Source organism: Oceanisphaera ostreae, from assembly GCF_042676125.1.
Classification (GTDB): Bacteria; Pseudomonadota; Gammaproteobacteria; order Enterobacterales; family Aeromonadaceae; genus Oceanimonas; species Oceanimonas ostreae.
This window is the reverse complement of sequence record NZ_JBHTJS010000015.1, coordinates 1-57,523: the sequence shown is the minus strand read 5'-3', so window position 1 is coordinate 57,523 and position 57,523 is coordinate 1. Positions and strand designations below refer to the sequence as shown.

At 49.5% G+C, this 57,523-nt stretch carries 53 protein-coding genes and 7 tRNA genes (1 of these 60 cut by a window edge); 48 read left to right on the top strand and 12 right to left on the bottom strand.

Annotated features, from left to right (window positions below; genetic code table 11):
* The 19 genes from secD to ACFQ1C_RS05365 all read left to right on the top strand — a co-directional run.
* A protein-coding gene (gene secD / locus ACFQ1C_RS05455) for a protein translocase subunit SecD (protein WP_379557565.1) crosses the window boundary here: on the top strand, positions 1–1,852 show its 3' portion. The gene continues 2 nt to the left of window position 1, outside the view; only the last 1,852 of its 1,854 coding nucleotides appear in the window; its start codon straddles the left edge of the window (only 1 of its three bases is visible, at position 1); the stop codon is at positions 1,850–1,852.
* Between the two features lie 9 nt (positions 1,853–1,861).
* On the top strand, positions 1,862–2,806 hold the full coding sequence (gene secF, locus ACFQ1C_RS05450) for a protein translocase subunit SecF (RefSeq protein WP_379557563.1): 945 nt from the start codon (positions 1,862–1,864) through the stop codon (positions 2,804–2,806).
* 120 nt (positions 2,807–2,926) lie between these two features.
* Entirely contained in the window at positions 2,927–3,805 is an 879-nt protein-coding gene (gene nlpI, locus ACFQ1C_RS05445) for a lipoprotein NlpI (protein ID WP_379557561.1), read from the top strand.
* A 336-nt stretch (positions 3,806–4,141) separates the two neighbouring features.
* The gene (gene trmJ, locus ACFQ1C_RS05440; RefSeq protein WP_379557559.1) at positions 4,142–4,879 is read left to right on the top strand and encodes a tRNA (cytosine(32)/uridine(32)-2'-O)-methyltransferase TrmJ; all 738 of its coding nucleotides are present in this window, start codon (positions 4,142–4,144) and stop codon (positions 4,877–4,879) included.
* 79 nt (positions 4,880–4,958) lie between these two features.
* Entirely contained in the window at positions 4,959–5,417 is a 459-nt protein-coding gene (gene iscR, locus ACFQ1C_RS05435) for a Fe-S cluster assembly transcriptional regulator IscR (RefSeq protein ID WP_379557557.1), read from the top strand.
* 89 nt (positions 5,418–5,506) lie between these two features.
* Positions 5,507–6,721: an IscS subfamily cysteine desulfurase gene (locus tag ACFQ1C_RS05430; protein WP_379557555.1), complete on the top strand. Its 1,215-nt coding sequence runs from the start codon at positions 5,507–5,509 to the stop codon at positions 6,719–6,721.
* Between the two features lie 38 nt (positions 6,722–6,759).
* A complete protein-coding gene (gene iscU, locus ACFQ1C_RS05425) occupies positions 6,760–7,146 on the top strand; it encodes a Fe-S cluster assembly scaffold IscU (RefSeq protein WP_379557553.1) in 387 nt (128 codons plus the stop codon).
* 11 nt (positions 7,147–7,157) lie between these two features.
* Positions 7,158–7,481, top strand: coding sequence for an iron-sulfur cluster assembly protein IscA (gene iscA / locus ACFQ1C_RS05420; protein ID WP_379557551.1), 324 nt, complete (start codon positions 7,158–7,160; stop codon positions 7,479–7,481).
* Between the two features lie 9 nt (positions 7,482–7,490).
* A complete protein-coding gene (hscB, locus tag ACFQ1C_RS05415; protein WP_379557550.1) occupies positions 7,491–8,009 on the top strand; it encodes a co-chaperone HscB in 519 nt (172 codons plus the stop codon).
* Between the two features lie 5 nt (positions 8,010–8,014).
* On the top strand, positions 8,015–9,859 hold the full coding sequence (gene hscA / locus ACFQ1C_RS05410; RefSeq protein WP_379557548.1) for a Fe-S protein assembly chaperone HscA: 1,845 nt from the start codon (positions 8,015–8,017) through the stop codon (positions 9,857–9,859).
* 2 nt (positions 9,860–9,861) lie between these two features.
* Positions 9,862–10,200, top strand: coding sequence for an ISC system 2Fe-2S type ferredoxin (gene fdx / locus ACFQ1C_RS05405; RefSeq protein ID WP_379557546.1), 339 nt, complete (start codon positions 9,862–9,864; stop codon positions 10,198–10,200).
* 14 nt (positions 10,201–10,214) lie between these two features.
* Positions 10,215–10,415 (top strand): Fe-S cluster assembly protein IscX, encoded by a 201-nt coding sequence (gene iscX, locus ACFQ1C_RS05400; RefSeq protein WP_379557544.1) that lies wholly within the window; start codon positions 10,215–10,217, stop codon positions 10,413–10,415.
* Positions 10,416–10,930: 515 nt separating this feature from the next.
* A tRNA-Met gene (locus tag ACFQ1C_RS05395) sits at positions 10,931–11,007 on the top strand.
* 7 nt (positions 11,008–11,014) lie between these two features.
* Positions 11,015–11,099 (top strand) — tRNA-Leu (locus ACFQ1C_RS05390).
* Between the two features lie 52 nt (positions 11,100–11,151).
* Positions 11,152–11,226 (top strand) — tRNA-Gln (locus ACFQ1C_RS05385).
* Positions 11,227–11,365: 139 nt separating this feature from the next.
* A tRNA-Gln gene (locus ACFQ1C_RS05380) sits at positions 11,366–11,440 on the top strand.
* 91 nt (positions 11,441–11,531) lie between these two features.
* Positions 11,532–11,608 (top strand) — tRNA-Met (locus ACFQ1C_RS05375).
* Positions 11,609–11,615: 7 nt separating this feature from the next.
* Positions 11,616–11,700, top strand: a tRNA-Leu gene (locus ACFQ1C_RS05370).
* A gap of 48 nt (positions 11,701–11,748) precedes the next feature.
* Positions 11,749–11,823 (top strand) — tRNA-Gln (locus ACFQ1C_RS05365).
* Positions 11,824–12,638: 815 nt separating this feature from the next.
* Here ACFQ1C_RS05365 and ndk read toward each other — a convergent pair.
* Complete coding sequence (ndk, locus tag ACFQ1C_RS05360; protein WP_379557542.1) at positions 12,639–13,070, bottom strand: nucleoside-diphosphate kinase; 432 nt, start codon at positions 13,068–13,070, stop codon at positions 12,639–12,641.
* A gap of 431 nt (positions 13,071–13,501) precedes the next feature.
* On the opposite strand from ndk, the gene ACFQ1C_RS05355 reads away from it, so the two are divergent.
* The 8 genes from ACFQ1C_RS05355 to ACFQ1C_RS05320 all read left to right on the top strand — a co-directional run bounded on the left by ACFQ1C_RS05355 (position 13,502) and on the right by ACFQ1C_RS05320 (position 25,196).
* Positions 13,502–15,241 carry a dipeptide ABC transporter ATP-binding protein gene (locus ACFQ1C_RS05355; RefSeq protein WP_379557536.1) on the top strand — a complete coding sequence of 580 codons (1,740 nt, stop codon included), beginning with the start codon at positions 13,502–13,504 and terminating at the stop codon, positions 15,239–15,241.
* Positions 15,242–15,275: 34 nt separating this feature from the next.
* Entirely contained in the window at positions 15,276–16,832 is a 1,557-nt protein-coding gene (locus ACFQ1C_RS05350) for an ABC transporter substrate-binding protein (RefSeq protein WP_379557532.1), read from the top strand.
* Positions 16,833–17,145: 313 nt separating this feature from the next.
* The gene (locus tag ACFQ1C_RS05345) at positions 17,146–18,120 is read left to right on the top strand and encodes an ABC transporter permease (RefSeq protein WP_379557530.1); all 975 of its coding nucleotides are present in this window, start codon (positions 17,146–17,148) and stop codon (positions 18,118–18,120) included.
* A gap of 4 nt (positions 18,121–18,124) precedes the next feature.
* Positions 18,125–19,060: an ABC transporter permease gene (locus ACFQ1C_RS05340; protein WP_379557528.1), complete on the top strand. Its 936-nt coding sequence runs from the start codon at positions 18,125–18,127 to the stop codon at positions 19,058–19,060.
* A 236-nt stretch (positions 19,061–19,296) separates the two neighbouring features.
* Positions 19,297–20,673 carry a hypothetical protein gene (locus ACFQ1C_RS05335; RefSeq protein WP_379557526.1) on the top strand — a complete coding sequence of 459 codons (1,377 nt, stop codon included), beginning with the start codon at positions 19,297–19,299 and terminating at the stop codon, positions 20,671–20,673.
* A 480-nt stretch (positions 20,674–21,153) separates the two neighbouring features.
* A complete protein-coding gene (gene fusA / locus ACFQ1C_RS05330; protein ID WP_379557524.1) occupies positions 21,154–23,247 on the top strand; it encodes an elongation factor G in 2,094 nt (697 codons plus the stop codon).
* Between the two features lie 155 nt (positions 23,248–23,402).
* Positions 23,403–23,666, top strand: a complete 264-nt coding sequence (locus ACFQ1C_RS05325; RefSeq protein WP_379557522.1) for a hypothetical protein — start codon at positions 23,403–23,405, stop codon at positions 23,664–23,666.
* Positions 23,667–23,738: 72 nt separating this feature from the next.
* Positions 23,739–25,196: a catalase gene (locus tag ACFQ1C_RS05320; protein ID WP_379557520.1), complete on the top strand. Its 1,458-nt coding sequence runs from the start codon at positions 23,739–23,741 to the stop codon at positions 25,194–25,196.
* 75 nt (positions 25,197–25,271) lie between these two features.
* Here ACFQ1C_RS05320 and ACFQ1C_RS05315 read toward each other — a convergent pair whose 3' ends face one another.
* Positions 25,272–25,949: a class I SAM-dependent methyltransferase gene (locus ACFQ1C_RS05315; RefSeq protein ID WP_379557518.1), complete on the bottom strand. Its 678-nt coding sequence runs from the start codon at positions 25,947–25,949 to the stop codon at positions 25,272–25,274.
* Between the two features lie 343 nt (positions 25,950–26,292).
* Positions 26,293–27,210 carry a LysR family transcriptional regulator gene (locus ACFQ1C_RS05310; RefSeq protein ID WP_379557516.1) on the bottom strand — a complete coding sequence of 306 codons (918 nt, stop codon included), beginning with the start codon at positions 27,208–27,210 and terminating at the stop codon, positions 26,293–26,295.
* A gap of 104 nt (positions 27,211–27,314) precedes the next feature.
* Between ACFQ1C_RS05310 and ACFQ1C_RS05305 the strand changes: the two genes are divergently transcribed.
* The 6 genes from ACFQ1C_RS05305 (at position 27,315) to ACFQ1C_RS05280 (ending at position 34,736) form a co-directional block, all read left to right on the top strand.
* The gene (locus ACFQ1C_RS05305) at positions 27,315–28,460 is read left to right on the top strand and encodes a CaiB/BaiF CoA transferase family protein (protein WP_379557514.1); all 1,146 of its coding nucleotides are present in this window, start codon (positions 27,315–27,317) and stop codon (positions 28,458–28,460) included.
* 152 nt (positions 28,461–28,612) lie between these two features.
* Positions 28,613–29,752, top strand: coding sequence for an acyl-CoA dehydrogenase family protein (locus ACFQ1C_RS05300; protein WP_379557512.1), 1,140 nt, complete (start codon positions 28,613–28,615; stop codon positions 29,750–29,752).
* 58 nt (positions 29,753–29,810) lie between these two features.
* A complete protein-coding gene (locus ACFQ1C_RS05295; RefSeq protein ID WP_379557510.1) occupies positions 29,811–30,560 on the top strand; it encodes an electron transfer flavoprotein subunit beta/FixA family protein in 750 nt (249 codons plus the stop codon).
* Positions 30,560–31,507, top strand: a complete 948-nt coding sequence (locus ACFQ1C_RS05290; RefSeq protein ID WP_379557508.1) for an electron transfer flavoprotein subunit alpha/FixB family protein — start codon at positions 30,560–30,562, stop codon at positions 31,505–31,507. The genes ACFQ1C_RS05295 and ACFQ1C_RS05290 overlap by 1 nt, the downstream gene beginning before the upstream one ends.
* A gap of 151 nt (positions 31,508–31,658) precedes the next feature.
* On the top strand, positions 31,659–33,005 hold the full coding sequence (locus ACFQ1C_RS05285; protein WP_379557506.1) for a YjiH family protein: 1,347 nt from the start codon (positions 31,659–31,661) through the stop codon (positions 33,003–33,005).
* A 69-nt stretch (positions 33,006–33,074) separates the two neighbouring features.
* Positions 33,075–34,736 carry an electron transfer flavoprotein-ubiquinone oxidoreductase gene (locus tag ACFQ1C_RS05280; protein ID WP_379557629.1) on the top strand — a complete coding sequence of 554 codons (1,662 nt, stop codon included), beginning with the start codon at positions 33,075–33,077 and terminating at the stop codon, positions 34,734–34,736.
* A 70-nt stretch (positions 34,737–34,806) separates the two neighbouring features.
* Here the strand turns inward: ACFQ1C_RS05280 and dxs are convergent, their stop codons facing one another.
* From dxs to xseB, 3 genes are read right to left on the bottom strand one after another with little or no spacing between them, the layout of a single operon-like run.
* The gene (dxs, locus tag ACFQ1C_RS05275) at positions 34,807–36,675 is read right to left on the bottom strand and encodes a 1-deoxy-D-xylulose-5-phosphate synthase (protein WP_379557504.1); all 1,869 of its coding nucleotides are present in this window, start codon (positions 36,673–36,675) and stop codon (positions 34,807–34,809) included.
* Positions 36,676–36,696: 21 nt separating this feature from the next.
* Entirely contained in the window at positions 36,697–37,587 is an 891-nt protein-coding gene (gene ispA / locus ACFQ1C_RS05270; protein WP_379557502.1) for a (2E,6E)-farnesyl diphosphate synthase, read from the bottom strand.
* Positions 37,588–37,839, bottom strand: coding sequence for an exodeoxyribonuclease VII small subunit (xseB, locus tag ACFQ1C_RS05265; protein WP_379557500.1), 252 nt, complete (start codon positions 37,837–37,839; stop codon positions 37,588–37,590). It lies immediately after the preceding gene.
* A gap of 229 nt (positions 37,840–38,068) precedes the next feature.
* Here xseB and pomA point away from each other — a divergent pair, with 229 nt between their 5' ends.
* The 3 genes from pomA (at position 38,069) to thiI (ending at position 41,347) form a co-directional block, all read left to right on the top strand.
* The gene (gene pomA / locus ACFQ1C_RS05260; RefSeq protein WP_379557498.1) at positions 38,069–38,824 is read left to right on the top strand and encodes a flagellar motor protein PomA; all 756 of its coding nucleotides are present in this window, start codon (positions 38,069–38,071) and stop codon (positions 38,822–38,824) included.
* On the top strand, positions 38,824–39,717 hold the full coding sequence (locus tag ACFQ1C_RS05255; RefSeq protein ID WP_379557496.1) for a flagellar motor protein MotB: 894 nt from the start codon (positions 38,824–38,826) through the stop codon (positions 39,715–39,717). The genes pomA and ACFQ1C_RS05255 overlap by 1 nt, the downstream gene beginning before the upstream one ends.
* Before the next feature lie 184 nt (positions 39,718–39,901).
* A complete protein-coding gene (gene thiI, locus ACFQ1C_RS05250; protein ID WP_379557494.1) occupies positions 39,902–41,347 on the top strand; it encodes a tRNA uracil 4-sulfurtransferase ThiI in 1,446 nt (481 codons plus the stop codon).
* Positions 41,348–41,492: 145 nt separating this feature from the next.
* On the opposite strand, the gene ACFQ1C_RS05245 is transcribed toward thiI, so the two are convergent.
* Positions 41,493–42,428 (bottom strand): ketopantoate reductase family protein, encoded by a 936-nt coding sequence (locus ACFQ1C_RS05245; protein WP_379557492.1) that lies wholly within the window; start codon positions 42,426–42,428, stop codon positions 41,493–41,495.
* A gap of 129 nt (positions 42,429–42,557) precedes the next feature.
* On the opposite strand from ACFQ1C_RS05245, the gene ACFQ1C_RS05240 reads away from it, so the two are divergent.
* Complete coding sequence (locus tag ACFQ1C_RS05240; protein ID WP_379557490.1) at positions 42,558–43,040, top strand: YajQ family cyclic di-GMP-binding protein; 483 nt, start codon at positions 42,558–42,560, stop codon at positions 43,038–43,040.
* Between the two features lie 272 nt (positions 43,041–43,312).
* Here the strand turns inward: ACFQ1C_RS05240 and ACFQ1C_RS05235 are convergent, their stop codons facing one another.
* Genes ACFQ1C_RS05235 through ACFQ1C_RS05220 form a run of 4 tightly spaced genes read right to left on the bottom strand, consistent with a single transcriptional unit; the run spans position 43,313 to position 46,994 of the window.
* Positions 43,313–44,695 (bottom strand): AmpG family muropeptide MFS transporter, encoded by a 1,383-nt coding sequence (locus tag ACFQ1C_RS05235; RefSeq protein ID WP_379557488.1) that lies wholly within the window; start codon positions 44,693–44,695, stop codon positions 43,313–43,315.
* Position 44,696: 1 nt separating this feature from the next.
* Positions 44,697–45,266: a peptidylprolyl isomerase gene (locus ACFQ1C_RS05230; RefSeq protein WP_379557486.1), complete on the bottom strand. Its 570-nt coding sequence runs from the start codon at positions 45,264–45,266 to the stop codon at positions 44,697–44,699.
* Positions 45,263–45,844 (bottom strand): YajG family lipoprotein, encoded by a 582-nt coding sequence (locus tag ACFQ1C_RS05225; protein WP_379557484.1) that lies wholly within the window; start codon positions 45,842–45,844, stop codon positions 45,263–45,265. The genes ACFQ1C_RS05230 and ACFQ1C_RS05225 overlap by 4 nt, the downstream gene beginning before the upstream one ends.
* Before the next feature lie 10 nt (positions 45,845–45,854).
* A complete protein-coding gene (locus ACFQ1C_RS05220) occupies positions 45,855–46,994 on the bottom strand; it encodes a methyltransferase (RefSeq protein ID WP_379557482.1) in 1,140 nt (379 codons plus the stop codon).
* Positions 46,995–47,050: 56 nt separating this feature from the next.
* Between ACFQ1C_RS05220 and ACFQ1C_RS05215 the strand changes: the two genes are divergently transcribed.
* From ACFQ1C_RS05215 to dinB, 11 genes are all read left to right on the top strand, one after another.
* The gene (locus ACFQ1C_RS05215; protein WP_379557481.1) at positions 47,051–47,641 is read left to right on the top strand and encodes an alpha-ketoglutarate-dependent dioxygenase AlkB family protein; all 591 of its coding nucleotides are present in this window, start codon (positions 47,051–47,053) and stop codon (positions 47,639–47,641) included.
* 113 nt (positions 47,642–47,754) lie between these two features.
* A complete protein-coding gene (locus ACFQ1C_RS05210; protein WP_379557480.1) occupies positions 47,755–48,072 on the top strand; it encodes a BolA family protein in 318 nt (105 codons plus the stop codon).
* A gap of 334 nt (positions 48,073–48,406) precedes the next feature.
* Positions 48,407–49,750 (top strand): Na(+)-translocating NADH-quinone reductase subunit A, encoded by a 1,344-nt coding sequence (locus ACFQ1C_RS05205; protein ID WP_379557478.1) that lies wholly within the window; start codon positions 48,407–48,409, stop codon positions 49,748–49,750.
* A gap of 3 nt (positions 49,751–49,753) precedes the next feature.
* Positions 49,754–50,992: an NADH:ubiquinone reductase (Na(+)-transporting) subunit B gene (locus tag ACFQ1C_RS05200; protein ID WP_379557476.1), complete on the top strand. Its 1,239-nt coding sequence runs from the start codon at positions 49,754–49,756 to the stop codon at positions 50,990–50,992.
* The gene (locus ACFQ1C_RS05195) at positions 50,985–51,755 is read left to right on the top strand and encodes a Na(+)-translocating NADH-quinone reductase subunit C (protein ID WP_379557475.1); all 771 of its coding nucleotides are present in this window, start codon (positions 50,985–50,987) and stop codon (positions 51,753–51,755) included. Before ACFQ1C_RS05200 ends, ACFQ1C_RS05195 begins: the two co-directional genes overlap by 8 nt.
* A complete protein-coding gene (locus tag ACFQ1C_RS05190; protein ID WP_379557474.1) occupies positions 51,748–52,380 on the top strand; it encodes an NADH:ubiquinone reductase (Na(+)-transporting) subunit D in 633 nt (210 codons plus the stop codon). The genes ACFQ1C_RS05195 and ACFQ1C_RS05190 overlap by 8 nt, the downstream gene beginning before the upstream one ends.
* Positions 52,381–52,382: 2 nt before the next feature.
* Entirely contained in the window at positions 52,383–52,979 is a 597-nt protein-coding gene (gene nqrE, locus ACFQ1C_RS05185) for an NADH:ubiquinone reductase (Na(+)-transporting) subunit E (RefSeq protein ID WP_379557473.1), read from the top strand.
* A gap of 25 nt (positions 52,980–53,004) precedes the next feature.
* Positions 53,005–54,228, top strand: coding sequence for an NADH:ubiquinone reductase (Na(+)-transporting) subunit F (nqrF, locus tag ACFQ1C_RS05180; protein ID WP_379557471.1), 1,224 nt, complete (start codon positions 53,005–53,007; stop codon positions 54,226–54,228).
* A gap of 64 nt (positions 54,229–54,292) precedes the next feature.
* Positions 54,293–55,351, top strand: coding sequence for an FAD:protein FMN transferase (locus tag ACFQ1C_RS05175; RefSeq protein ID WP_379557470.1), 1,059 nt, complete (start codon positions 54,293–54,295; stop codon positions 55,349–55,351).
* Position 55,352: 1 nt separating this feature from the next.
* On the top strand, positions 55,353–55,577 hold the full coding sequence (nqrM, locus tag ACFQ1C_RS05170) for a (Na+)-NQR maturation NqrM (protein ID WP_379557469.1): 225 nt from the start codon (positions 55,353–55,355) through the stop codon (positions 55,575–55,577).
* A gap of 102 nt (positions 55,578–55,679) precedes the next feature.
* Entirely contained in the window at positions 55,680–56,729 is a 1,050-nt protein-coding gene (gene dinB, locus ACFQ1C_RS05165; protein ID WP_379557628.1) for a DNA polymerase IV, read from the top strand.
* A gap of 99 nt (positions 56,730–56,828) precedes the next feature.
* Here dinB and ACFQ1C_RS05160 read toward each other — a convergent pair whose 3' ends face one another.
* Entirely contained in the window at positions 56,829–57,023 is a 195-nt protein-coding gene (locus ACFQ1C_RS05160; protein WP_379557468.1) for a hypothetical protein, read from the bottom strand.
* Positions 57,024–57,523: the final 500 nt, after the last annotated feature.

Here is a 57,523-nt window from a genome sequence, read left to right as displayed (position 1 = left end):
GTTAAATCGATATCCGCTGTGGAAATACTTGATGGTGATCGCCGTGATCACCATCAGTTTTCTATATGCAGCACCCAATTTATTTGGTGAAGATCCTGCGTTGCAGGTGTCAGGCTCTCGTGGAACCGAAGTCACCACTGCGGTATTAGCCAAAACACAGCAGCGTTTGCAAGCAGCCGGCATAGAGATAAAAAGTGCCGTTTTAGAAGATAACCAGTTATTGGTTCGCTTTCGTGATACCGACGATCAGCTCAAGGGAAAAGAACTGGTTGATCAAGCGCTGGGCGATGATTACATCACCGCGCTTAACTTAGCACCAGCGACCCCACATTGGTTAGAAGCCATAGGTGCAGGCCCGCTGAAATTAGGCCTCGATTTACGAGGTGGCGTACACTTTCTCATGGAAGTGGACATGGATGAGGCCCTAAGCCGAGTTCAAGAACAAAGAATACAAGATTTTCGTACCGACCTACGTGAGCAGCGCCTGCGCTACTCGGGCGTGTTAACGAAAGATGACGGGACCTTAGTGGTGTTCCGTGACGCGGATACCCGTGATCAAGCGCTGAGTTTTTTGCGTGGCCGTTATCCGGGGCTGATGCTTTCTGAACGTGACAGCGGCGATAATTTTGGTCTGTTTGCCGTAATGAGTGAACAGCGACTAAAAGAAGTAAAAGAATACGCACTGCAGCAAAATATCACTATTATTCGTAACCGAGTGAATGAGCTTGGCGTGGCTGAGCCGCTGGTACAGCGTCAAGGTGCCGAGCGCATAGTGGTACAGCTGCCGGGTATTCAAGATACGGCGCGTGCCAAAGAAATTTTAGGTGCCACAGCGACTCTTGAGTTTCGTCTAGTTGATGAAAAAGCCGACGTAGCCGCTGCTAATGCGGGTCGAGTCCCGCCGAATAGCGAATTAATGCGCGACCGTAATGGTCGCCCAGTGGTGCTGCTCAAGCGCGTTATTTTGACCGGTGAGCATATAGTTGATGCTAGCTCTAGCATGGATGAGTTTAGCCGCCCCCAGGTTAATATCAGCCTAGATGCGCCCGGTGGTAGCCGCATGGCCGATTTTACCAAAGATAACGTAGGCCGCCCCATGGCGACTGTGTTTACCGAGTATAAAGCCGGTGATGAGCTAAACGAAGATGGTTCGCGTCAGTTCCTCAAGCAGCAAGAAGTCATTAACGTAGCCACCATTCAGTCACGCCTCGGCCGAAGCTTTCGTATTACTGGCATCGACTCAATGGCAGAAGCACAAAACCTTTCGTTGTTGCTGCGAGCTGGCGCCCTTATTGCGCCCATTCAAATTGTGGAAGAGCGCACTATCGGTCCCAGCCTAGGTAAGCAAAATATCGATAACGGCATAATGGCTATGTTATATGGCTTGTTAGCTGTGGTTGCCTTCATGGCGATTTACTATCGCAAGTTTGGTCTGGTGGCAAATGTTGCACTGCTGGCTAACTTGGTGATTATTATCGGTGTGATGTCGATGGTACCTGGTGCGACTATGACGCTGCCCGGTATTGCCGGTATTGTGTTAACCATAGGGATGTCGGTGGATGCCAACGTACTTATCTTCGAACGTATTCGTGAAGAAGTGCGAGACGGTCGGGGTGTACAACAGGCCATTCATGTGGGATACGAGAAAGCATTAGGCACCATTGCTGACTCCAATATTACCACCCTTATCACCGCTATTATCCTATTTGCCGTTGGCACCGGCCCGATTAAGGGCTTTGCCGTGACGCTAATAATAGGCATCTTGGCTTCTATGTTTACCGCTATTGTGGGAACACGAGCGCTGGTTAACTGGCTATGGGGCGGCAAACGTCTCAGCAAACTGTCGATATGAGGAAATAACATGTTTGAGATCCTCAAAACCCGAGCGCCCATTCGCTTTATGCACTACTCGAAAGCGGCTAGCGCTTTCTCGTTGCTGTTAATTACGTTGTGCTTTTTCACCCTCTTCACTAAAGGGCTGAACTGGGGGCTGGACTTCACCGGCGGTACCGTCGTTGAGGTCGCGTTCGAGCAATCGATCGATCTGGATGAAATACGCAACAACTTAGAGCAAGTGGGCTTAACGGGAGCCACGGTACAAAACTTTGGTACCAGCCGAGATGTACTGATACGTCTAGCCCCTCAAGAGGGTGTTAACGTTCAGCAGCAGGGTGATTCTGTGCTGGCTGCTATGAAGCAAGTTCAAAGCACTGTAGAAATGAAGCGGTTGGAGTTTGTTGGCCCGGCAATAGGTAAAGAGCTGGCCGAACAGGGTGGTTTAGCCATTTTGGTGGCGTTGCTTTGTATCATGATTTATGTGGGCATGCGTTTTGAGTGGCGTCTAGCATCTGGTGCCGTAATGTCACTGGCGCACGACGTCATTATTACCTTAGGCGTGTTCTCTTGGATCCAGATTGAAGTTGACCTCACCATAGTGGCGGCCTTATTGACGGTAGTCGGTTACTCACTTAATGACACCATAGTGGTATTTGACCGAGTGCGAGAAAACTTCCGTCGTGTGCGTAATACCAGCACCGCCGAGGTATTTAACGAGGCTATTACCGAAACCCTGAGTCGGACCTTGATTACCTCTGCGACTACGCTGGTAGTGGTCATCGCTTTGTTCATTAAGGGCGGAGCCTTGATCCACGGTTTTGCCACCGCGCTGTTATTGGGTATTGGCTTTGGTACCTACTCTTCTGTTTATATCGCCAGTGCTTGGGCGATGATGTTAGGGGTGCAGCGAGAGCATATGCTACCGCCACAGATAGAAAAAGAAGGGGCGGATCAAGAGCCGCTAGCTTAATATCAATGATACTTATAAGGGTCCTACGGGGCCCTTATTGTATAGGAATGCATTTGCGGCATGACAAATGACGCGCAGCTGCATAATATGAGTTAATAATAAGGCAAGTTCGGAGCCGTCTTGAACGAAAGATTATTGCTCGTCCCTTTAGTATTTCTTGGCAGTCTGCTTATTGGTTGCAGTTCATCCCGAGTAGTTACTCCTACTTTGGTGCTTCCTGTGCCTATGCAGGTGTCCTATGAAAGTGAGTTGGGCATTGCCCGACTAGGGCAAATGTTAAGTTCACCCGGGTTAACTCCCGAACAGCGTGCTGAATTGTTTTTTCAGCGCGGCGTTATTTTTGATCGTGTAGGCCTACGTGCCATGGCAAGGCTGGATTTTAATCGCGCCTTGCGAGAAAAACCGGACTTTGCCGATGCCTACAATCTCAATGGCGTTTACCTAACTCAAAACCAAGAATTTGCCGAAGCTTACGAGTCATTTGACTCGGCGCTAGAGCTGGCACCGGATTATGTGTATGCCAACTTAAACCGAGGCATAGCACTTTATTATGGTGGTCGCCCTCGACTAGCAGCACAAGATCTTAAAGTGTTCCTTGATGCCGAGCCCAACGATCCCTATCGGTTGTTGTTATGGTATTTGGCACTAGAACGCTTAGACCCTAAATTGGCCTTGATGACGCTACAACAATTTCAACAAAGCCACGGCAGCGATGAGTGGGTGTGGGATATTGTTAATGTCTATTTAGGCACTAAGAGCGAAGAGCAGCTATTAAACCGCATAGCCGAAGAAAGTACCGATAATCGACAACTGGCGGAACGTCTATGTGAAGCTTACTTTTATCTGGGCAAGCGTGCCCAGCAAAAGGGTGAGATTGATAAAGCCGAAGTCTATTTTAAGTTGTCATTGGCAACCAACATTTATGACTTTGTTGAACACCGCTACTCGTTGCTCGAACTGGATTTAATGGCACAAGAAAACGAGCTGACGCAGCCGTAAGCGCTCAGCTTTAAGCGGTAAGTTAAACAGAACCCCCGAACCTAAAGGTTTGAGGTTTTATTTTTCTGCCGTGATACCGGTACAGAATCTTCGTCATGTTGGGCCACGCCCCTATATCAGCATGACGGCTCCGGTATCGGCCTTTATGCACTAACATCCAAAAGCGAGAGCCTGACCTACGCTAGGAAGATAGCTAAAGAGTAAACTCCGTCTTTTGTTAGTTTTATGTCCATTCAACATTAAAAATTCAACACTCAACATTCCCGCGTAGCGGGCAAGCCAGCCGCAGTTGACTGTGATAGAATTTGCGCCTTAAGCACCCTTGGACTCGCACACATGCTTGAGCAAATACGAATCGTGTTGGTTAATACCTCACACACCGGCAATATCGGCTCTGCCGCTCGCGCCATGAAAACCATGGGCTTGGGCGAATTATGGCTGGTTGACCCCGTTAACCCCGTAGACGAACAGGCTCTTGCCTTATCTGCCGGCGCCAGAGACATTTTGGAACAATCCACTACCGTGGCTACCTTGGCCGAAGCGGTGGCCGATTGCGGCTTGGTCATTGGCGCTAGTGCCCGTTCTCGTACCTTGTCTTGGCCCATGCTGGACGCTCGAGAAGCGGGCGAGAAAGCCATTGCCGAAGCCCCCAAGCACAAAGTGGCACTGGTGTTTGGCCGTGAGCGTACCGGCTTGAGTAACGACGAATTACAGCTGTGTCATTTTCACGTGGCGATTCCAGCCAACCCAGACTACAGCTCGCTTAATTTAGCCATGGCCGTGCAAACCATCAGCTACGAAACTCGCATGGCGTGGCTTGCGCAACAGCAAGGCCCTCAGGCTGAGCAAGAGCAAGAGTATCCGCTATCGCAAGACCTAGAACGTTTTTATGCGCATCTAGAAGAAACGTTGCTAGAAACAGGCTTTATTATTAAGCCTCATCCTGGTCAGGTAATGACTAAGTTGCGCCGTTTATTTAATCGCGCTCGACCCGAAGATTATGAGCTCAATATCTTGCGTGGCATTCTTACTTCGATACAAAATCCCGGTCGAAAAAGTAACGATAATAGTTGAGTGTTTTAGTCGGACTTATAGTTGACTAAAACAGTCGGGTATGGCAACCTTATCTCATGTCTGGAAAGGGTTTAATTACATGAGACTGACATCGAAAGGGCGTTACGCAGTCACAGCCATGCTAGATGTGGCCTTATACGGCGACACCGGACCTGTGTCTCTTGCCAACATTTCTGAGCGGCAGGGAATCTCTCTGTCTTATCTCGAGCAACTGTTTGCCCGTTTGCGCAAACATGGGTTGGTGAGTAGTGTGCGCGGCCCCGGCGGCGGCTATCGGCTGGGGTTAGAGCAGGCGGATATTTCTGTCGGTGCCATTATTATTGCCGTTGACGAATCCGTTGATGCCACCAAGTGCCAAGGAAAGGGGGATTGCCAAAACGGCAGTCAGTGCCTGACTCACTCGCTTTGGTGTGCACTCAGTGATCGAATTAGTGACTTTCTTGAAGGTATTAGCTTAGCTGAGCTAGTGAGCCAGCAAGGTGCACGGCAAATGGCTGAGCAGAAAAACAGTAATGTAAGCCTGTTAACGCTGAACTAACCCAGCTAACAGCAAAAGAGCTTGAACATATTGTGTTTAATGTCGATGACAAGACTGCCGAACAGAGCAGCGATGTAATGGAGAATATAATGAAACTGCCCATTTATCTCGACTATGCGGCTACCTGCCCGGTAGACCCTCGCGTTGCCGAAAAGATGATGCAATGTCTAACCCCAGACGGTATTTTTGGTAACCCTGCTTCTCGCTCACACCGTTTCGGTTGGCAGGCAGAAGAGCTGGTTGATATTGCCCGCAATCAGATTGCCGACTTAATTAATGCCGACCCGCGTGAGATTGTGTTCACCTCTGGTGCTACCGAATCAGATAACCTTGCCATTAAAGGGATTGCCAATTTCTACGGTAAAAAAGGTAAGCACATTATTACCTCCAAAACCGAACATAAAGCGGTATTGGACCCATGTCGTCAGCTAGAGCGTGAAGGGTATGAAGTGACCTACCTTGAGCCTCAGCCCAGTGGCTTGTTTACCCTAGATCAAATTGAAAATGCCCTGCGTGAAGACACCATCTTGGTGAGTATCATGCACGTAAACAACGAAACCGGCGTTATTCAAGACGTTAAGGCTATTGGCGAGTTATGCCGCAGCCGCAAAATCATGTTCCATGTTGATGCAGCACAAAGTGCAGGCAAAATCGACATTGATGTTAAAGACATGAGTATCGACTTATTATCTTTGTCTGGTCATAAAATTTATGGTCCTAAAGGCATTGGCGTGTTGTATGTGTCTCGTAAACCCCGAGTGCGCTTAGAAGCTCAAATGCACGGCGGCGGACACGAGCGCGGTATGCGCTCAGGCACATTGCCGACCCACCAAATTGTGGGCATGGGCGAAGCATTCCGCATTGCTAAAGAAGAAATGCACGCCGAAGGTAAACAGATTCAGGCACTGCGCCAGCGTTTATATGATGGCGTTAAAGACATAGAAGAAGTCTATGTTAACGGTGATTTAGAGCAGCGTGTACCAGGCATTCTTAATATCAGCTTCGCCTATGTAGAAGGTGAGTCTCTGATAATGGCGCTAAAAGATTTAGCGGTATCGTCTGGTTCGGCTTGTACTTCTGCCAGCCTAGAGCCTTCTTATGTACTGCGGGCTTTGGGACTAAATGACGAATTAGCACACAGCTCTATTCGCTTCAGCATCGGGCGCTTTACCACCGAAGCACAAATTGACTACGCCATAAAATTGGTGAATGACGCTATCGGTCGTTTGCGCGACATGTCTCCATTGTGGGATATGTTCAAAGACGGAATAGACTTGGATCAAGTTGAATGGGCACACCACTAAGGTGTCTAAACCATTGAAACATGGGTGAGGAATACATCATGGCTTACAGCGAAAAAGTAATAGATCACTATGAAAACCCCCGTAACGTGGGCGCTTTCGACAAAAATGACCCTACCATTGCCACCGGCATGGTCGGTGCCCCGGCCTGTGGTGACGTAATGAAACTACAGCTGAAAATCAATGATGCAGGCATTATTGAAGACGCTAAGTTTAAAACCTACGGTTGTGGCTCTGCTATTGCGTCTAGCTCGCTCATTACTGAGTGGGTAAAAGGCAAAAACTTAGAAGAAGCGGCCAGTATCACTAATACCGATATTGCTGCAGAGTTAGCATTGCCACCGGTAAAAATTCATTGCTCCATTTTGGCAGAAGACGCCATTAAGGCCGCGATTGATGATTACAAGAAAAAGCAAGCCCTAGCGTAAACGGAGACACCATGGCGATCACCATTACCGATGCAGCTGCACACCGAGTGCAGACATTTCTGAACAACAGAGGCAAAGGCCTTGGCCTACGTTTGGGCGTGAAAACGTCCGGTTGCTCTGGCATGGCTTATGTACTTGAGTTCGTTGACGAACTGTCAGAAGGCGATCAAGTATTTGAGCATGGCGAGGTGAAGGTGATCGTCGATAGCAAAAGCTTGGTGTATTTAGACGGTACCGAACTCGATTTTGCCAAAGAAGGCTTGAACGAAGGCTTCAAATTCAACAACCCCAATACCAGTGGGGAATGTGGTTGCGGCGAAAGCTTTAACGTTTAAGGAAGCAGCATGAACTATTTCGAGCTGTTTGGTTTAGCGCCAGCGTTTGCCCTTAATAGCCAAACACTGGCCGAAACCTATCGTGGGCTGCAAATGCAGTTTCACCCCGATAAGTTTGCCGCTCACCCCGAGCGAGAACGTCTTCAGGCGGTACAACGTTCCGCCCTTATCAATGATGCGTTTACGACACTTAAACATCCCCTAAGTCGCGCCGAATACTTGCTGTCTTTGCAAGGCGTTGAACTGCATGCCGAGCAAAAAACACTCAAAGATCCCGTGTTCTTGATGCAGCAAATGGAATGGCGCGAACAGCTGTCCGACATTAATGACGCCCAAGATGTGTTTGCTGCCATGATGGCCTTCGAGCAAGAACTGCAGCAGGCTACGGCTGAATACTATGCAGAGCTTGCACGGCAGTTGAGCGCGGCCCAATGGCAAGACGCCGCCGACACGGTACGTAAACTTAAATTTATGACTAAGCTGCAGACCGAACTCGAACGTTTGGAAGATGCGCAGCAGGAATTCTAACCCTAATGGCATTATTACAAATTTCTGAACCGGGCCTAAGTGCGGCTCCTCATGAGCACAAGTGGGCGGTGGGCATAGACTTAGGCACCACCAATTCTTTGGTCGCGGTGGTACGCAGTGCGACCCCCGAAACCCTAGTAGACGACCAGGGCCGCGATCTGCTGCCCTCCGTTGTACACTATAACCAAGATGGGCTGCGCGTGGGCCATGACGCGAAACGCGAAGCCGACCAAGATCCGCAATATACTATCTCGTCAGTTAAGCGACTGATGGGCAAAGCGCTGGCCGACATACCTCGCCATCGTTTTCCTTATATTTTTCGCGATACCAATAACGGCATTATAGAGTTAGACACTCCCCAAGGGCCGGTAAATCCGGTACAAGTGTCGGCCGAAATTTTAAAAGCGCTGAGCGAGCGTGCCGAACGCAGCCTAGGTAACCCGATACAAGGTGCCGTGATCACGGTGCCTGCTTATTTTGATGATGCCCAGCGCCAAGGCACCAAAGACGCGGCGCAGCTGGCGGGTTTAGAGGTGTTACGTCTATTAAACGAGCCCACTGCTGCCGCTATTGCCTATGGACTAGACTCGGGTCAAGAGGGCGTCATTGCGGTCTTCGATTTGGGCGGCGGCACCTTCGATATTTCTGTATTGCGTTTAAATCGCGGTGTATTTGAAGTGCTGGCAACCGGTGGTGATTCGGCATTGGGTGGTGATGACTTTGATCATGCCCTCGCAGATTGGATTCAACAGCAAGCCAAACTCACCGAGCTTAGTCCCACCCAGCAACGCAACCTATTGGATGTGGCCTGTAGCGCTAAGCAAGCGTTGACCGACAATTCATCCGTCGACATTAGCTGGCAAGACTGGCAGGGCAGTTTAAGTCGTGACGATTTTGAAGCGCTTATTCTCCCTTGGGTAAATAAAACCTTGATGGCTTGTCGACGCGCGCTAAAAGACGCCGGCGTAACGGCCGCTGAGGTGCAAGAGGTGGTGATGGTAGGTGGCTCAACGCGTGTACCATTGGTGCGTCAGCGTGTGGGTGATTTTTTTGCCGCCGAGCCATTAACTAGCCTAGATCCCGATAAAGTTGTGGCCATTGGTGCCGCTATTCAAGCCGATGTGCTCATTGGCAACAAGCCCGACAGCGACATGCTGTTACTGGATGTGATCCCTTTATCATTGGGGCTTGAAACCATGGGTGGCTTGGTTGAAAAAGTAATCCCGCGCAACACCACCATACCGGTGGCGCGAGCGCAGGAATTTACCACCTTTAAAGACGGGCAAACAGCCATGGCCATTCATGTGGTGCAAGGCGAGCGTGAGCTGGTCTCGGATTGTCGTTCACTGGCCCGTTTTAATCTTACCGATATTCCGCCGATGGTGGCGGGGGCTGCGCATATTCGCGTAACCTTTCAGGTGGATGCCGATGGTTTATTGTCGGTTAGCGCCATGGAAAAATCCTCTGGCGTGCAAGCTGATATTGAGGTGAAGCCTTCTTATGGCTTAAATGAAGCTGATATTACGACCATGCTAAAAGCATCGTTTGAATATGCACAAGCAGACATTGACGCGCGCATGCTGGCCGAGCAAAAAGTGGAAGCGGCGCGAGTAATTGAAAATATCATTAGCGCGCTAACTGCCGACGGCGACCAGCTGCTTAACGATCAAGAACGTGCCAACATCATCGCGGTGGTTGAATCGCTGCAACACAGCGTCACAGGTGACGATGTAGCCGCCATTAAACTCGCCATAGAGCAAACAGACAAGCAAACGGCTGACTTTGCTGAGCGACGCATGGATGCTTCCATTCGTCGTGCTTTGGCCGGACAACGTGTAGATAAGGTGTAACGATGCCAAAGATTGTATTTTTGCCTCATCCCGAGCTATGCCCAGACGGTGCAGAGCTAGAAGCTAAATTGGGTGAAACTGTGTTGGATGTCGCCTTGCGTAATGGCATCGATATTGAGCACGCTTGTGAGAAGTCTTGCGCCTGTACTACCTGTCATATCGTGGTGCGTGAAGGTTTCGACTCCATGGAAGAAAGCTGCGAGTTAGAAGACGACATGCTTGATAAAGCCTGGGGGCTAGAGCCTGAGTCACGCCTTGGCTGCCAAGCTCGGGTGACCGACGAAAATTTGGTGGTCGAAATTCCAAAATATACCGTTAATATGGTATCGGAAAGACAGTAAACGAGAGAGGGTATATGAGCCTTAAATGGACAGACAGTCAGGATATAGCACTCGACTTATTAGAGGCCTATCCTGATACAGATCCGAAAACGGTGCGCTTTACCGATCTACATCAGTGGATTTGTGCTCTGGAAAATTTCGATGATGATCCCAAAGCGTCCAACGAGCAGGTTCTAGAAGCCGTTATCATGATCTGGATGGAAGAGTTCGACTAACAGCGCCGAACGCCCAGCACCAAGCGCCTAGCTAGAGACAAACCCCGAACCTGCCTAGGCTCGGGGTTTTGTTTTTTGTAGGGGGTGCTTGCTTGAACATTTCGCCGAAGGCGGAAATCTTTAAAACCTAAATACCAAACCTAACCGAAGGGAAAGCCGTAAGACGTCAGCTGTAAGCCAAAAGTTGAAAAATAAACGGAGCCCCGAAACCCACCCTGCCCAATAGGACCAACAGCTGCAGTGTTGGACTACAAAAATCGGTGTCTGTCTTTAACGTAAGGCTTACAGCGTTAGGCGTAAAGCGGTCAGCTGCCCGAAGGGCTTATGTTTTTGATGGTTTCATCACCTAGACGACTACTTTATGTCCAAACAGTTAAAAGGTGTACGCTTTTATACAAAAAGGGGTTGACGATTTTGGGCATGATGCGCATAATGCGCACCGTTCAGTAACGAAATGCATGCAGCAGAAGCTGTTTGTAACAGGAAATATTCTGTATTAATGTTACTGACACAGTGGCTATGTAGCTCAGTTGGTTAGAGCACATCACTCATAATGATGGGGTCGCAGGTTCGAATCCCGCCATAGCCACCACTTTTTAGCGGGAGTGGCGAAATTGGTAGACGCACTAGATTTAGGTTCTAGCGCCGCAAGGTGTGCGAGTTCAAGTCTCGCCTTCCGCACCATATTTAAGTGTTAAGCAGTAATTGCTTTACACTGTGATAAGTGAAATATAATTGGGGTATCGCCAAGCGGTAAGGCAGCGGGTTTTGATCTCGCCATCCCCAGGTTCGAATCCTGGTACCCCAGCCATATTTAGAATGTTGGCTGATATAGTAAAGCAGGTTTTAGTCTTGGCAGCAGTGCTAAGGTTTAAGTCTGATGTTCAGCAGTATTCAAATAGGTAGCTTGTAATGTGTCGGTAATATGCTATAAATACTGACCATAAAATTGGGGTATCGCCAAGCGGTAAGGCAGCGGGTTTTGATCTCGCCATCCCCAGGTTCGAATCCTGGTACCCCAGCCATATTAAAATTTAATGCTGTGCGTTAAATCGGTAAGGTTAAGTAAGACATTTGTAATGCAAACTGAAGTCAGTTTTCTTGGTTTGCAGACGTGGCTATGTAGCTCAGTTGGTTAGAGCACATCACTCATAATGATGGGGTCGCAGGTTCGAATCCCGCCATAGCCACCACTTTTTAGCGGGAGTGGCGAAATTGGTAGACGCACTAGATTTAGGTTCTAGCGCCGCAAGGTGTGCGAGTTCAAGTCTCGCCTTCCGCACCATGTTTAAGATTAAGTTACGATAATTTAATCTTATCTAAGTAAGAAAATTGGGGTATCGCCAAGCGGTAAGGCAGCGGGTTTTGATCTCGCCATCCCCAGGTTCGAATCCTGGTACCCCAGCCATATTTAAAAAGCCAACCGCAAGGTTGGCTTTTTGCTTTGTGCCATTGGGGAAAGGCAGCGGGTTTTGCTCTCGGCCTCAGTGCCCAGGTTCGAATCCTGATACCCCAGCCATATATAAAAAGCCAACCGCAAGGTTGGCTTTTTGCTTTGTGAAATTTGGATAAGGCAGCGGGTTTTGCTCTCGGCCTCAGTGCCCAGGTTCGAATCCTGGTACCTCAGCCATATTTAATACCAATCTGGAAAACTAACTGATCTATTTTTGTTTGTATAAAAGCCGAACAAAGAGTCAACTCCACTGACCCGCTGCAAGCACATCCGTGTGACGCTCAAACACATAACATCCCTGTTATGTGATGGTCGGTGGAGCCGATCTCTTTATCCGTCCCTAGGCTGCTAGGTCGCCTGTTGGTGCGCTTTACAGACAGCTCAGAGCTTAAGGAGAGGCAACAGAGATCGGCTCCCACGACCGTGACAATGCCAGGGATGGCATTTCCTGAGCCCCCAGGGATGGGTTTATGGCGTGTCGTGGGAGCTGACTCTGTTTCCTCTCGTATCCGACTTTAAACTAGATCAGATTTTTACTTAGATTGGTATTTACCATTTGTTTTGTGCTTTTACTTGGATAAATATTAGCGCTTAAAGCTGACCTTTGTACCTCTAGCGCTCAACTTCAAAACAGATCACATACTTACTTAGATTGGTATTACAGCGTATGGCGTAAAGCGTACGTCTGTTTTTATACTTCAAATTTCGCCCATAAAAAAAGGAGCCGAAGCTCCTTTTTTATCAACTACAAAAAAGTGTTAACGCATCCCTTAGCGGGTACGTGGGCACACTTCTTCGTCGCTGAAGAAATACGCGATTTCGCGAGCTGCAGAAGCAGCAGCGTCTGAACCGTGTACTGCGTTTTCGTCGATGCTGTCGGCGTAGTCTGCGCGCAGAGTACCGGCAAGAGCGTCGGCTGGGTTAGTTGCACCCATGATTTCGCGGTGACGCAGAACAGCGTTCTCGCCTTCTAATACCTGAACCATAACAGGACCTGACATCATGAAATCAACCAGCGCTTTAAAGAAAGGACGCTCGCTGTGCTCAGCGTAGAAACCTTCTGCTTTGGCTTGGTCCAGCTGTACCATTTTAGCGGCAACAACTTTCAGGCCAGCAGTTTCAAAACGAGTGTAGATAGCGCCGATCAGGTTTTTTGCTACTGCATCAGGCTTGATGATGGAAAAAGTACGTTCGATAGCCATGTGATTCCTTAATATATCAATCAATAAGTTCAGGGTGAAAGCGGCGCGATTATACGTAAAAGCCACCAAAGTTAACACCACTAGCCCATAATTTAATTTACCTCAAGAAATGTAGCGCCTAAAAATTCAGCCGTTTTTTTATAATTTGCCGTCTGAACGCCAACTTTAGATGCAAAACTCTATTTTGGTTGCAGTTGTTACTTGACCTTTGTCGAACTGTCAGTCATAAATTCTATCTATTAATTAGCTGTTGAAACATATTGCTGACTTTGTGAGTGAAACCCGAAGGTATGGGATTATCTTGGAATAAAGTTAGGTTGATGGGTAGCCAAGCATCAGATAATAGGTTGCCGCGCTACTGTAGCCTCTCTCGTAGCCACTCTCGTCATGAATACGGGGAGTGGCCGCGTAAACGGACTTTGAGGATCAGCATGTCTCTGTTAGAAGTAAAAAACCTACGAATTGAATATCCCTCTCGTCATGGAGTAATGGCGGCTATTGACGATCTATCTTTTCATATAGATAAAGGCGAAATTTTAGGCGTTGTGGGGGAGTCCGGTGCGGGGAAGTCCACCATTGGTAATGCGGTTATTGACCTTTTAAGCCCGCCTGGAGTCATTGCCAGCGGTGATGTTCATTTAGATGGCGAGCTGATCTCTGGTCTGAATTCCAACCAAATGCGTAGCATACGCGGCAATCGCATCGGCTTTATTTTTCAAGACCCCATGACCTCGCTTAATCCGCTTTTTACCGTGGAATATCAGATGGTAGAAACACTACTCGCTAATACCGACATTACTCGGGACGCCGCGCGTAAAAAATCTATTTCACTGTTGGATGCGGTAGGCATTCCCGAGCCGGAGCTGCGTATCAAACAATATCCGCATCAGTTTTCTGGCGGTATGCGCCAACGGGTGGTGATTGCCATTGCGCTGTCTTGCGATCCCGAATTAATTATTGCCGATGAACCCACTACGGCACTGGATGTATCGATTCAAGACCAAATATTGACTCTAATCCGTAACCTGTGCAAAGAGCGCAACGTGGGCTGCATGCTAGTGACTCACGATATGGGCGTGGTGTCGAACGTGACCGACCGCGTGGCGGTAATGTATCGCGGGCGACTAATGGAAATTGGCCCTACCGAGCAAGTGCTAGGCACGCCCAGCCACGATTACACCAAGAGTCTCATTTCTGCGGTGCCGCGCTCAGACGTGAAACTGCGTCGTTTTCCGCTGGTGTCTTATATTGAAGATGCCAAAGAAAAAATCACTCTAGATCTTAAAAATCATTGGCTAGGCCAAAGCCAAGATCAGCGTGACTATACCGGACCCTTGCTGCGGGTAGAGCACTGCAACCTGCGCTTTGTGACTAAAGACTCGTTGTTTGCATCCGGCCGCCAATATCTGCAAGCCACCAATGACGTTAGCTTTGACATAGTCGAGGGCGAAACGTTTGGTCTGGTGGGCGAGTCGGGATCGGGTAAATCGACCATAGCGCGCGCCATTACTGGGCTTTATCCGCCGGATAGCGGCAAAATTTGGTTTGAAGGCATAGAGCTGACCGCGATTAAAAGTGAAAAAGAACGTCGTCCGATACGCCGACAAATGCAGATGGTATTTCAAAATCCATATTCATCCCTTAATCCGCGGATGCGGGTAACCGATATTATTGCCGAGCCGATCCGCTTTCACAAACTGGCTAAGGGCGAAGCGCAAATTAGCGGCATTGTGAATGACTTACTCGATTACGTAGGGCTGGGTCGAGCAGCTGGGCTGAAATTTCCTCACGAATTTTCTGGTGGTCAGCGCCAACGAATTTCCATCGCCCGCGCCTTAGCTACGCGCCCGCGCTTGCTGATTTGCGATGAACCGACCTCAGCATTAGATGTGTCGGTGCAGGCACAAATTCTGAATTTATTGAAAGACTTGCAAGACGAGTTGAAGCTGACCATGCTCTTTATCAGCCACGATTTGCCAGTGATCCGCCAAATGTGCGATCGCATTGGCGTTATGAAGCAGGGCGTTTTGGTTGAGGTGGCTGACACTGAACAGTTATTTACTGAAGCGAGCGATCCTTATAGTCGCTCGCTGATTGCATTAATGCCCGAGTTTAAGGGTATGTCACGAGAAGGCTTGGATATTTCAACTGCGACAGTGAAACATCAATAATGGGCCATCGTTTACCATGTCAATGGAGTGTTACATGAAAAAAGGACTCAACAAAATAACGGCTGCGTTACTGACAGCTGGTCTGGCATTTAGTGTTCAAGCGGCAGATATCACTATTGCCTATGACGCTGACCCAGTATCAATGGATCCGCACGAGCAGTTGTCGGGTGCGACGCTGGAAATGTCCCATTTATTATTTGACCCACTGGTACGCTGGACCAAAGACTTTGATATTGAACCGCGTTTGGCCGAAAAATGGGAGCGCATTGATGAAAACACCATGCGTTTTCATTTACGCAAGGGCGTTAAGTTTCACAGCGGCAACGACTTTAGCGCCGACGATGTGGTGTGGACCTTTAATCGTCTGAAAGAATCACCTGATTTTAAAGCGATTTTCGATCCCTTTAGTGCGGCGACTAAGGTCGATGACCACACTATTGATTTAGTGACCAAGGGGCCGTTCCCGCTGGTGTTGAATACCGTGACGTATCTGTTCTCGATGGACTCGAAGTATTACAGTGGCAAAACCGACGATGGTAAAAATAAGGGTGATGTGGTTAAACACGGTAGCTCCTTTGCCTCAACTAACCCCTCTGGTACAGGCCCCTTCAAACTTAAGTTTCGCCAACAAGGCGTTAAAGTAGAGTATGAGCGTCACGCCGATTATTGGGATTCCAAGTCACCGGGTAATGTGCAAAATATGACGCTGGTGCCCATTAAAGAAGATGCCACTCGCGTCGCCGCGTTGTTGGCGGGTGACGTTGACTTTATTAAGCCAGTATCGCCTAACGATCAAAACCGCGTGAAGTCAGCTGAGGGCGTTAAGCTGGTGACCGAGGCCGGTACTCGTATTATTACCTTCCAGATGAATCAAGACCGATTCGAGCCCTTTAAAGACGTGAGAGTACGCCAAGCAGTGAACTATGCGGTAAACCAAGACGGCATTGTAAAACGCATCATGCGCGGCTTTGGTACTACCGCCTCACAGCAGACACCAGCGGGTTACGTTGGTCATAATCCGGAGCTTAAGCCGCTTTATGATGTTGAAAAAGCCAAAGCTTTGATGGCCGAAGCCGGTTACAAAGACGGCTTTAAGATCAGCATGATTGCGCCCAATAACCGCTACGTTAACGACTTTAGAATTGCCGAAGCGGTTAAGGCGATGCTGGCACGTATTAATATCGATGTGGATCTCAAGACCCTGCCGGTAGCGCAGTATTGGCCCGAGTTTGATAAATGTAATGCCGATATGTTGATGATTGGCTGGCACTCCGATACCGAAGATGCGGCCAACTTCTCTGAGTTTTTAACCATGACTCGCAACGAAGAAACCGGCCGTGGCCAGTATAACTGCGGTCATTACTCGAACGCTGAGCTAGATGCGCTGATTGAGTCGGCTAACTTAGAAACCGACGGTGAAAAACGCGGCAAGATGCTACAGCATGCAGAAAAGATTCTGTATGACGATGCCGCTTTCGTGCCGCTGCATTGGCAAAATCTAGCCTGGGGTGCGCGTAATAATGTGGGTGCCGAAGCCGTAGTTAACGCCATGGATTTCCCGTACCTGGGTGACCTAGTCGTTAACGACTAGAAACTAAAGACTAAAGACTTTTTTGCCACGGAATCCACGGAGCCCACGGAAAAATTAAGGTTAAGACTAGGAGCTAAATATTACTGGGTTAAGACCTTACTAGTCATATCGCTCTTGTTGTTTTTGACCTGTCTTTACATCCGTGCGTTCCGTGTTCTTCCGTGGCAAAAGTAGGTTTAGGCTAACGGAAATAAAAATATAGCGTCCAGTACAAGGCGCCCAGCTAAAAGAAGACAGAGCTCTTTGTGGTTCTTGGTGCTGGGCTCTGGGCGCCGGGCGCTTTCTTCTTAATTCCCTGAAGTTGGAATACATCATGTTAACGTTTTTACTGAAGCGGCTGTTTCAGATGATAGTGGTGATGTTTGTCATTAGCCTGATCGCGTTTTCGATTCAGGATAATTTAGGCGATCCGCTGCGCGAACTGGTTGGTCAATCGGTATCGGAAGAGGTTCGTCAGCAAATGCGCACCGAACTGGGCTTAAACGATCCCTTTATGGTGAAGTACAGTCGATTTGTGGGCAATGCACTGCACGGCGACTTTGGTACTTCTTACTTTTATAAAAAACCGACCTTAGAGGTCATTTTCGAGAAGTTGCCTGCCACCTTAGAGTTGGTGTTTTGTGCCAGCATTATCATTATTGGTTTTAGCATTCCCATGGGGGTGTATTCCGCCATTAAACCGCGGGCATTTTTGTCACGATTAGTGATGGGGGTGAGTATTATCGGTATTTCGGTGCCGGTATTTTTAACCGCGATTTTGCTGATGTATGTATTTTCTATTGAATTGGGTTGGCTACCGGCCTATGGCCGCGGCGAGCTGACCAGTCCGTTGGGTTGGCAGTCGGGGCTATTCAACTGGCAGGGTTTTCGTAACTTGATACTGCCAAGTGTTGCGCTGTCTTCCATTATGTTGCCGCTGTTTATTCGGTTAGTACGCTCAGAAATGCTCGAGCAGCTCAGTTCGGAATACGTTAAATTTGGCTGGGCCAAAGGGCTAAATAAATATCGTATCTGGTTTATTCATGCCTTAAAGAATACCTTACTGCCGCTGATTACCGTGGGCGGGGTACAAATTGGCACTATGGTGGCCTACACCATTTTAACCGAAACCGTGTTTCAGTGGCCGGGCATTGGCTTGTTGTTTTTAGACGCCATTAACCGCGTGGATACTCCCTTGATTACCACGTACGTGATTTTTGTGGGCTTTATCTTTGTGGTAACCAATACCGTAGTCGATTTGATCTATGGCTTGATTAACCCCACTGTTAACTTGGCTGCAAAGGGATAATTCAATGACCTCTAATGTGACTCTCGGCCGTTGGGCGCGCTTTGCGCAGTCAGATTTTTTATATCACTTTCGCCGCGACAAGGTGGCTATGTTCAGCTTTGCGGTGTTTGCGGCCTTATTAGCTGCGGCACTGTTGTCGCCAATTATTGCGCCTTTTAACCCGTACGATTTGGCAACCATTGATATCTTAGATTCGGAGCTACCGCCCAGCTGGCAAGAGATGGGCGACGAACGCTTTTTGTTAGGCACCGATGTACAGGGCCGCGATATTTTTAGCACCATTTTATATGGTTCGCGAGTATCACTGATTATCGGCTTGGGTGCGGTGGCGTTACAGTTGGTGATTGGCATTACCGTCGGCTTATCGGCCGGTTATTATGGGGGCCGCATCGACAATTTGTTAATGCGCTTTGCCGATGTACAGCTATCGTTTTCTACCATGATGGTGGCGATTATAGTCTCGGCAGTATTTCAGGCCACACTTGGGGCTGATTTTTATGCCGAATATGCGGTGCTGATGCTGGTAGTGATTATCGGCCTTGCGGAATGGCCACAATATGCGCGTACTATTCGTGCCACCGTGCTGGCAGAAAAGAAAAAGGAATACGTAGAAGCTGCCCAAGTTATGGGCTTTAAGTCGATGCGCATTATGTTTCGCCACATTCTGCCTAATTGCTTATCGCCAATTTTGGTGATCTCTACGGTACAGGTGGCCAACGCCATTATGAGCGAGGCGGCGCTATCATTTTTAGGTTTAGGCATGCCGGTGGATAAACCATCACTGGGATCGTTGATCAGCATGGGCTTTAGTTATATTTTCTCTGGCTCTTGGTGGATTACCGCCTTCCCGGGTATTTATCTGGTGGTGTTAGTGTTAGTCATCAACCTGCTTGGCGACTGGCTACGAGACGTGTTTAACCCTAAATTGTATAAAGGATAAACACAGCTTTAAGCCGTAAGCTAAAACTAAACTGCCTGTTGTAGGCGCTGTTTTAGCTGTGTACTCCAGCGTAGCAGGATGATTGTATGGTGCCGCTGCGCGCCAATCACCAGCTAAAGCAAGTAGCTACAAGTTCGATGTCTGTCTTTGGCCGACAGCAGACAACTGTCCCGTAGGCTAATTTTATCTGACAGCTTAAAGCTAACAGCAGACGGCTGTCCTGAAAGGACCCTCCCTTGTTTGTTCGCTTCTCTATGACTGTTCGCCGACGTATGGCGGGTATGCTTATCTTATTTGGCATGCTCATGATCAGTGCCGACTTAATTGGGCTACCGGTGTTTCGCAGTGGCGCAGGCTTAGCCTATTGGCTGGCGGCAGGGTTATTGTGGTCGGGCTTGTCGTCACGCAACCGCTTGCAAGCCAGCTTATTGCTGTTGGTGGGTGCGGGGTGTTTAAGTACTAGTATATGGCTTGGCGGTACGCTTGAATTATCGCGACTACTTGGTAGTAATAGCAGTTTATTGTCGATGCTGGTGGCGGTGAGCTTTTTGAGCTTGGTTAGTCGACCCAGTAATGAGCAAGACCAATTCTTACCGCGTGGCCGAGGTGCGTTAGCCTCCACCTTGACCGCCGTGCATGTATTTGGCTCGGTGATTAATTTATCGTCGGTGTTTATTATTGGCGATAGATTGTCCCAAGTGGCGCGATTAAGTCGAGAGCAGTCAATCGTACTAGTGCGTGGTTTTACTGCCGCCGCATTTTGGTCGCCTTTTTTTGCTGCCATGGCAATCGCTTTAAGCGTGGCGCCTAACGCTAAGCTAAGTCAACTATGGTTGGTGAGCATGCCGCTAGCAGGGCTGGCGTTAGCGCTCACTTATTGGCAATTAACACGGCAGCCCAGGCCTCAGCAGTCAATAACTCACCAAGCATCAACCGATGCGCCTAATCCTGAATACCCAAAAGCGCCGGTGGCTGACTTTGTTGGTTATCCGCTGCATGTCGGCGCACTTTTATTGCCTTCTCTGCTCGCGATCGCCGTATTGTTGTTGCATAAACTTTGGCCTGTGTTGTCTATTTTAGCGGTAATCACCTTATTGGCGCCGTTATTCAGCTTAACGGTATTGGTGGTAACCCAACGCTCGCTGCGGGCAGGTCTCGGCCAATTAGTGAATGGGCGTTTACCGCAAATGGGTAACGAGCTTGCGCTATTTTTAGCTGCAGGAGTGCTAGCTTATGGCTTAGAAAGCCTGCTATTAAGTGCTGAGATCCGCTTACCACTGCAACATTTTGGCGCGCTAGCAGCCAGTGTCACTTATCTTGCGACTGTGCTGTTGGCGTTGCTGGGCATTCATCCCATCGTATGCATTGCGTTAGCCGGCAGTATACTTGCTCCGGTAAACCCGGATCACACCTTGCTTGCGTTAGTCTTTCTATCTTCTTGGGCTGTGGGCACGTCCACAGGGCCATTATCGGGTATTAACCTGGCTTTTCAGGGGCGTTATGGCATTGATTCTTTCAGTATTATGCGTTGGAATTTAAGCTATTTGGCCTTAATGTCGGTGTGTGTAGTGATGGCCATTTGGCTGTTGGCCGCTTTACTTGGCATCAGCTGAATGATGGCTCTGATTCGTTATTCACGACTTTTTTTGTTGAAGCCGATGAGTCTTATATCCAGCAATAGAAAAGTTCATTGATGTTTGCAGGAGGATCGATGAAGTTTATTTTTTTTAAAGTTATGATAACTATACTTATTTTCGCAGGCTTATTTGCGTGGGTGTATTATAAGGTGGCTAGCGGGACGCTCTAACAGATCAAGGTATACGGCCTAAGTTGAGCCGGGCTTGTGTCTGCTGGTGGCCTTTGTGCTAATAGCAAAGCCAAAAAATAGTGATATCCACTCTTAAGTCTTGACTACACAAAATAACAAAACGACGTTAATTGATGATGTTGTTCAAAAAGTGGCCGTTATCTATTCTTCCTATTTGCGCCCCGTTAGCTTTTCAGCCATAATATGCGACCTAAAACTGGGTCGGTGTATCAGCGATTTTTGGATGCTCCGTCTACTTCTTAAACTCATCATTTAAAGTTGAATCATGGCCGAATTATCCAAATACAGAAACATTGGTATCTTCGCGCACGTTGATGCGGGTAAAACCACTACAACTGAGCGTATCCTTAAACTCACTGGGCGTATTCACAAAGCCGGTGAAACCCACGACGGTGAATCAACTACTGACTTCATGGATCAGGAAGCCGAGCGCGGTATTACTATCCAGTCTGCAGCTGTAAGTTGTTTCTGGAAAGATCACCGTTTTAACGTGATTGACACTCCAGGGCACGTTGACTTCACCGTTGAAGTATACCGTTCACTTAAAGTGTTAGATGGCGGTATTGGTGTATTCTGTGGTTCCGGCGGTGTTGAGCCCCAGTCAGAAACTAACTGGCGCTATGCGAACGACTCAGAAGTTGCCCGTATTATCTTCGTAAACAAGTTAGACCGTATTGGTGCGGACTTCTTGCGCGTAGTACAGCAGACTCGCGACGTGTTGGCTGCCAACCCGATCATCATGGTGCTGCCAATTGGTGCGGAAGATCAGTTTAAAGGCGTAGTAGACCTGCTGACTCGTAAAGCCTACATCTGGGACGACTCAGGTCTTCCTGAAAACTTCGTAGTTGAAGACGTGCCAGCCGACATGGTTGACCAAGTTGAAGAATACCGCGAAATGCTGGTAGAAAGCGCCGTTGAGCAAGACGACGACTTGATGGAAGCTTACATGGAAGGTAACGAGCCTTCTATCGATGAGCTGAAGCGTTGTATCCGTAAGGGTACTCGTACCATGGCGTTGTTCCCAACTTACTGTGGTTCTGCCTTTAAAAACAAAGGTATGCAGCTGATTCTGGACGCGGTAGTTGATTACCTGCCAAGCCCAATTGAAGTTGACCCTCAGCCGCTGACTGATGAAGAAGGCGTTGAAACTGGCGAGTTCGCTATCGTTGATGCTGACCTACCTTTGAAAGCTTTAGCCTTTAAAGTAATGGATGACCGCTTCGGTGCTTTGACCTTCGTACGTATTTATACCGGCCGTCTGAAGAAGGGTGACACCATCCTGAACAGCTTTACCGGGAAAACCGAACGTGTTGGTCGTATGGTTGAAATGCATGCGGATGAGCGTAAAGAATTAGACTCGGCACAAGCCGGTGACATCATCGCAATCGTGGGTATGAAGAACGTGCAAACTGGTCACACTCTGTGTGATCCTAAGCACCCTTGTACGCTAGAAGCCATGGTGTTCCCTGAGCCAGTTATCTCTATTGCGGTTGCGCCTAAAGATAAGAACGGTTCTGAAAAGATGGGTGTTGCTATCGGTAAGATGATTGCCGAAGATCCAACATTCCGCGTAGAAACTGACATTGATTCTGGCGAAACCATCCTTAAAGGCATGGGCGAATTGCACCTGGATATCAAAGTCGACATCCTGAAGCGTACCTACGGCGTAGAGCTAGTAGTAGGTGAGCCACAGGTTGCCTACCGCGAAACCATTACTGCCGAAGTTGAAGACAGCTACACGCACAAGAAGCAGTCTGGTGGTTCCGGTCAGTACGGTAAAATTGACTACAAGATCCGTCCTGGCGAAGCCAACACCGGTTTCGTGTTCAAGTCTTCTGTAGTGGGCGGTAACGTTCCTAAAGAATTCTGGCCAGCCATCGAGAAAGGTTTCGGCAGCATGATGAACACCGGTACCATCGCTGGTTTCCCAGTGCTGGACGTTGAATTCGACTTGATCGACGGTGCTTTCCACGCAGTTGACTCCTCAGCCATTGCGTTTGAAATCGCTGCTAAAGGCGCGTTCCGTCAGTCTATCGCTAAAGCTAAGCCACAGTTGCTTGAGCCTGTGATGAAAGTTGATGTGTTCACTCCAGAAGACCATGTTGGTGACGTTATTGGTGACTTGAACCGTCGTCGCGGCATGATCAAAGATCAGCTTGCTGGTGTCACCGGTGTGCGCATCAAGGCAGACGTACCTCTGTCTGAAATGTTCGGTTACATTGGTTCGCTGCGTACCATGACTTCTGGTCGTGGTCAGTTCTCTATGGAGTTCTCGCACTACGCTGCTTGCCCTAACAACATCTCTGAAAAGGTTGTTGCTCAGGTTGCCGAGCGTAAAGCGGCTGACGCCAAGAAGTAATATCGCTTAAGATTTAGGTCTAGAGCTAAAACCGCTGCCTCGGCAGCGGTTTTTTTATGCCTGAGAAACATGAGATAACAGCCGTCAGCCTGTCACTTAGTCACAACTCAGTTCTGTGCACAGATCCAGCTGAGTGGCGTGTTGTTGGAGGAAGTATGAATAAAGCGGTTATCTTTGGTATGTTTACAGCTCTGCTTGGCTTAATGTGGATGATATCTGTGCTGGTGGCGGGCTCAAATGCTTCTGTTATTGAGTTACCTTACGAAGCTTTTCAAGGACTGGCCTTTTTCTTTGTTTGGGGGCTTGGTTTCCCCATAGTGCTTGGAATTGCGGTGGCGGGGTTATGTATAGCTGCCGTGCTGCTGTTTGGTTTTACCGTTGGGTATCAGTTATGGTGTTGGGTGTTCTACAATCATTAACTCGTGGCCTTGTTGTGCGAGGTGTTGCGTGGGTTAGCCGAGATTCATCATTTATCAATAAGGAAACTTTTCATGAGTGATAAAAAGAAACTAACGACGAATGCCGGGTGCCCGGTAGCACACAATCAGAACGTGATGACGGCCGGACCACGTGGTCCACAGTTATTACAGGACGTGTGGTTTTTAGAAAAAATGGCCCATTTTGATCGTGAAGTGATCCCTGAGCGGCGCATGCATGCCAAGGGATCCGGAGCCTATGGTACCTTTACCGTGACTCACGATATTACCCAATACACCCGAGCGAAAATATTCTCGGAAGTTGGTAAGAAAACAGATTTGTTGGCCCGATTCTCCACCGTAGCCGGTGAGCGCGGTGCCGCCGATGCCGAGCGCGATATTCGTGGCTTTTCCTTGAAATTTTATACCGAGGAGGGCAACTGGGACTTAGTCGGTAATAATACGCCGGTGTTTTTTCTGCGAGACCCACTGAAGTTTCCCGATCTTAATCACGCGGTTAAGCGTGACCCACGCACCAACATGCGTAGTGCCAAGAATAACTGGGACTTTTGGACCTCACTGCCCGAGGCCTTACATCAGGTAACGATTGTGATGAGCGATCGTGGCATTCCAGCAAGCTATCGTCACATGCATGGCTTTGGAAGTCATACCTTCAGCTTTATTAATGCTCAAAATGAGCGCTATTGGGTGAAGTTTCACTTCAAATGCCAACAGGGTATTAAGAACCTGACCGACGGCGAAGCGGAAGCGGTGATCGGAAAAGACCGCGAAAGTCACCAAGCTGATTTGTATGACAGTCTAGAAAAGGGGGACTTTCCCAAGTGGACGCTGTGTGTGCAAGTAATGCCCGAGCAAGACGCCACCACCGTACCTTACCACCCCTTCGATCTCACCAAAGTCTGGCCCCATAAAGACTATCCGTTAATCGAAGTTGGCGTACTGGAGTTGAACCGAAATCCGCAGAACTATTTTGCAGAAATTGAGCAGGCGGCTTTTAATCCGGCCAGCATAGTACCCGGTATTGGTTTTTCACCGGACAAGATGCTGCAGGGGCGGTTGTTCTCTTACGGTGATGCCCAGCGTTATCGTCTAGGGGTTAATCATCACCTAATCCCAGTTAATGCCGCTCGCTGCCCGGTGCACAGCTATCATCGTGACGGTGCTATGCGTGTGGATGATAATCACGGTAGCACCCTGGCTTATGAGCCGAACAGTTATGGTGAATGGCAAGAGCAACCGGACTTTAGCGAGCCACCACTGGAGTTGTCCGGGGCGGCGGCGCACTGGGATCATCGAGAAGACACCGACTACTACTCTCAGCCCGGTGCTTTATTTCGTTTGATGACAGCGGCACAGCAGCAGGTGTTATTTGATAACACGGCTCGTGCCATTGCCGATGCGCCTCGAGAAATCAAGATCCGCCATATCGGTAATTGTCTTAAAGCCGACTCGGCATATGGAGCGGGCATTGCTAAGGCACTGGCTATCCCGTTAAGTGACGTGCCCGAGTAAAAACGGCAGTTCATACCGAGTTTGCATTAGTGACCCCTAGCGAAGCCACTTGGCTTCGCTATCATGCAGGCACTTTTACGTTGTTAGTTCGTTTATCAAACTGCGTGAAAAGGTAAGAATGTGGCCTTTAAAGGGCTGTTCTAGGTAATCGGTCTGCTCGGGTTTGATGTGACAGCTGGCAAAGCCAAACTCGATCATTTTAGTGCTGATCTTATTTTTTCTGCCACGGCCGGGGTCAACCAGTATCACTTCGCATTGTGGGCTGGCGTGGCGTTCAATAAAGCCCGCGAGCATGTCTATATGCTGGTCTTCGTATAATAAGTCACTGCCAATAATTACATCAAAAAGGCCTAAGGTGCTGTGCTCGTTAGCCCAATCGACCCGTTTAAAGGTAATATTTTTATTGTTATTGAGCAGGGTGTTTGTATTAAGAAAGTCTTCTACTTTGGGGTGGTAATCAGTAGCGGTAATATCAGCACCTCGCTGATTAAGCACTATGCTCGTCAAACCAATGCCACAGCCTACTTCAAGAATACGTTTTTCTGCAATATCGTAATTTAGCATATGGTTAGCTAACACTTGGCTGGATGGCCATATCACACCGAACAGTGACCAAGAGGCAGAACAGATGCCAAGCTCTTCAGCGACTCCTTCAGGGTCGCTAAATTCCTGTTTATCACGCAGAGTACACAAATGAATATCTTTATTGCCAATCTCAATCGTTTGATAACGTACGCGCAAGGGCGAAGTCATAATAAGTCCCGAATAGAAAGCAAAATTGCTAAAATCGGCATGAGTTGCCTAGATCAAAAAATAAAATTAAAAACAAGATTGGGTGACTTGGCTACAGTATGCCGCATTTTTCGGTAACTTATCATCATTTAGTAGGAGTTAGAGTTTTGTGCTTTTTGTAGATGTGTTTATCTGGTGTGCGGCAGGTTTTAAAGTCGTATCCAGCGGATAGTGGGGTGATGATTGTGGTAATAAGTATTAAGCAAGCGAAAGCCCAGAAATTTTGTAACTAACAAAATTCGAATAAAGCAGTATTTTACCGATTTAAACACAATTACCCCACACATAGCGAATGGGACAGGTATTACTGACTCGGCTCTGTAGGATAATCTTCTTCGGCAAACATCATTTTGATTTCATCCATTACCGCTTCGGCCACTTGAGTTGGTGAAAAGTGGTGGGAGTGAGCCATCACTAGCTTTTGTGGCGTTAGCTCATTCGAAATGGGTCGACAAACCAAAGAGGAACCGTCATAGGTCAGCCGCGAGGCAGGACGAGTGATCAACACTGACACACCCAAACCATGAGCCACCATACCGCGTGCTATCTCCAGTGAGGTGGTTTTGTAGGTGATATTGGGTTGTAAATGATATTGCCAGAAAGGGGACATCAAAAATTCCCGGCTGGAGGGTAGATCAATCTGGATCAGGTCTTCCTGCGCTAATTCTTCGAGGGTAACGCTATTTTGTTGTGCCAACGGGTGTTCCGGCGGTAGGGCCGCATAAAACAGGCACTCCTTTAGCAGATATACCTGGGGGCGCCCTGTCATGCCCAGATCATAGGTCAGGGCCAGTTCGACCTGACCGGTATCGAGCATGCGGTTGACTACGCTGAGATCGCCTTCGCGTAACTGGATTTCGACCTTGGGCAGCTTATTTCTCAGGCGTCGAATCAACTTGGGTATATAGAAAGGGCCCAGCGTTGTGAAGTACCCGATGGTGATCTGGCCGTGAAGCTGCTCGCCCGCATCTTGAGGCTCCCTGAACGCGTCCGCCTTGGATAACAGGGCGCGTGCTTCTTCCAGTTTTCCGCGTCCGAAAGGCGTGATAGAAAGCCCTTTAGGGGGATTACGGATAAATAATTCGGTCCCTAGTTCTGTTTCCAGAGTACGTACGATAAGTGATACAGCTGGTTGTGACAGATGCAAGCTACGAGCTGCAGAAGAGGTACTGCCGTACTCGGCAACTGCGATAAAAATCTTGAGTTGGTGAAGCGTAATCACTATCAGAAAACCATATAGTTAATATTTGTAACTACTATTTTACACGATGGTTACAGGGTGACAAACTTATTCCAACACTAAAGGATGAATGAGAGAGCCCTATCATGGAACTGAATAATAAGCGCCTCCCCCTTGAGGGGATCAAGATAGTTGACCTGACTCGGGTTTTATCCGGCCCTTTCTGTACAGCCTTGTTATCTGACCTGGGCGCCGACATCATCAAGGTAGAGCCGCCAGCGGGAGATGAGTATCGTCATGTAGGCCCCTTTAAAGAGGGGGAAAGCGCTCTGTTCACCCTGATGAATCGCAATAAGAAAGGGGTGGTGGCGGATCTTAAAAACAGTAGTCACTTGGCCCGAGTACTGGAGCTGGCGAGTGATGCCGATGTCTTTGTTGAAAATTTCAAACCCGGTGTGGCCGAGCGTCTTGGTGTGGGATACGAGGCAGTCAAGGCGGTTAACCCAGATATTATCTATGCCAGCATTTCCGGCTTTGGTCAGAGCGGCGAGAACAGTCAGCTACCGGCCTATGATCTGGTGGTACAGGCGATGTCTGGCATGATGGCGATCACCGGTGAGAAGGATGGTGAACCGACTAAAGTCGGCGAATCCATTGCCGATCTGGTGGCGGGGCTCTATGCCTCCTGGGCCATACTGGCAGCCCTGTTCGATCGGCAGCGTAGCGGTGAGGGAGTTCATTTGGATATTGCAATGTTGGACTGTTTGTTCTCGTTGATGCCGACTCCGGTAGCACAGTGGATGTTCGGTGGTGAAGCCCCGGGACGAGTCGGCAACCGGCACCCGTTGTCTACACCGTTTGGCTCTTTCTCTGCCCAGAATGGACAGGTGATTATCGCTGTGCTGAACAACCGCCAGTTTACCGCCCTCTGCGGCGCAATGGATCAGCCGACTATCGCCGAAGATTCTCGTTTTTGCTCCGATGAAGAACGTACCCGCCATGAACCAGAACTACGGGATTTGATAGAAACTTGGCTTGCCAGACACAGCGTCGAGTCAGCCATCGACATTCTGGCTGCAGCCGGGATCCCTTCGTCACCCGTACTGGGTATGGGTGAAGCTCTGACGAATGCTCGTCATGGTGAACGTCAATTATTGCCGACCCAGCACCATCCACGCCTCGGTGATATCCCTATGATGGCTCAGCCTGTTCGGGCAAGTAGCTGGAAAACATCAGCTCCTCAGACGGCACCGACCTTAGGTGAGCACAATGACGAACTGTTTGATCAATAGCGTCTAAATCTTAGCTCTAGGCCCAGAAATAAAAAATACCCATATTGCACTAGCCGATTTCGACAGGTAGGGACAGTCGCGTCCCCAAAACATCTAATGTCGTGAATAACCAGATTTTTTAACCGGGATCGGCACAGCGAGGAGAGATTAATATGAATATTACTGTTACCGAAGATGATTTGATGTTGTCCGATGCACTGCAGCGTTTTTGCCAGGAGGTGATAGCACCAGCCGCAGCTGAAATAGACGAAAACAGCCTGTCGGCAACCTGTCACCTGCCGGCACTGTCCGAAATAGGCATCATGGGGATGAACCTGCCAGAAGCCTATGGCGGCACCGGTGTATCTGCCGTTTCTCTTTATCTGGCTGTCGAACACCTGGCAGCGGCCTGCGGCTCTACCGCCTCTATGGTGACGGCACACTTTTTAGCCTGTGACTCGATCCTGCTCGGTGGTACCGAAGCGCAGAAACAAGCCTGGTTGCCTGATGCAGCAGTAGGTCGCAAGCTCGGTGGCTTTGCGCTGACTGAGCCCAGCGCGGGCTCTAATCCGGCCGCCATGCGTACCGTTGCGGAAAAAACCGAGCATGGCTACCGCATTAGCGGCGTCAAACACTTTATCTCCAATGCTGCAGAAGCAGACTTCTTGGTGGTTTACGCCAAAACCGATAAGAGCGCCGGTCACCGTGGCATCAGCGCTTTTATCGTTGATCGTCACTCGGCCGGAGTCGAAGTTAGCTCTCCCGAACGTACCATGGGTCTGAAGGGGGGCCACGTTTTTGAAGTGGCACTGGACTGTGAGGTGCCCACCGAAAATCTGCTGGGCGGAGAAGAGGGTAAGGGGTTCCGTACTGCCATGAATGTGCTGGACAACGGCCGAGTTGAAATCGCCGCCAGCTGCACCGGTATTGCTCGCGCCGCCTATCAAGCAGCCCTGTTCTGGGCCAAAACCCGTGAGGTGAACGATCACCCCATTGCCGAGTTTCAGGGGCTGCAATGGATGATCGCCGATATGGCGACCGATTTGGAAGCAGCACGCATGTTTGGCCTGAAAGCGGCCACCAAGCGTGAGCTGGGAGAACGGTTTTCGCAGGAGTCGGCAATGGCGAAACTCTACGCGTCCGAAGCGGCTGGGCGCATTACCGACAAGGCGTTGCAGATCCATGGTGGCTATGGTTACACCCGTGAAATGCCGCTAGAGCGCTATGTTCGCGATGTGCGCATTATGCGTATCTATGAAGGCTCATCCGAAGTTCAGCGCAATATTATCGCTCGTACTGTGCTGCAAGACTGATATCAGGCAGGTTGTCGGTTGGCAGCCTGTCTCCCGTTAATAAACGGAGGTTTTTGACATGAAAATTCTGGTTCCCGTTAAACGAGTTATTGATTATAACGTCAAGGTTCGCGTCAAGGCGGATCACAGCGATGTAGATCTGAGTAACGTCAAGATGGCGCTTAATCCGTTCTGCGAAATTGCCGTCGAGGAAGCGATTCGGCTGAAAGAAGCCGGCACGGCTACCGAAGTGGTGGTCGTGTCCATTGGACCGAAAGCCGTACAGGAGCAGATTCGTGCGGCGCTGGCATTGGGTGCCGATAGAGGTATTCATATTGAAGCTGAGAGCGGGTCCGAACCTTTGTCGGTAGCCAAATTGTTAGCCAAGGTAGTGGCAGAAGAGCAACCGGATCTGGTGCTGCTGGGTAAACAGGCTATTGATGCCGATAACAATCAAACCGGACAGATGTTGGCTGCGCTCACTGGTATGGGGCAGGGTACGTTTGCCTCCGCAGTAAAAGTTGAAGGCGATGAAATCCTGGTCACCCGGGAAGTCGACGGCGGCCTGCAGACTATCGGCCTGAAGTTGCCCGCGGTCATCACCACGGATTTGCGTCTCAACGAGCCGCGTTATGCTTCGTTGCCGAACATCATGAAGGCGAAGAGAAAGCCGTTGGAGGTCAAAACCCCAGCAGAGCTTGGTGTGGAGCTGCGCGTTCATACCCAGCTGCTGAAGGTGGAGCCACCGGTCGCACGTAAGGGTGGGTGCAAGGTGGCTTCGGTTGCGGAGCTGGTCGACAAACTGAAAAATGAAGCGAAGGTGATCTGATGGCTATTCTGATTGTTGCGGAACATGATAATGGCAGCCTGAAATCGGCTACCTTGAATACGGTCTCGGCGGCAGCCCAAATAGGAGGCGATATAGACGTTTTGGTAGCCGGTGCCGGCTGTCAGGCTGTTGCCGAAGAAGCTGCCAGAGTTGCCGGCGTATCTCGAGTACTGTTGGCGGAAAATCAGGCATATGAGCATCAGTTGGCTGAAAACGTCGCCTTGCTGGTAGTGCACTTGGTGAGTAAAAATGGCAAGGAGTACCACCATGTATTAACGCCAGCCACCACGACCGGCAAAAACCTGCTACCACGCGTCGCGGCGCTGCTGGATGTAGGGCAGTTGTCCGATATTGTTGCGGTCGACAGTTTTGATACCTTCAAGCGACCTATTTATGCCGGTAATGCCGTCGCTACCGTCCAATCTCTGGATCCGATCAAGGTGATAACGGTGCGCGGCACTGCATTCGAGGCCATGGCCGCCACCGGCAGTGCAGCGGTGATTGACACTGTGGGGGTTGTTTTCGATGCTGGACTCTCCCGTTTTATCGATGAAATTGTATCTATCTCCGACCGTCCCGAGCTGACTGCGGCACGGATCGTTGTCTCCGGCGGTCGGGGTATGGGTAATAGCGAGAACTTTGCTTTGATTGAGCAGCTGGCCGACCGGCTGGATGCTGCCATTGGTGCCTCCCGTGCTGCTGTTGATGCCGGTTTCGTGCCGAACGACATGCAGGTTGGCCAGACCGGCAAGATCGTGGCTCCGGATCTCTATATTGCCGTCGGTATTTCAGGCGCAATCCAGCATCTAGCCGGTATCAAGGATTCCAAAGTGATAGTGGCAATCAACAAGGATGAAGATGCTCCGATATTTCAGATAGCAGATTACGGTCTGGTAGCTGATTTGTTTGAGGTACTGCCGCAGCTGAACGCTCAATTGGCGCAATGACGTTTGAGGTAACGAGTATCAGTAAGGTTTGCTGGGGAGTTGATTAAGGAAGTGTAGCCCTGAGTGAATGGTGTGCATTTGCTACTGCTATAGAAATCCCCAGTAGCCATGGTTGGAAATCTAACGCGTAATCAAATATGGAGATAGAGGGATGAATAACGCTGAAACAATACAGGGAAGGAGCAGTGGAGCCGTGAAGGCGCTGCTTGGCAGTATGATTGGTTTGCTGATTTTCTTTATTCCTTTCTCGGTCGATGCCGATAAATCGAATGTGCCGCTGGTGACCATCATTGGCGCCATCAAGGCATTTCTGGGCTCGAATCTAGAATACATCACACTGGGGCTTACGATACTGCTATGCATCACTTGGGTTGCCTCCAAGGTAACCAGTAATGCCGCATTGAAGCGCTATCACCGTAAGGACAATATTGTTGCCGGCTCGCTGTTCCTGCTAGGTGCTGTGTTTGCCGCCCTGATAGTGTTCAAGATAGGGCCCGACTGGTTTCTACACAAGGATGTTGGCGGCTTGGCGCTCTATCTCGGTGGCAGTGTGCTCCTGACGGTCATCATCGCCGGTTTCTTCGTGCTATTCCTCACCGAGTTCGGTTTCCTCGAGTTTGTCGGTACCCTGATGGAACCTCTGATGCGTCCGCTTTACCGACTGCCAGGCCGAGCTGCGGTGGATGCCGTGGCCTCTTTCGTTGCTGCACCTGCGGTTGGCATTTTTATCACTAACAAGCTTTACAAAAGCGGCCATTATACCCAACGCGAAGCGGCCAGTATTGCGACTAATTTTAGCATCTGTAGTCTGGGTTTTTTTGCCTTGCTGGCCTCAATCGGCGGCATCATGGATTACCTGCCGCACATGATTATCTCGTCTTTTATCATCAACTTTTTACTGGCCGCCGTGGTCACTCGCATACCGCCGTTGAATAACAAACAGGATATCTATTTTGACGGTCAGCCAGCACAGAAGACAACCGCAAGTACCGACCAACCAAGTGGCAATATATGGATGCGCGCCTGCAGTGCCGCCGCCGAACGAGCCTCGATGACAAGGCCCGATGTCTTCTATAAATATTTTTGGGAAGCAGCGACCTTTGCTCAGAAAATTGTCGCCTATATCTTGTCGATTGCGACCATAGCGCTGATCGTCGGCACTTATACGTCGGTATTTGATTATCTTGGCATGGTGTTTGAGCCCTTGCTCAATCTGCTAGCTTTGCCCGATGCGGACAAGATTGCCCCGACAGTATTACTCTCTATCGCCGAGATAGCCTTGCCTGCGATTATTATCGCAGGAGCTGATGTGGCACCCATGAGCGTGTTCTTTGTCTGCACCTTATCTACCATTCAAATTATTTTCTTTACCGAAAGCGCAAACGCCATGCTGGAGTCTGATATTCCGCTCACGGTGAAGGATCTGATTGTGATCTTCCTTATCAGAACAGTGTTGGCTATTCCTCTGGTGGCGCTGGCAACACACCTAGTGTTCTGAGTCTATTTTTGGTCTTAACGTTAGGAGGCTACATGGCAGTCTCCGTATTCACGTCATGTGGAGTTTATGATGATTAGAGAATCCATGACATTTGATGTCGTCATCGTCGGTGCGGGGCCGGCAGGTTTATCGGCGGCCTGCCGGCTGATGCAACAAGCTTGGGACGCCGAACAGGAGCTGACGGTCTGTGTGGTAGAGAAAGGTTCCGAAGTGGGCGCTCATATCCTCTCTGGCGCCGTCATCGAGCCGCGTGCTTTAAACGAGCTTTTCCCCAGTTGGAGAGAGCAGGGTGCTCCTTTAAAAACCGCGGTCACCGAAGACAGGATTTATCTGCTGAAAGACGCGTACAGCGCCCGCCGTATTCCTAATGCGCTGGTACCTAAGACGATGCATAACACCGACAATTACGTTGCTAGCCTCGGAAACTTGTGTCGCTGGTTAGGCGAACGTGCAGAAGAATTGGATGTCGAAATTTTTCCGGGCTTTGCGGCGTCCGAAGTGCTTTATCATGAAGATGGTTCTGTGAAGGGGATCGCCACCGGTGACATGGGCATCGCTCACGATGGTCAGCAGAAGGACAGCTACATGCCAGGCATGGAGCTACACGCTAAATACACATTGTTCACCGAAGGCTGTCGAGGTCATCTGGGTAAACAGCTGATTGAACACTTTGCACTAGATCAGGGCGCAGACCCGCAACACTACGGTCTCGGTATTAAGGAACTCTGGGATATCGACCCGGAAAAACACCAGCCTGGCCTAGTACTGCACGGCACCGGTTGGCCTTTATCAGATAAAGATCATGGGGATACCAATGGTGGTTTCTTCCTCTATCACGCCGAAGACAATCAGGTAGTGGTGGGGCTTATCATCGATCTTAACTACAGCAACCCATGGCTGAGCCCGTTTGACGAGCTCCAGCGAATGAAGCACCATCCACTGTTCAAGCAATATCTCGACGGTGGTAAGCGAGTTTCCTACGGCGCCCGTGCCATCGCCAAGGGCGGCTTTAACTCCCTTCCTAAGATGACTATGCCTGGGGCGCTGCTGCTGGGCTGCGATGCTGGTACCTTAAACTTCTCCAAGATCAAGGGAACTCATACAGCGATGAAGTCCGGCATGCTGGCGGCCGAGGCGGTGTTCGAAGCTCTCGGTACCGGTGACGAGGGCGGTAAGGACCTTACGTCCTTCATCGATAAGTTTAAGGATTCCTGGCTCTTTGATGAGCTGTTCCGCAGCCGTAACTTTGGCCCGGCGATACACAAGTTCGGCACACTGCTGGGTGGTGCCTTCAATGTCGTTGACCAGAATGTTTTCAATGGCAAGCTCCCGCTGACGTTGCATGATACCTTCAGTGATTACACTCAGTTGAAGCCAGCGTCCGAGTACAAGAAAATCGAGTACCCGAAGCCTGATGGCAAGATCAGCTTCGACAAGCTGTCATCGGTATTTTTGTCGAACACCAATCATGAAGAGGATCAGCCCAGTCATCTTCAGCTTAGGGATACCCGTATTCCGTTGTCGAAAAATCTGCCTATGTGGGCGGAGCCGGCACAACGTTACTGCCCAGCTGGCGTCTACGAAGTCATCGAAGAGGGGGAGGGGAAGCGCTTCCAGATTAATGCTCAGAACTGCGTACATTGTAAGACGTGCGATATTAAGGATCCTTCCCAGAACATCGTTTGGGTGGTACCAGAAGGTGGCGGTGGCCCCAACTACCCGAATATGTAAGTTGAAGATTAGGATTAAGGATGAGGGAATGGAGATAACTCTCCATTCCCTCAATTACCTGCTAACTAACCTAATATTCTTTAATTGAGCGCACTATGCCGTCGGCATCTAGGCCCAGCTTGGCTAAAATTTGTTGCTGGGTGCCTTGCTCAATAAATATATCAGGCAGGCCGAGGTTTAATACCGGCACCAGCTTCTTATTGCGCATTAAGCACTCATTTACCGCCGATCCGGCACCGCCCATAATGGCGTTTTCTTCGATAGTGACCAGTAGCTCGTGACCATCGAGCAGCGACAACAACAGTGCCTCATCTAACGGCTTCACAAAGCGCATGTCGACTAAGGTGGCGTCTAACTGCTCCGCGGCGGCTTGTGCTTCGGCCAACAAGGTACCGAAGTTGAGCAGGGCAATCTTGCTCTTACCTTCATTCGCTTGGCGAATAATGCGACCTTTGCCGATTTCGAGTGCGGTCATCTGCTCTTGGATCTCAGCACCCATACCGGTGCCGCGCGGATAACGCACTGCAGCAGGGCCGAGATGCTGATAACCGGTATACAGCATCTGTCGACACTCGTTTTCATCAGCCGGGGTCATGATCACCATATTGGGAATGATGCGCATAAAACTTAAGTCGTAAGCGCCCTGATGGGTAGGACCATCGGCACCTACTATGCCCGCGCGGTCGATAGCAAACAGCACGTCCAAATTTTGTAACGCTACATCGTGGATCAGCTGATCATAGCCGCGCTGCAAAAAAGTAGAGTAAATGGCCACTATCGGCTTTTTGCCTTCAATGGCCATGCCTGCCGCCAGCGTAATAGCATGTTGCTCGGCAATGGCTACGTCAAAATAGCGCTGAGGATATTCACGTGAAAACCGCACCAAGCCCGAGCCTTCACGCATGGCCGGCGTTATCGCCATTAGCTGCGGGCACGCCTTGGCCATGTCACACAGCCAGGCACCAAAAATACTGGAGTAGCTGGGGCTAGAAGGCGTGCTTTTGGGTAAGCTGCTTTCAGCGGGATCAAATTTTGGCACCCCATGATAGCCAATAGGGTCTTTTTCGGCGGGTAAGTAGCCTTTGCCTTTGCGGGTCATAATGTGCAAAAACTGGGGGCCCTTTAGCTTGCGCATATTGCGCAGCGTTTCCACCAAGGTATTAATGTCGTGGCCGTCGATGGGGCCAACGTAGTTAAAACCGAACTCTTCAAAGAGAGTGCCAGGAATAACCATACCTTTAAGATGTTCTTCGGTGCGCTTTGCCAGCTCTTTCAGTGGCGGCAGCATTTCTAACGCTTTTTTGCCGCCTTCACGCAAGCTGCTATATAGCGAACCCGACATAATGCGTGCCAGGTGATTATTAAGTGCGCCAACGTTTTCTGAAATTGACATCTCGTTATCATTTAAAATAACCAGCATGTCTTTATGAATATCACCGGCGTGATTAAGAGCTTCAAACGCCATGCCCGCAGTAATGGCACCATCACCGATAATGGCGGCCACTTTGCGGCCTTGCTGTTCTTGATCGGCGGCAATGGCCATACCTAACGCAGCACTAATGCTGGTGCTGGAATGGCCCACGCTAAGGGTGTCGTATTCGCTTTCTTCGCGCCAAGGAAAGGGGTGTAACCCTTCAAACTGGCGGATATCTGCCATCCGCTCGCGTCGACCAGTAAGAATTTTGTGTGGATAAGCCTGATGGCCTACATCCCACACTAAACGATCGAATGGCGTGTTATAGACGTAGTGCAAGGCTACGGTTAATTCGACCACACCTAGCCCAGAGGCTAGATGTCCACTGCTTTGGCTAACCGAGTGCAACAGATAGGATCTTAACTCTGAGCACAAAGCTGGCAACCTGTCTTGAGGCAGGCTGCGTAGCTCATCGGGGAGATTAGCCAGTGCCAAGGTCGGATAATCGGCAATATTCAGACTCATAAGCTTATTATTATGCTCGCTCTAAAAATCGCGTTTTACGATGTAGAGAGCGAATGCTTCCAGTGTTTGAGTAGGATAGGGGATATCAGCCAGCGCCGACAATGCCTGTTGCTGTAAGCTATCGGCAAGAGAGCGGGCACCATCAAGCCCGAGCAGAGCAGGGTAGGTACTTTTTTGCTGCTCTTGATCTTTGCCTTGAGTTTTGCCCAGCGTTTGGGTGTCGGCGGTAATATCCAGAATATCGTCCTGCACCTGAAATGCGAGCCCAATGGCGTCGGCATAACGGCTTAATGCAGTAAAATGTACTTCTTGCATATTGTTAGCACAAAGTGCGCCCAAGCGCACGGCAGCACGAATTAACGCGCCGGTTTTGTGACGATGCAGACTTTCTAGGGTGGCAGGATCTATGGCCTTGCCCTCCCATTGTATATCAAGCGCTTGGCCGCCACACATCCCCTGATAACCGCTGGCTTTAGCTAGCTCTTGCACCATGCGTAATTGTCGCTCGGCGCTTAAGCCGAGTGTAGGTTGGCTTAATAACTCGAAAGCCAACGCCTGCAGCGCATCGCCGGCTAAAATGGCGGTAGCTTCATCAAATGCGGTGTGTACCGTGGGCTGTCCTCGGCGCAAATCATCGTTGTCCATCGCGGGTAAGTCATCGTGGATCAACGAGTAAGCATGAATGCATTCTATGGCGGCGGCGGCGGCATCTAAGGCCGCATTATTGGGCTGGTCCAGCAAGTCGCCACTGGTGTATACCAGCATGGGGCGCACGCGCTTTCCGCCTTGCAGTAAGCCATATTCCATGGCGGCCTTGAGCGTGGGCGCCAATGAAGTGAGGTTATTAATGGCATCCGCCAATACGATAGCAATACGCTCATGATAATGCTGTTGCAGTTGAATGAAGCCCACTTAGCGTTCCTCTTGGCTCGATGCGAAAGGGGTGAGCTGTTCTTCATCCTGTTGCAGTAAAATATGAACTTGCTGCTCGGCCTGAGTCAGTCGATGTTGACCGGCGCGCACCAGCTGTACGCCTCGTTCAAACGACTTAAGTGACTGCTCTAAACTCAGATCACCCTCTTCTAGCTGGTTTACCAGATTTTCTAGTTCAGCGAGGGCGCTTTCAAAATCCATATTTTCAGGTTTTTTGGTAGCCACGGGCATCCTCTGTCATTAAGCGGCAAAATGATGGCCAATAGTATCATTGCCACCGTACATTTGGCGAAACTTATAGAATGCGAAGCAAGCGGGTGATTAAAAGAGTTTAAGGATTCATGAACGTTGCCGATAAAACCTAAGGCGACAACATAAGGCATAACAAGGTAAGATTGGCGCCAATTATGTCCATAATAATCATGTTTATAAACATGTAACAACTCATAAGGACCTTGCTTTGGATCTGGCAACGATTATCGGATTAGTCGGTGGTTTGGCATTTATTGCCATGGCCATGGTGCTAGGAGGCAGTCTCGGTATGTATGCCGATGTGCCCTCTTTTTTTATTGTCTTTATCGGCTCGCTCTTTGTGGTGATGATGAAGTTCAACTTGGGCCAATTTTTAGGCGCAGCTAAAGTCGCGGCCAAGGCCTTTATTTTTAAGCTAGAAAAGCCCGAAGAACTAATTGAGCGGGTAGTAGTACTTGCCGACGCTGCCCGTAAAGGCGGTTTTTTAGCACTGGAAGAGGCCGAAATCACCAATCCGTTTTTGCAAAAAGCGGTGGATATGCTGGTGGACGGTCACGAACAGAGCGTCGTGAAGCAGGCGCTAGAAAAAGACATTGACCTTACCGCCGAGCGACAGGAGCAGGGCGCCAAAATATTTCGCGCACTGGGCGATGTGGCACCAGCCATGGGCATGATTGGTACCCTTATCGGCCTAGTGGCCATGCTGGCCAATATGGATGATCCTAAAGCCATCGGCCCAGCGATGGCCATTGCCTTGCTGACAACCCTATATGGCGCCATGTTGGCCAACATGCTAGCACTGCCCATTGCCGACAAGCTCGAACTGCGCTCAGAAGAAGAGCGCTTGAACCGCACGCTTATTTTAGATGCGGTGTTGGGCATTCAAGACGGCCAAAACCCGCGGGTGTTGCAGGGCTTACTAGAAAACTACTTGGCCGATAATAAGCGGTCGAAGGAGGAGTAGTGGCTAAAAAGTGTAAGAAGGCCGCCGCCGGAGCCCCCGCTTGGATGGCGACCTTTGCTGATCTCGCCACTATATTAATGAGTTTTTTTGTACTGCTGTTGGCTTTTGCCGAGATGGATGTGGTGAAGTTCAAACAAGTAGCCGGCAGCATGAAGTATGCTTTTGGGGTACAAAATCAATTAGAAGTGACCGAAATACCCAAAGGCACCTCGGTGATTGCGCTAGAGTTTCGTCCCGGCCAGCCACAGCCCACCCCTATTGATGTGATCATGCAGCACACTACCGACTCAACCCAGGCCGAACTCGACTTTCAGCCTGGCGAAACCGACCGTTCTTCAGGGCAAAACCGCGAAACGGGCAACCAAAGTGGTGGCGAAGAGGCGGATATTCCGCAAGTTGACCCGCAAACCATGGCTTTGGCGCAAGAGCTGGCAGAAGAATTGAATGATTCTATTGAGCTAGATGCCATTGAAATTGAAGCGCTGGGCCAGCAGGTGATTATTCGTATTAAAGAAAATGCGTCATTTTCTTCTGGCTCGGCTTTTTTACAGCCGCAGTTTTGGCCAGTAGTACGCAAAATTGGCGGTTTGCTTAAAGACATCCCAGGTGAAATATTAGTCTCGGGTCACACCGATGATGTACAAAGCCACAATGAGCTATTTCGTTCTAACTGGGAGTTATCGTCACAGCGCGCCTTGGCGGTAGCCGATCAGTTATTAAAGGTGGAAGGCTTTGCCGACGAGCGCATGGTGGTAATGGGCATGGCAGGCACGCGGCCTTTAGTGCAGAACGATACTGCAGAAAGCCGCCGCCGTAATCGCCGCGTAGAAATTACCATTTCTCAAGGCAAGCCCAAATTCACCGCACCCATGGACTTAAACGCGCCGCGCTAAGTAAAGAGCACAGCGCCGAGCAGTGTTTATCTTTAACGTAAGGAGTACAGCGTACCGCTTACTGCTATGGTTTGTATTTTTTAGCGATTCGCTTGGTGCTGGGCGCTGGGCGCTGCTCGGTGTATAATGTCGGGCTTTATTTTTATGTTTTTTACTCTTTTGTTGTTCTAGGCGTACCGCATTTATGAAATTTATTATCAAGCTTCATCCAGAAATTACCATCAAGAGCCGTTCGGTGCGCCAGCGCATGTGCAAACTACTGCAAGGCAACATTCGTAATGTATTAAGCCCTTTGGATGAAAACGTCAAAATTCGGTCCGACTGGGACAAGCTGATCGTGCGCAGTAATGTTGAAGAACATCGTCAAGGCGTGATTGACTCCTTGGCCTGTATTCCCGGCATTCAGTCGTATTTAGAAGTACAAGAGCACCAAGTGGCTACGTTAGATGATATCTTAACCCACACCGAACAGGCGTTTGGTAGCTTATTGGCTGGCAAAACCTTTTGCGTACGCGCGAAGCGCCGTGGCCAACAGATATTCAGTTCATTGGATGTGGAGCGCTATGTGGGTGGCGGCTTAAATCAGCGCTGCGATACGGCGGGAGTAAAATTAAAAAATCCAGATGTGCAAGTGAACCTTGAGCTGGATGGTGAGCGCCTGTATTTGGTGACTCAACAATATCCCGGTTTGGGCGGTTATCCTATTGCCACTCAAGAAAGTGTACTCAGCTTGATGTCCGGTGGATATGACTCGGGTGTGTCCTCTTATCAGTTCATCAAGCGCGGCAGCCGCGTACATTATTGCTTCTTTAACCTAGGTGGTGAAGAGCACGAGGCTGGGGTACGTGAGGTGGTGTACTACTTGTGGAAGAAGTACGGATCTTCCCATCGGGTTAAGTTTATCTCGGTGCCTTTTGAGGGCGTAGTGGGCGAGATCCTAGAAAAAGTCGATAACGGCTACATGGGCGTGATCCTTAAGCGCATGATGATGCGTGCCGGTGCTGTAGTCGCAGAGCGATTGGCTATTAATTCTTTAGTGACCGGTGAAGCTATGGGGCAAGTATCGAGCCAGACGGTGACGAACTTGAACGTGATTGACAGGGTGACCGATATGCTGATCATGCGCCCGCTGGTGGCCTACGATAAGCAAGATATTATTGATATCGCACGCCGTATTGGCACGGCTCCTTATGCCGAAAAAATGCCTGAATATTGTGGTGTTATCTCTAAGAGCCCGACCATTAAGGCAAAGTTGGGCCGAGTGGCAGAAGAAGAAGACAACTTTGATTTCAGCGTGCTGGATGCGGCCATAGAGGCGGCAGTAGTGGATGACATTCGCAAGTTAGAAGAAAAGTGGCAGTTGCCCGAAGTCGAGTTTAGCCAAGGCAGTGATGAAGCTGGCGAAGTGATCATCGATATTCGCTCGCCAGAAGAAGAAGAAGAAACGCCATTGGCGGTGCCGGGTCATAAAGTGGTCGTAATGCCATTTTTTAAGCTATCGAGCCAGTTTACCGAGCTAGACCCCAATAAAACCTATTTGCTGTATTGCGACCGTGGCGTAATGAGTCGCTTGCAAGCGATTCATTTAAAAGAGCAAGGCTTTGATAATGTGAAGGTGTATAAACCTTAATTCAGCCGAGCGTCTAGCTAAAAAAAGACACCGAGCCAGATAGGTTCGGTGTCTTTTTTTTAGCTAGGCTTCTTGCTTTGGTATTTTTTTGAAGAGCGTCCGATACAAAACACCGAATCTTTGGACTCGGTGTCTTGTCGTTTGGTTAAGCTTGGCGCTTGGCGCCGGGAGCCGGGCGCTGCATGCTATCTTCCCGCTTTTTAATTTCATCATACAGCTGCTGGCTCACGGGCACGGGTAGTCCGTCGGCATGAGTTAGCATATATCCACTAATGTAATCGATTTCGGTTTTACGCCCGCAGGCTAAATCTTGTTGCATAGAAGAGGAGTTAGTCGCGGTTTGCTCAATCACTTGGTGCAAACGGCGGCGGTAAGCCTCTTTGGTTTCGGCATCATTGCCATCTAGGCGCGCAATCACCTGATAAACTTCATCCGTGAGCTGCTCTAGCACCTCAGAAAATCTGGGCTCTAGTAATTGGCCGTTACTGATATTGTTGCAAGCGGTCAGAGGATTCATCACGGCATTCACGGCCAGTTTGCGCCGCTGATGCAGGGCGATATCGTCCCCCCACTCTGTATGGCCTAACGCTGCAGCTAATGGCTTCACCAAGTGTGCCCAAGCTTTGCCCGCTTCATTTAAGGGGCCCAGCCAAGTCTCTCCTTTACCGGTATGACGCACCAGCCAGTCTTGTTCTTTCATGGCGCCATGGTTGCACACACCAGCCAATAAGGGATTATCGGGCAATAACGCTTTTACTTGCTCGGTAAGCCCCATGCCATTGTTAAATAAAATCACCGGCGTGCTTTTAGGTAAATGCCGTAACTCTTTAAGGGCGTCCAGTACATTGTAGGCCTTAGTGAACACCAGCAAGCATTCAACCTTGCGTGAATGCTCAGGAAAGCGAGGCTGACTATTAATTAACTGGTGGCTGCCACTGAGCGTAATCAAATCTAATTTTGGGTGAAAATGACCGCGATGACGCTCAGAAAGCATAAAGCCAACTTGTTCACCTTTTTGGTGAAGTTGCCCCGCGATAACACAGCCTAAAGCACCTGCTCCAAGAATGGTCCATTCCATCATCACTCTATCCCCTGAACTTTGTTATTATGTATAGTAAGTCTAATCCTATACGTTAACTGTGAAATTTCACGGGTGCCAGCGTATTATTTTATCGCTGTCGGTTAATAAAACCGTTTTAAAGGAGCCATCATGCCATCTTTTGATATTGTGTCTGAAGTTGAAATGAATGAAGTACGTAATGCGGTGGAGAATGCCAACCGTGAATTGGAAATTCGATTTGATTTTCGTGGTGTTGAAGCCAGCTTTGAACTGAAAGACGAGAAGGTAAAACTGAGTGCTGATGCTGAGTTTCAGTTGCAGCAGATGCGGGATATGTTGCGGGGGGCCTTGATCAAGCGAGGCATCGACACCAAGGTGTTGGATCCGGGTAGCATAGTGCGCTCGGGCAAGCGTCATATTCAGGAACTGGGTTTCAAACAGGGCATCGAGAGCCCCCTCGCCAAGACGCTGGTCAAGAAAATCAAGGACAGTAAAATCAAGGTACAGGCGTCAATTCAGGGTGAACAGCTGCGAGTCACCGGCAAGAAGCGCGATGATCTACAGCAGGTGATGGCGCTGCTGCGCCAGGACGATCAGGAGCAGCCGCTGCAGTTCAACAACTTCCGAGATTGATGGGTAAACCGTGAAGCGTAAAGGGGAAGGGTTAAACCTGAACCTTTAAAGACCGAGATTAAAGACTTCTTCGCCACGGAATCCACGGAACCCACAGACGAAGAGCGATAAAACGGTAAAGAGTTAAGGGTAAGAGCACGCCCCTTAACTCTTCACCAGTGCTTGTCTTAAAGCCTTACCAGAATATATCTTGATGTTAGCCTTTATTTTTCCGTGGGTTCCGTGGCAAAAATAGCCCCAGGTTTGAGTGTTTTGATCTTATGTTGTCCCCTTCACCCTTCACCCTTTACGTTTGACGTCGTTTTCCCCACCTTTCTGATCAGCCATAACACAGGTAGCCCGATGGCGGCGGTGCCGATGAAAAACGGCGCATAGCCATAAGCATCTACTGCTATGCCGGAAAAGCCTGCCAAAAATTTCGGTAGCAACATCATTACCGAGCTGAATAGTGCGTACTGCGTGGCCGAAAAAGCGACGTTAGTTAGGCTAGACAGATAAGTTATAAAGGCCGCAGTGGCAATACCGGCACTCAGGTTATCGAGTGAGATAATCACGGTGAGTAATTGCACGTCTGGACCAAATTGCGCCATTAAGGCAAACATTAAATTAGTGCCAGCCGATAATATCGCCCCTAGCATCAAGATGCGTAAGGTACCAAAGCGACTGACTAATACTCCCCCTAATGCCGCACCCACTAAGGTCATGATCACACCATACACTTTGGTTACGGTGGCAATTTGTGACTTGCTAAACCCCATGTCGACATAAAAAGGATTAGCCATTACCCCCATCACCACATCCGAGATCCGATAGCAGGCAATCAGAGCCAGAATAATCAACGCCTGTTTGCCAAAACGCTGAAAAAACTCGGCGAAGGGTGCCACCATGGCACTGCGCATAAATGCCGCCAAGCTAGCCAGAAAACGCGGATACCCTTGATTGATTAACTGCTGACGATGCTCGGCTTGTGCCACCGCTTGCGATTTTAAATCTACATCAGGCTCGTGGAGCAGTAAGCAGGTAATCACCCCCACCAGCATAAAACCCGCCATGCACAAATAGGCGGTTTGCCAGCCTATGGGGTCATAACCTAAGTCGGATCCTGCCCACGCCGCTATAGCCAATGCCCCAGCGCCAGCCATAATCATCGCCAGCCGATAACCGGTCATATAAGCCGCCGCCAACGCACCTTGCAGGCGCTCGGGAGCGGCTTCTATTCGATAGGCGTCAATCACAATATCTTGGGTAGCCGAGGCAAACGCCACAGCTAACGCAAACAGCGCAAAACTAACGATGTGGGTAGTGGGCTCAGAATAAGCCATGCCAACCAGCGCCGCTATAATCAGCAGTTGCGAAAACAGCATCCAGCTGCGTCTTCGGCCCATTAGTCGTGACAGTATGGGCAAAGGCAGGCGATCGACTAACGGCGACCATAGCCACTTTACGCCATAGGCTAGCGCTACCCAGCTAAAAAAGCCGATGCTGGTGCGGCTAACACCGGCTTCGCGTAACCAAAACGACAGTGTGCCGAACACCAGCAAAATGGGTAAACCAGAAGAAAACCCTAACGCTAACAACGTTAGCACCCGGCGCTCAGCGTACAGCGCCAGTTGTTGGGACCAGCTGCGCTTACCCTCTTTGGTGGCGTCGTGCACCTTAGTGGCTAGCCTGACTGTTGTTTAAGCGTCGAACCTGCTGCAATACGATATCTTGCTCTGGTACGTCCCGAGCACGCAGTTGCATGTTCATACCGGTATCGACCTTAGCCATTTTTGCTAGTACCTCGTCACCAGCGGTTACTTTGCCAAACACTGTATAGCCGACTTTGCGGCCACCATTGAGTGATTGGTTGTCGTTGAGGTTGATATAAAACTGTCGGGTTGCGCTATTCGGATCTTGAGTGCGGGCCATCGCAATGGTGCCAGTTTGGTTATCTAGGCCGTTGTTAGACTCGTTGACTACCGGGCTGTACGTGGGCAGGTTTTTGTAATCGGTATCAAACCCGCCTCCTTGCACTACAAACCCCGGGATCAGACGGTGAAAAATGCTGCCGTCGTAGCTACCGTCATCCACGTAGCGCAAAAAGTTGGCGACGGTAGCCGGGGCGGCAGTGTCGTTCAACTCTACCTCGAGGGTGCCCATATTGGTCACCAGCTCGACTCTGGGGCCGGCCAAGACCGCGGTAGCGGCCATTAATCCGGCAAGCAGGATGAAACCGCGCTTCACGACTGACCACCGATAAACTGCTGCACATCAGCGTCAGACAGCATGTCTTTGACCATCAAGCTCAGCTGCTCGTTCAAGGCATCTTTTACCTTGTCTAGCTCTGGGTGCAGGCGACCAGGAAATTCCGCCTGGGCACTGCGGCGATATTGCTTGGTAATGGTGCGGCCATCGCGCTTGAGCGTAAGCTGCATGCGCAGTTGTTGAACTACATCGTAACTAATATGACCGCGGATCACTCGAGCCAACACTTCTTGCAGCTCCAGTGTTACCTGAGTGGGGGCGCCGTTTTCAACGAAGGCACCTTGGTTACTCAGGCCTTGGGCCAACGCTTGTTCCATTTGTACTTTTATATTGTTGCTGGCGCCCACTACGACGGGGGCCTTGTTGTTCTGTTCAATCTGAATCACGTAATCATTTTTGCGGCTGTCCTGGCTGCTCAGTGTGAGAGTCTGGCCGCGGTACACACCGCCTTTGGCATCCACTGTTGGCGCCACATCAACGGCGATGGGGTAGTAACTAGCACAGGCAGTCAAGCTAAGGGCTAGCATACCGGTCATTAACCATTTAATGAGTTTCATAATAGATTCCTTAAGAGGTTTTAATGGCTTTGAGAATAACGAATTTATGGTTAGATGCCACTACCGTTTGATTACCGAATAGGCGCTTTAGCTTGATATGGTAATCAAGATGGCGATTGGCCACCACCCACAGCTCGCCACCAGAATTGAGTATGCGCTTGGCATCCACAAACATTTGCCACGCAATGTGGTCGGTAATGGCTTGCTTCTGGTGAAAAGGTGGGTTGCACAATATGAGCTCGGCACTGTTAACGGCGACGTCATCAAGACAGTTATTGACCACAAAGCCCGCACGAGCGCTGTCTGATGGCAAGTTATGCTGCACCGTCAGTTCGGCACTGGCGATGGACATATACGACTCATCAACAAAGGTCACGGTGGCTTCTGGGTTTTGCGCCATGGCCATCAGGCCCAACACACCATTACCGCATCCTAAATCGATAATATGCCCCGGACGATTGCTGGGCAGGTGTTCCAGCATAAAGCGGGCACCAATATCAAGATTGGCACGCGAGAACACATTAGCATGGTTATAAATACTAAAGTCGGTGCCCTCAAGTTGCCAAGCCAGTGGCAAGGGAAGCTCGCTGGCAGGTTTGTCAGCATCGCGCTTACTAAACACTAAACGCGCTTTTTTCCAGGCCAAGCTGGTTTTCGTGTCACCAATATAGCGTTCAAAAAACTTGAGGGTTGAACCGTGAATGTCTTTGGCTTTGGCGGCGGCAATAAATAGGGTGTCGGGCCCCATTATTTGGCTAAGATAGGCCAACTGATATTCCAGCAAGGCATTGGTTCTGGGCAGTTTCATCAGTACCAAACCAGGCGCTTGTGCAGTCCAAGGATCTAGGCTGGTAAGAGATTGCCCACTGAGCTCTAGCTCATTATCTTGCGCATTGGCGGCCAATGCCAGCTCACTAATGCGAGAGTCATTAATGCTAATCGGCTGATGGTGGTGTAGCGCTAGGTTAAGGGCACCAAAGGCATCGTTTAAAATCAGCACTGGAGCATCTTTATTCCAGCTATGATTTTCTAGTTCGTTGATCAGGTATTCATCTGCCGCTTCCCATGCTTGCAGGCCATGTTGGGCTGGGCGAGGATAACGACGAAGCAGTAGTTCACCGCCTTGAGGCAGGGGGAAAAGGTGATTCATGACGGCTTTACTCAATAGAAAAAAAGCATTTTAACAGCTAATAGGGGAAAAGCAGCATGCAGCTATGGATTGATCCTCCTCAATGGTTAACCCTTGAGCAAGGGCGCTTGCTGTGGTGGCCCGAGGCCTTTGCCGCTGAGGCTGATAGTTGGCAGGCACAGCTGGGCGCCGAGATCTCCTGGCAACAACATCAACTAACGATGTTTGGCCGTGAGTTGGACGAGCCGCGATTGTCTTGTTGGATGGGCGACGGCCGTTATCGCTATTCGGGCAAAACTCGAGAACCTACAATTTGGCACCCGTTAGTGCGTGATATTGCACGGCGAATAGAGGCCATTTGCGAGCAGCCATTTAATGGGGTGTTGCTTAATTTGTATCGCCACGGCCAAGATAGTATGGGCTGGCATGCCGATAATGAGCCTGAATTGGGCGTTAACCCGGTGATAGCCTCGCTAAGCTTAGGCGTCAGCCGTCGTTTTGTGTTACGCCACGTTAATGGTGAACGCCGACAACTGCTATTAACCCACGGCAGTTTATTGGTGATGGCCGGCGAAATGCAGCATCATTGGCAGCATGCCTTGCCTAAAATGGCAGCCAGTGAAGGCGAGCGCATTAATTTAACGTTTCGTTTGCTGAACAAGAGATGAAATACCGCCATACGTCTTACGCTGTAAGTCAAAGATAACCACCAGACGCATGACGTATTGCGTAAGGCGTAAGGCGTACAGCGTGGGTCTTAAATATTAATTAGGAGTAAATAATGTCTATACAAGCTCAAATTGAACAAAAAGTGCAGGCTGCATTGGCGCCAACGCACTTAGAAGTCATCAACGAAAGCTATATGCACCGCGTGCAGCCGGGTTCAGAGACGCACTTTAAGCTGGTGGTGATAAGCGAGCAGTTTGAGGGGCAGAGATTGCTAGCGCGCCACCGAAAGCTGAATGCCTTGTTGGCCGATGAACTGGCGGGTGGCGTACATGCCTTGGCGTTACACACTTTTACCACGGCTGAGTGGCAGGCTCGTGAAGGGGCTCAAGACAGTCCTGCGTGCCGAGGTCAAGGTGGGGTGAGCGGTTAGCATCACGCACCTTTATAGATGCGTCATGCACTGGTGAGGCCCGTTTGGGGCTAAACTTTAATGAGCAACCCACTATCATTACTTTACTTTAGCTTCAGTCTTGTTTATGTCACCGCCATTTATGCTGACGGTGGTAAATATTGGTAATTGCCATGGCAGCCACTGCGGTAAAAGTGTTAACATTATGCGCCTTAAGTTTTAGGCTGGATGTTACCGGACTGTGGTCGGGCGGTTGTCGACGTGAAAGTGGGCAGACCGGTAGCGACTCATCAGCATGTTGTCATGTTCGACATGGCAAGTACCTGTCTTCCTCTAACAAGTAGTGCAAGTGAGTATGATTACAATTAAAAAAGGGCTGGACCTCCCGGTATCCGGGGCACCAGAGCAAGTAATCTACGATGGCCCTGCCATCAAGCGCGTTGCTACGCTCGGCGAAGAGTTTGTGGGCATGCGCCCTACCATGTTCGTTAAGGTAGAGGATCATGTTAAAAAAGGTCAGGTTATCTTCGTAGACAAGAAGAATCCTGGCGTTAAATTCACAGCTCCCGCCGCTGGTACCGTGGTTGAAATAAACCGTGGTGCTAAGCGTGTTCTGCAATCAGTAGTAATAGCGGTTGATGACAGCGAAGATCAGATTACTTTTTCAAAATATGCTTCTGCTGAACTTTCTAAACTGGAACTCGATACCGTTCGCGACCAGCTGGTTGAATCCGGCCTGTGGACGGCGCTGCGTACACGCCCCTTTAGCAAGGTGCCTGCTATCGATTCCACACCAAGCTCCATCTTTGTTACCGCCATGGATTCTAATCCGCTGAGCGCTAATGCCGAATTGATCATTAAGGAATATGCCCAGGCATTTACCGATGGTCTACAGGTGTTAAGCCGGCTAACAGAAGGCCAAGTGCACGTATGTAAAGGTGAAGGCAGCCTACCTCAGGCGCCTGCTGGCAATATTAAAGAACATGTCTTTACTGGTTTGCATCCTGCGGGCTTGCCCGGCACTCATATTCACTTTATTGACCCGATAATTCCGGGCAAAGTGGTGTGGCACATCAATTATCAAGATGTGATCGCCTTTGGCAAGCTGTTCACCACCGGTGAGCTATTTACCGATCGTGTGGTGGCATTAGGTGGCCCCGTGGTACAAAAACCGCGTTTGCTACGTACTCGCATTGGTGCGTCGTTAGATGCATTAACTGCCAGTGAGCTACAAGACGGTGAAAACCGCGTTATTTCTGGCTCCGTGCTATACGGCACCGCCGCAAGTGGCCCCCATGCTTATTTGGGTCGTTATCACTTGCAGGTGTCGGTACTGGCTGAAGGTCGTGAAAAAGAACTGTTTGGTTGGCTAGCACCCGGTGCTAATAAGTTCTCTGTCACCCGTGCTTACCTGAGTCATCTGACCAAGGGCAAGCTGTTTGACTTGACTACCACCACCAATGGTTCACCTCGTGCAATGGTGCCAATCGGTAACTACGAGCGCATTATGCCGCTTGATATTTTGCCGACTCTGCTGCTACGTGACTTGTTGTCTAACGACACAGACGGTGCGCAAACCCTGGGCTGCTTGGAACTGGATGAAGAAGATCTGGCGCTATGTACCTATGTGTGTCCGGGTAAATACGATTATGGCCAGGTGCTGCGCAAGTGTCTGACCACGATTGAGCAAGAGGGCTAAGTAATGAGCTTAAAACACACTCTAGAAAAGCTCGAACATCATTTCGAGCCGGGTGGGAAGTACGAAAAGTTTTACGCCCTATATGAAGCGGTAGCTACCGTGCTCTATACCCCCGGTATGGTGACACGCAATGCCTCTCATGTGCGCGACAGTATCGACTTGAAGCGCATCATGATCATGGTGTGGATGGCGACGTTTCCAGCCATGTTCTTTGGTATGTACAACTCAGGGGGGCAAACGATTAATGCCCTAATGAGCATGTACAGCCCAGGCGAACTGGCGGGTATTATCGATGGCAACTGGCGCTATGGTCTAGCACAAGCTTTAGGGGCAACCCTAGGCGATGGTGCTGGCTGGGGCAGTAAGCTGCTGTTGGGCGCCACTTACTTCCTGCCAATTTATGCGACGGTATTTTTGGTTGGTGGTTTCTGGGAAGTCATTTTTGCTAGTGTACGTAAGCATGAAGTAAACGAAGGCTTCTTTGTTACCTCTGTGCTGTTCGCACTGATTGTTCCTGCGACCTTGCCGTTATGGCAAGCGGCGCTGGGTATCACCTTCGGTGTGGTAGTGGCCAAAGAAATTTTTGGCGGTACTGGCAAAAACTTTCTCAACCCTGCGTTGGCTGGACGTGCCTTCCTGTTTTTCGCCTACCCGGCAGAAATTTCAGGTGACACGGTATGGACCGCGGTTGATGGCTTCTCAGGCGCGACTGCATTAGGTCAGTGGGCGAGCGGTGGCCAAGCGGCTCTGATGGATGCCAATACTGGCACCTTGATTAGCTGGATGGATGCCTTTATCGGTAATATCCAAGGCTCAATTGGTGAAGTTTCTACCCTGGCGATTTTTCTTGGTGGCTTGTTCATCATCTATCTGGGTATTGCCTCTTGGCGAATAGTCGCCGGCGTGATGATTGGCATGGTGGCCATGGCTGCCTTGTTTAACTTCATCGGCTCCGACACTAACGCTATGTTCAGCATGCCGTGGTATTGGCATTTGGTGTTGGGTGGCTTTGCCTTCGGCATGATGTTTATGGCAACGGACCCCGTGTCTGCCTCCTTTACCAATAAGGCTAAATGGTGGTACGGCGCATTGATCGGCGTCATGGTGGTGCTCATCCGAGTGGTCAACCCCGCTTTCCCTGAGGGCATGATGCTGGCTATTCTGTTCGCCAACCTGTTCGCTCCCTTGTTTGACCACTTTGTGGTGCAGGCTAACATCAAACGGAGACTGGCTCGTGGCTAAAAAAGAATCTGTCGGCAGAACATTTGCCGTAATCGGCGTCTTATGTTTGGTATGTTCGGTCGTGGTATCGGGTGCAGCAGTATTGCTAAAGCCAACCCAACAACTGAATAAAGCACTAGACGTACAAACCAATATCGTTGCCGTTGCCGGCTTTGGTCGTAAAGACGTAGCCGAAAACTATGAGCGTTTTATTGATGCCAAGTTATTAGACCTGACGACTGGTGAGTTTTCGGACCAGCCTGTTGCAGGCTATGACCAACGTGTGGCAGCGAAAGAGCCAAAATCAAGCATAAAGCTTGATTCAAGCGAAGATCCTGCCAGCATCCGTCGTCGTGCTAATTTAGTGCCTGTGTATATGGCCAACGACGAAGACGGTAACTTGGACAGTATTATTCTGCCCATCCACGGTCAGGGTTTGTGGTCTACCATGTACGCTTTTATTGCCGTTGCACCCGATGGCAATACCATTAAAGGCATCACTTACTACGATCAGGGCGAAACCCCAGGTTTGGGTGGTGAAGTGGAAAACCCTAGCTGGCGCGCTCAGTTTGTGGGTAAGAAGCTGTATGACGAAAATGGTAAGCCCGCGATTAAAATCGTGAAAGGCGGCGCGCCTGCTGATGCTCCTTCAAGTGTTGATGGCTTGTCTGGCGCTACCCTAACGTCTAAGGGCGTGCAGCAGACCTTTGAATTCTGGTTAGGCGATAAGGGCTTTGGTCCTTTCCTGACCAAGGTGCGTGAAGGAGAGCTCAACAATGGCTGATAAAGCAGAAATTAAAAAGGTTCTCTTTGGACCTATTGTCGGCAATAACCCCATTACGCTACAGATACTGGGTATTTGTTCGGCCTTGGCGGTTACCTCACAAATGCAAACTGCATTCGTGATGGCGCTGGCGGTGGTTGCGGTTACCGCGTTCTCTAACCTGTTTATCTCATTAGTACGTAATCAGATCCCAAACTCGGTGCGTATTATTGCGCAGATGGCCATTATTGCCTCTTTGGTAATAGTAGTGGATCAGATCTTAAAAGCGTACGCCTATGACATTTCCAAGCAGCTCTCGGTATTCGTTGGCTTGATTATTACCAACTGTATCGTAATGGGCCGCGCCGAAGCCTACGCCATGAAGAGTCCGCCTTTAATGTCGTTCTTTGATGGTATTGGTAACGGCTTAGGTTATGGTTTGATCTTGCTGATCGTAGCCACTATTCGTGAGTTGTTTGGCTCTGGTACTTGGTTTGGTCTTGAAATTTTGCCGCTAGTTAAAAATGGCGGTTGGTATCAAGCGAACGGTTTAATGCTGTTGCCACCTAGTGCCTTCTTTATTATCGGCGGCATTATCTGGGTAGTGCGTACCATGCGCCCCGATCAGGTTGAGGCGAAGGAGTAAGCATGGAACATTATATTAGTTTGTTTGTTCGTGCCATTTTCATCGAAAACATGGCATTGGCCTTCTTCCTCGGCATGTGTACCTTTTTGGCAGTGTCTAAAAAGGTAAAAACATCGTTTGGTTTGGGCGTAGCGGTTGTAGTGGTTCTGACTTTAGCAGTACCGGTAAACAACTTAGTCTACAACTATGTGCTGAAAGATGGCGTCTTAGTTGACGGCGTGGACTTGAGCTTTTTGAACTTCATTACCTTTATCGGGGTTATTGCAGCCTTGGTACAAATTCTGGAAATGCTGTTAGATAAGTTCTTCCCGGCGCTCTATAACGCACTGGGCATTTTCTTACCGTTGATCGCCGTAAACTGTGCCATCTTCGGTGGTGTGTCTTTCATGGTGCAGCGAGATTATAACTTTGCTGAGTCCATCGTTTACGGCTTTGGCTCAGGTGTAGGCTGGATGCTGGCAATTGTATTGCTAGCCGGTATACGCGAGAAGATGAAGTATTCAGATGTGCCTGATGGTTTGCGCGGTTTGGGGATTACCTTCATCTCTGCCGGCCTAATGGCAATTGGCTTCATGTCTTTCTCTGGCATATCCCTGTAATCCGGTGATAGAAAAGGAATAAACGATGGAAATCATTCTAGGCGTGGTCATGTTTACCGTGATTGTGCTGGTCCTAGTAAGCATTATCCTGTTTGCTAAGTCCAAGCTGGTCGCGGAAGGGGATGTGACTATCAGCATCAATGATGATCCCGATAAGGCGATCACCACGGGTGCTGGCGGTAAACTGCTAGGCGCGTTGGCCAATAACGGTATCTTCGTCTCTTCTGCCTGTGGCGGCGGCGGTACTTGTGGCCAGTGTCGTGTGCGTATTTTAGACGGTGGCGGTGAAATTCTGCCAACCGAGCTGGATCACATCTCTAAAGGTGAAGCTCGTGCTGGCGAGCGCTTGTCTTGTCAGGTTAACGTCAAGCAAGACATGAAAATTGAATTGCCGGAAGAAGTGTTTGGCATCAAGAAATGGGATTGCGAAGTGTTGTCTAATGACAGCAAAGCCACTTTCATTAAAGAATTGAAGCTAAAAATTCCTAACGGCGAAAGTGTACCGTTCCGTGCCGGTGGTTATATTCAAATAGAAGCGCCACCGCACCACATTCAGTACAAAGACTTTGAAGTGCCTGAGAAATACCGCGAAGATTGGGACAAGTTCAACATCTTCGAGTTGGAGTCTAAAGTAGACGAGGAAACTATCCGCGCTTACTCCATGGCCAACTATCCGGAAGAAGAAGGCATCATTCTGTTGAACGTGCGTATTGCGACACCGCCGCCCCGTAACTGGAGCGCGCCTCCGGGCAAAATGTCGTCTTACATCTGGTCATTGAAAGCAGGTGATACAGCGACTATTTCTGGTCCGTTTGGTGAGTTCTTTGCCAAAGATACCGAAGCAGAAATGGTGTTTGTTGGTGGTGGTGCCGGTATGGCTCCGATGCGCTCGCACATCTTCGATCAGCTTAAGCGTTTAGACTCTAAGCGTAAGATCAGCTTCTGGTATGGTGCCCGTTCACGTCGCGAAATGTTCTATGTAGAAGATTTTGATACGTTGCAAGAACAGCATGATAACTTCCAGTGGCACGTGGCCTTAAGTGACTCAACCCCAGAAGATGAGTGGACTGGTCATACTGGCTTTATTCATAACGTGTTGTTTGAGAACTATCTGAAGGATCACGAAGCGCCGGAAGATTGTGAATACTACATGTGTGGACCGCCGGTAATGAACGCCGCTGTGATCACGCTGCTCAAAGACTTAGGCGTAGAAGAAGACAACATTATGCTTGATGACTTTGGTGGTTAAACACTGCTTGTCAAAGGCCATTGATTAAACACCCTGAGTTAAACGCAAAGGTGATTAAACTCTAATGAGTTCTTATATAACTAAATGGCTGGCCCCACTGGGGCTGGCCTTTTTATTGGTCGCGTGCAAACCGGCTGATATTCATGCGCCCCTGACTGCCAGTGAGCAACACCTTATCGGCAACACCATGGGCACCTACTATTCTATTAAAATTGCCGGCCTTGAAGCGGAGCGAGTTCAAGAGCTACAAACTGAGATTGACCAACGTCTCGATGTGGTTAACCAGCAGATGTCGACCTATCTGGATGACTCCGAGCTAAGCCAATTTAACCAGTCTACAAGCTCAGGCCCTTTTGCTGTATCTGCTGACACCGCCAAGGTAGTCACGGCGGCATTGCAATTAGGTCGCCAAACCGAACACACCCTGGATGTGACGGTTGGCCCACTGGTCAATTTGTGGGGGTTTGGCCCAGACGAAAGACCGGTGAAAATACCGTCACAACAGCAGCTAGACGAAACGCAGGCTCACACCGGGCTTGAACACTTGCGCGTAGCATATGACGCCGATGGCCAGTATCTATACAAAGCAATACCCGAGCTGTATGTAGACTTATCGTCGATTGCCAAAGGGTTTGGCGTGGATGTGGTGTCTGAATACTTAAACGAGCAAGGCTTGGGTAATCATCTGGTGGAAATTGGCGGTGAAGTGCGCCTTAGCGGCCATAATGGTCATAATAAGCCGTGGACTGTTGCAGTAGAAAAGCCTCATAACAGTGATGGCCGCAGTGACGAATTAGTGCAACAGGTGGTGCTGGCGGGTAATAACAGCGTGGCTACCTCTGGTGATTATCGTAATTACTACGAGCTAGATGGTCAGCGATTATCCCACACCATAGATCCGAAAACCGGTCAGCCCATTAAGCATAATTTGGCATCGGTGACAGTGATCCATCCCTCCTGTATGATTGCAGATGGACTTGCTACGGCACTGACCGTCATGGGACCTGAACGTGCACTGGCCTTTGCCGAGCAGCATGATCTTGCTGTGTATCTGCTGACCAAAACGGATGATGGTTTCAAAGTTGATATGACCCACGCTTTCAAGAAGTACTTAAGAGGTTGATATGCTGTATTTTCTGATAACTTTTGTCGCGTTTGCTTTGGTCTTTTTTGCCATGGCCATCGGCTATATTGTGCAACGCAAGACCATTGCTGGCTCTTGCGGCGGCCTAGGCACCGTGGGCATAGATAAAGCCTGCGACTGCGACGACCCGTGCGAAAGCCGCCAGAAGAAAATCGCCAAAGCAGAAGCCAAGCGCCAGATGCTCGAAGAAAATCGCATCATTTAACGCCGAAGGGCGTTAAATGTGGCTGTACGTTAACCGCTGTACGCCGTACGAATTGGTTTTTCGTATAGCGATTAACGTACAGCGTACAGCTGCTCTTGAGTGATGCGTAAAATTATTCATGTCGACATGGACTGCTTTTATGCGGCAGTGGAAATGCGCGCTCACCCCGAGTGGCGTGATATACCCTTGGCCATTGGTGGGCGAGCCGAGCGACGTGGCGTGATTGCCACCTGCAATTATCCTGCTCGTAAGTTTGGTATCCACTCTGCCATGTCGAGCCATCAGGCTTTGCAACGCTGCCCACATTTATTATTAGTGCCGGGCAATATGGCCGATTATAAAGCGGTATCGCTGCAGCTTCGTGAAATATTTCATCGTTATACCCACCTTGTTGAGCCCTTATCCCTCGACGAAGCCTATCTAGACGTTACCGACAGCACTTGGTTTGCTGGCAGTGCAACCCGCATTGCCGAGCATATTCGCCACACTATTCATGAAGAACTGCAGCTCACGGCCTCGGCCGGTGTCGCGCCCAATAAGTTTTTAGCCAAAATTGCCTCGGATGAAAACAAACCAGACGGTTTATTTGTACTGCCTCCTGCCGCGGTGGCCGATTTTGTACGCCAATTGCCGCTGGCCAAAATACCTGGAGTGGGTCGAAAAACAGCCGAAAAGCTTAGCACGATGGGATTAACCCATTGTGCCCAATTAGGTGAAGTAGGAGAAGCTGAGCTTATCCGCCGCTTTGGGAAGTTTGGTGCTTTGTTATGGCAGCGCGCGCTGGGCATAGACGATCGAGAAGTGCAGACTGATCGCATACGAAAGTCGGTTGGCGTAGAAACCACGTTGCAGGAAGATATTCAGCAAGCAGAGCAAGGCATAGTCGTATTATCGGGCTTATGGCCGGAGTTAGTTAATAGGCTAAATAATCGCGCTATTAAGGGGCTGTGCATCAAGCTGAAGTTCGATGACTTTACTCAAACGACGCTGTCTCGACGTTGTGCTGAGCTTGATGCAGACATGGCCGAACAACTGTGTATTGAAGCGTGGGCACGAGCCAATGGTCGAAGCGTGCGCTTGGTAGGCGTGAGCGTAGAGCTAGATCATGAACAAGAAGCTGCCCACAGCGAACAGCTAAGTTTTGATTGGTAAGATTGAAACTCAGCGCCCAGCACAACATAAAGCGGTATTCTTTTGTTGGTTTTTTTCTGCCGTCTTCGCGCCTTCAGAAGGCAGGTGTTTTTTGAAAGCTTAAGGCTTATCGCTGTGTTTTTTGGTTGCTATCGAAGTATGGTTGGATACGGTTGGTGTTTGACTTGTTTCATGATCACTGGCGATGGCTTCCTTGCCTGTCTTTACTGTGCTGTCCTTAGTGGAGGCGGCCGTAGCGGCACCTAAATACCCCGCGCTTAGTGCTAGAAACAGGGCAATTGAAGTGGTTTTCATATTTGCTCCGTTATTCATTTTGCTGATTGTTTTATTACCCTAGCAGCTTAATTAGTAATAAAAAACCCTAAGAATTTTAAGGTTAAATGGTGCTTTTAAAGACAACCGTTATATTTACTCTTTATACCAAACTGAGTAAGTAACTGATCTATTTAGCTGCTATGTAAAGGCCGAACGAAGGGTCTACTCCACCGACACGCTGCAAGCACATCCTTGTGGCGCTCAGCACATGACGTCCCTGTCATGTGATGGTCGGTGGAGCAGATCTCTTCATCCGTCCCTATACCACGGAGTCCCCTGTGGGTGCGGCCTGCAGACAACTCGGTGCTTAATGGGAGGTGACTCTGTTGCCTTGAGTATCCATATTTCAAATAGATCACATTTTTACTTAGATTGGTATTACTTCACGCTTCACTCTTTACGCTTCACGCTTCACGCTTCACTCTTTACGCTTCACTCTTTACGCTTCACTCTTTACGCTTCACTCTTTACGCTTCACT

What these genes read in the sequence shown, in the direction of transcription:
- secF (WP_379557563.1), top strand. Translation starts at nt 1,862, where the DNA reads ATGTTTGAGATCCTCAAAACCCGAGCGCCCATTCGCTTTATGCACTAC.
- trmJ (WP_379557559.1), top strand. Translation starts at nt 4,142, where the DNA reads ATGCTTGAGCAAATACGAATCGTGTTGGTTAATACCTCACACACCGGC.
- iscR (WP_379557557.1), top strand. Translation starts at nt 4,959, where the DNA reads ATGAGACTGACATCGAAAGGGCGTTACGCAGTCACAGCCATGCTAGAT.
- ACFQ1C_RS05430 (WP_379557555.1), top strand. Translation starts at nt 5,507, where the DNA reads ATGAAACTGCCCATTTATCTCGACTATGCGGCTACCTGCCCGGTAGAC.
- iscU (WP_379557553.1), top strand. Translation starts at nt 6,760, where the DNA reads ATGGCTTACAGCGAAAAAGTAATAGATCACTATGAAAACCCCCGTAAC.
- iscA (WP_379557551.1), top strand. Translation starts at nt 7,158, where the DNA reads ATGGCGATCACCATTACCGATGCAGCTGCACACCGAGTGCAGACATTT.
- hscB (WP_379557550.1), top strand. Translation starts at nt 7,491, where the DNA reads ATGAACTATTTCGAGCTGTTTGGTTTAGCGCCAGCGTTTGCCCTTAAT.
- hscA (WP_379557548.1), top strand. Translation starts at nt 8,015, where the DNA reads ATGGCATTATTACAAATTTCTGAACCGGGCCTAAGTGCGGCTCCTCAT.
- fdx (WP_379557546.1), top strand. Translation starts at nt 9,862, where the DNA reads ATGCCAAAGATTGTATTTTTGCCTCATCCCGAGCTATGCCCAGACGGT.
- iscX (WP_379557544.1), top strand. Translation starts at nt 10,215, where the DNA reads ATGAGCCTTAAATGGACAGACAGTCAGGATATAGCACTCGACTTATTA.
- ndk (WP_379557542.1), bottom strand. Translation starts at nt 13,070, where the DNA reads ATGGCTATCGAACGTACTTTTTCCATCATCAAGCCTGATGCAGTAGCA.
- ACFQ1C_RS05355 (WP_379557536.1), top strand. Translation starts at nt 13,502, where the DNA reads ATGTCTCTGTTAGAAGTAAAAAACCTACGAATTGAATATCCCTCTCGT.
- ACFQ1C_RS05350 (WP_379557532.1), top strand. Translation starts at nt 15,276, where the DNA reads ATGAAAAAAGGACTCAACAAAATAACGGCTGCGTTACTGACAGCTGGT.
- ACFQ1C_RS05345 (WP_379557530.1), top strand. Translation starts at nt 17,146, where the DNA reads ATGTTAACGTTTTTACTGAAGCGGCTGTTTCAGATGATAGTGGTGATG.
- ACFQ1C_RS05340 (WP_379557528.1), top strand. Translation starts at nt 18,125, where the DNA reads ATGACCTCTAATGTGACTCTCGGCCGTTGGGCGCGCTTTGCGCAGTCA.
- fusA (WP_379557524.1), top strand. Translation starts at nt 21,154, where the DNA reads ATGGCCGAATTATCCAAATACAGAAACATTGGTATCTTCGCGCACGTT.
- ACFQ1C_RS05325 (WP_379557522.1), top strand. Translation starts at nt 23,403, where the DNA reads ATGAATAAAGCGGTTATCTTTGGTATGTTTACAGCTCTGCTTGGCTTA.
- ACFQ1C_RS05320 (WP_379557520.1), top strand. Translation starts at nt 23,739, where the DNA reads ATGAGTGATAAAAAGAAACTAACGACGAATGCCGGGTGCCCGGTAGCA.
- ACFQ1C_RS05315 (WP_379557518.1), bottom strand. Translation starts at nt 25,949, where the DNA reads ATGACTTCGCCCTTGCGCGTACGTTATCAAACGATTGAGATTGGCAAT.
- ACFQ1C_RS05305 (WP_379557514.1), top strand. Translation starts at nt 27,315, where the DNA reads ATGGAACTGAATAATAAGCGCCTCCCCCTTGAGGGGATCAAGATAGTT.
- ACFQ1C_RS05300 (WP_379557512.1), top strand. Translation starts at nt 28,613, where the DNA reads ATGAATATTACTGTTACCGAAGATGATTTGATGTTGTCCGATGCACTG.
- ACFQ1C_RS05295 (WP_379557510.1), top strand. Translation starts at nt 29,811, where the DNA reads ATGAAAATTCTGGTTCCCGTTAAACGAGTTATTGATTATAACGTCAAG.
- ACFQ1C_RS05290 (WP_379557508.1), top strand. Translation starts at nt 30,560, where the DNA reads ATGGCTATTCTGATTGTTGCGGAACATGATAATGGCAGCCTGAAATCG.
- ACFQ1C_RS05285 (WP_379557506.1), top strand. Translation starts at nt 31,659, where the DNA reads ATGAATAACGCTGAAACAATACAGGGAAGGAGCAGTGGAGCCGTGAAG.
- ACFQ1C_RS05280 (WP_379557629.1), top strand. Translation starts at nt 33,075, where the DNA reads ATGATTAGAGAATCCATGACATTTGATGTCGTCATCGTCGGTGCGGGG.
- dxs (WP_379557504.1), bottom strand. Translation starts at nt 36,675, where the DNA reads ATGAGTCTGAATATTGCCGATTATCCGACCTTGGCACTGGCTAATCTC.
- xseB (WP_379557500.1), bottom strand. Translation starts at nt 37,839, where the DNA reads ATGCCCGTGGCTACCAAAAAACCTGAAAATATGGATTTTGAAAGCGCC.
- thiI (WP_379557494.1), top strand. Translation starts at nt 39,902, where the DNA reads ATGAAATTTATTATCAAGCTTCATCCAGAAATTACCATCAAGAGCCGT.
- ACFQ1C_RS05245 (WP_379557492.1), bottom strand. Translation starts at nt 42,428, where the DNA reads ATGATGGAATGGACCATTCTTGGAGCAGGTGCTTTAGGCTGTGTTATC.
- ACFQ1C_RS05240 (WP_379557490.1), top strand. Translation starts at nt 42,558, where the DNA reads ATGCCATCTTTTGATATTGTGTCTGAAGTTGAAATGAATGAAGTACGT.
- ACFQ1C_RS05225 (WP_379557484.1), bottom strand. Translation starts at nt 45,844, where the DNA reads ATGAAACTCATTAAATGGTTAATGACCGGTATGCTAGCCCTTAGCTTG.
- ACFQ1C_RS05220 (WP_379557482.1), bottom strand. Translation starts at nt 46,994, where the DNA reads ATGAATCACCTTTTCCCCCTGCCTCAAGGCGGTGAACTACTGCTTCGT.
- ACFQ1C_RS05215 (WP_379557481.1), top strand. Translation starts at nt 47,051, where the DNA reads ATGCAGCTATGGATTGATCCTCCTCAATGGTTAACCCTTGAGCAAGGG.
- ACFQ1C_RS05210 (WP_379557480.1), top strand. Translation starts at nt 47,755, where the DNA reads ATGTCTATACAAGCTCAAATTGAACAAAAAGTGCAGGCTGCATTGGCG.
- ACFQ1C_RS05205 (WP_379557478.1), top strand. Translation starts at nt 48,407, where the DNA reads ATGATTACAATTAAAAAAGGGCTGGACCTCCCGGTATCCGGGGCACCA.
- ACFQ1C_RS05200 (WP_379557476.1), top strand. Translation starts at nt 49,754, where the DNA reads ATGAGCTTAAAACACACTCTAGAAAAGCTCGAACATCATTTCGAGCCG.
- ACFQ1C_RS05190 (WP_379557474.1), top strand. Translation starts at nt 51,748, where the DNA reads ATGGCTGATAAAGCAGAAATTAAAAAGGTTCTCTTTGGACCTATTGTC.
- nqrE (WP_379557473.1), top strand. Translation starts at nt 52,383, where the DNA reads ATGGAACATTATATTAGTTTGTTTGTTCGTGCCATTTTCATCGAAAAC.
- nqrF (WP_379557471.1), top strand. Translation starts at nt 53,005, where the DNA reads ATGGAAATCATTCTAGGCGTGGTCATGTTTACCGTGATTGTGCTGGTC.
- ACFQ1C_RS05175 (WP_379557470.1), top strand. Translation starts at nt 54,293, where the DNA reads ATGAGTTCTTATATAACTAAATGGCTGGCCCCACTGGGGCTGGCCTTT.
- nqrM (WP_379557469.1), top strand. Translation starts at nt 55,353, where the DNA reads ATGCTGTATTTTCTGATAACTTTTGTCGCGTTTGCTTTGGTCTTTTTT.
- dinB (WP_379557628.1), top strand. Translation starts at nt 55,680, where the DNA reads ATGCGTAAAATTATTCATGTCGACATGGACTGCTTTTATGCGGCAGTG.
- ACFQ1C_RS05160 (WP_379557468.1), bottom strand. Translation starts at nt 57,023, where the DNA reads ATGAAAACCACTTCAATTGCCCTGTTTCTAGCACTAAGCGCGGGGTAT.